50 protein-coding genes (2 of these 50 running past the window's edge) are annotated in these 56,502 nt (G+C 64.2%); 24 read left to right on the plus strand and 26 right to left on the minus strand.

Going from position 1 to position 56,502, the window contains the following annotated elements; genetic code table 11:
- The 3 genes from C4S68_RS18305 to C4S68_RS18315 all read right to left on the minus strand — a co-directional run.
- A protein-coding gene (locus tag C4S68_RS18305; RefSeq protein WP_103934566.1) for an RNA methyltransferase crosses the window boundary here: on the minus strand, positions 1–756 show its 5' portion. The gene continues 177 nt to the left of window position 1, outside the view; 756 of the gene's 933 nt are visible here — the first part of the coding sequence; its start codon is at positions 754–756; its stop codon lies off the left edge, out of view.
- 136 nt (positions 757–892) lie between these two features.
- Positions 893–2,257 carry a YXWGXW repeat-containing protein gene (locus tag C4S68_RS18310; protein ID WP_235011697.1) on the minus strand — a complete coding sequence of 455 codons (1,365 nt, stop codon included), beginning with the start codon at positions 2,255–2,257 and terminating at the stop codon, positions 893–895.
- 288 nt (positions 2,258–2,545) lie between these two features.
- A complete protein-coding gene (locus C4S68_RS18315; RefSeq protein ID WP_103934568.1) occupies positions 2,546–3,640 on the minus strand; it encodes a DUF5808 domain-containing protein in 1,095 nt (364 codons plus the stop codon).
- Positions 3,641–3,772: 132 nt separating this feature from the next.
- Between C4S68_RS18315 and dnaG the strand changes: the two genes are divergently transcribed.
- The 3 genes from dnaG to C4S68_RS18330 all read left to right on the plus strand — a co-directional run bounded on the left by dnaG (position 3,773) and on the right by C4S68_RS18330 (position 9,824).
- Positions 3,773–5,551, plus strand: coding sequence for a DNA primase (gene dnaG, locus C4S68_RS18320; protein ID WP_103934569.1), 1,779 nt, complete (start codon positions 3,773–3,775; stop codon positions 5,549–5,551).
- 240 nt (positions 5,552–5,791) lie between these two features.
- On the plus strand, positions 5,792–7,183 hold the full coding sequence (locus C4S68_RS18325) for a lipopolysaccharide biosynthesis protein (RefSeq protein ID WP_103934570.1): 1,392 nt from the start codon (positions 5,792–5,794) through the stop codon (positions 7,181–7,183).
- Between the two features lie 130 nt (positions 7,184–7,313).
- A complete protein-coding gene (locus tag C4S68_RS18330; protein ID WP_235011698.1) occupies positions 7,314–9,824 on the plus strand; it encodes a S9 family peptidase in 2,511 nt (836 codons plus the stop codon).
- Between the two features lie 5 nt (positions 9,825–9,829).
- Here the strand turns inward: C4S68_RS18330 and C4S68_RS18335 are convergent, their stop codons facing one another.
- The 5 genes from C4S68_RS18335 to murQ all read right to left on the minus strand — a co-directional run bounded on the left by C4S68_RS18335 (position 9,830) and on the right by murQ (position 13,779).
- Positions 9,830–10,231 (minus strand): group III truncated hemoglobin, encoded by a 402-nt coding sequence (locus tag C4S68_RS18335; protein WP_103934572.1) that lies wholly within the window; start codon positions 10,229–10,231, stop codon positions 9,830–9,832.
- Positions 10,228–11,205: a tRNA glutamyl-Q(34) synthetase GluQRS gene (gene gluQRS, locus C4S68_RS18340; protein WP_103934573.1), complete on the minus strand. Its 978-nt coding sequence runs from the start codon at positions 11,203–11,205 to the stop codon at positions 10,228–10,230. Before gluQRS ends, C4S68_RS18335 begins: the two co-directional genes overlap by 4 nt.
- Before the next feature lie 135 nt (positions 11,206–11,340).
- Entirely contained in the window at positions 11,341–12,150 is an 810-nt protein-coding gene (locus tag C4S68_RS18345) for a GAF domain-containing protein (RefSeq protein WP_103934574.1), read from the minus strand.
- 86 nt (positions 12,151–12,236) lie between these two features.
- Positions 12,237–12,755, minus strand: coding sequence for a GNAT family N-acetyltransferase (locus C4S68_RS18350; protein WP_103934575.1), 519 nt, complete (start codon positions 12,753–12,755; stop codon positions 12,237–12,239).
- Positions 12,756–12,843: 88 nt separating this feature from the next.
- Entirely contained in the window at positions 12,844–13,779 is a 936-nt protein-coding gene (gene murQ / locus C4S68_RS18355; protein ID WP_103934576.1) for an N-acetylmuramic acid 6-phosphate etherase, read from the minus strand.
- A gap of 195 nt (positions 13,780–13,974) precedes the next feature.
- Here murQ and C4S68_RS18360 point away from each other — a divergent pair, with 195 nt between their 5' ends.
- Positions 13,975–14,436: an REP-associated tyrosine transposase gene (locus C4S68_RS18360; protein ID WP_103934577.1), complete on the plus strand. Its 462-nt coding sequence runs from the start codon at positions 13,975–13,977 to the stop codon at positions 14,434–14,436.
- A gap of 183 nt (positions 14,437–14,619) precedes the next feature.
- Here the strand turns inward: C4S68_RS18360 and iscU are convergent, their stop codons facing one another.
- The gene (gene iscU / locus C4S68_RS18365) at positions 14,620–15,039 is read right to left on the minus strand and encodes a Fe-S cluster assembly scaffold IscU (protein WP_103934578.1); all 420 of its coding nucleotides are present in this window, start codon (positions 15,037–15,039) and stop codon (positions 14,620–14,622) included.
- 200 nt (positions 15,040–15,239) lie between these two features.
- Here iscU and C4S68_RS18370 point away from each other — a divergent pair, with 200 nt between their 5' ends.
- Positions 15,240–16,700 carry a TCR/Tet family MFS transporter gene (locus C4S68_RS18370; protein WP_235011699.1) on the plus strand — a complete coding sequence of 487 codons (1,461 nt, stop codon included), beginning with the start codon at positions 15,240–15,242 and terminating at the stop codon, positions 16,698–16,700.
- 10 nt (positions 16,701–16,710) lie between these two features.
- On the opposite strand, the gene C4S68_RS18375 is transcribed toward C4S68_RS18370, so the two are convergent.
- The 5 genes from C4S68_RS18375 to C4S68_RS18390 form a co-directional block, all read right to left on the minus strand.
- Positions 16,711–18,855: an O-linked N-acetylglucosamine transferase, SPINDLY family protein gene (locus C4S68_RS18375; protein WP_103934579.1), complete on the minus strand. Its 2,145-nt coding sequence runs from the start codon at positions 18,853–18,855 to the stop codon at positions 16,711–16,713.
- Positions 18,856–18,970: 115 nt separating this feature from the next.
- Positions 18,971–20,512, minus strand: a complete 1,542-nt coding sequence (locus C4S68_RS18380) for a zinc dependent phospholipase C family protein (RefSeq protein WP_103934580.1) — start codon at positions 20,510–20,512, stop codon at positions 18,971–18,973.
- A gap of 105 nt (positions 20,513–20,617) precedes the next feature.
- Positions 20,618–20,773: a hypothetical protein gene (locus tag C4S68_RS23290; protein WP_160115228.1), complete on the minus strand. Its 156-nt coding sequence runs from the start codon at positions 20,771–20,773 to the stop codon at positions 20,618–20,620.
- Positions 20,774–20,876: 103 nt separating this feature from the next.
- Positions 20,877–21,134, minus strand: coding sequence for a hypothetical protein (locus C4S68_RS18385; protein WP_235011700.1), 258 nt, complete (start codon positions 21,132–21,134; stop codon positions 20,877–20,879).
- A 235-nt stretch (positions 21,135–21,369) separates the two neighbouring features.
- Positions 21,370–23,181, minus strand: coding sequence for an AsmA family protein (locus C4S68_RS18390; protein ID WP_103934581.1), 1,812 nt, complete (start codon positions 23,179–23,181; stop codon positions 21,370–21,372).
- 133 nt (positions 23,182–23,314) lie between these two features.
- Between C4S68_RS18390 and C4S68_RS18395 the strand changes: the two genes are divergently transcribed.
- From C4S68_RS18395 to C4S68_RS18405, 3 genes are read left to right on the plus strand one after another with little or no spacing between them, the layout of a single operon-like run.
- On the plus strand, positions 23,315–25,465 hold the full coding sequence (locus C4S68_RS18395) for an ABC-F family ATP-binding cassette domain-containing protein (protein ID WP_103934582.1): 2,151 nt from the start codon (positions 23,315–23,317) through the stop codon (positions 25,463–25,465).
- 17 nt (positions 25,466–25,482) lie between these two features.
- Positions 25,483–25,959, plus strand: coding sequence for a DUF3052 family protein (locus C4S68_RS18400; RefSeq protein WP_103934583.1), 477 nt, complete (start codon positions 25,483–25,485; stop codon positions 25,957–25,959).
- A 6-nt stretch (positions 25,960–25,965) separates the two neighbouring features.
- Complete coding sequence (locus C4S68_RS18405) at positions 25,966–26,640, plus strand: DUF6624 domain-containing protein (RefSeq protein ID WP_103934584.1); 675 nt, start codon at positions 25,966–25,968, stop codon at positions 26,638–26,640.
- Between the two features lie 11 nt (positions 26,641–26,651).
- On the opposite strand, the gene C4S68_RS18410 is transcribed toward C4S68_RS18405, so the two are convergent.
- Positions 26,652–28,304: a Na+/H+ antiporter gene (locus C4S68_RS18410; RefSeq protein ID WP_103934585.1), complete on the minus strand. Its 1,653-nt coding sequence runs from the start codon at positions 28,302–28,304 to the stop codon at positions 26,652–26,654.
- A 178-nt stretch (positions 28,305–28,482) separates the two neighbouring features.
- Here C4S68_RS18410 and C4S68_RS18415 point away from each other — a divergent pair, with 178 nt between their 5' ends.
- The 4 genes from C4S68_RS18415 (at position 28,483) to C4S68_RS18430 (ending at position 33,380) form a co-directional block, all read left to right on the plus strand.
- The gene (locus C4S68_RS18415) at positions 28,483–29,052 is read left to right on the plus strand and encodes a hypothetical protein (protein ID WP_103934586.1); all 570 of its coding nucleotides are present in this window, start codon (positions 28,483–28,485) and stop codon (positions 29,050–29,052) included.
- On the plus strand, positions 29,045–29,398 hold the full coding sequence (locus tag C4S68_RS18420) for a hypothetical protein (protein WP_103934587.1): 354 nt from the start codon (positions 29,045–29,047) through the stop codon (positions 29,396–29,398). The genes C4S68_RS18415 and C4S68_RS18420 overlap by 8 nt, the downstream gene beginning before the upstream one ends.
- Positions 29,399–29,461: 63 nt before the next feature.
- On the plus strand, positions 29,462–30,394 hold the full coding sequence (locus C4S68_RS18425; protein ID WP_103934826.1) for a ketopantoate reductase family protein: 933 nt from the start codon (positions 29,462–29,464) through the stop codon (positions 30,392–30,394).
- Positions 30,395–30,488: 94 nt separating this feature from the next.
- Positions 30,489–33,380, plus strand: a complete 2,892-nt coding sequence (locus C4S68_RS18430) for a phosphoenolpyruvate carboxylase (RefSeq protein ID WP_103934588.1) — start codon at positions 30,489–30,491, stop codon at positions 33,378–33,380.
- Positions 33,381–33,382: 2 nt separating this feature from the next.
- Here C4S68_RS18430 and C4S68_RS18435 read toward each other — a convergent pair whose 3' ends face one another.
- A complete protein-coding gene (locus C4S68_RS18435; protein WP_103934589.1) occupies positions 33,383–34,009 on the minus strand; it encodes a hypothetical protein in 627 nt (208 codons plus the stop codon).
- A 59-nt stretch (positions 34,010–34,068) separates the two neighbouring features.
- Between C4S68_RS18435 and C4S68_RS18440 the strand changes: the two genes are divergently transcribed.
- Entirely contained in the window at positions 34,069–35,229 is a 1,161-nt protein-coding gene (locus C4S68_RS18440; protein ID WP_235011701.1) for an esterase, read from the plus strand.
- Between the two features lie 263 nt (positions 35,230–35,492).
- On the opposite strand, the gene C4S68_RS18445 is transcribed toward C4S68_RS18440, so the two are convergent.
- From C4S68_RS18445 to C4S68_RS18455, 3 genes are all read right to left on the minus strand, one after another.
- Entirely contained in the window at positions 35,493–37,208 is a 1,716-nt protein-coding gene (locus C4S68_RS18445; RefSeq protein ID WP_103934590.1) for a carboxylesterase/lipase family protein, read from the minus strand.
- 82 nt (positions 37,209–37,290) lie between these two features.
- Positions 37,291–38,043 carry a hypothetical protein gene (locus C4S68_RS18450; protein WP_103934591.1) on the minus strand — a complete coding sequence of 251 codons (753 nt, stop codon included), beginning with the start codon at positions 38,041–38,043 and terminating at the stop codon, positions 37,291–37,293.
- Positions 38,044–38,156: 113 nt separating this feature from the next.
- Positions 38,157–39,518 carry an MFS transporter gene (locus tag C4S68_RS18455; RefSeq protein WP_327333852.1) on the minus strand — a complete coding sequence of 454 codons (1,362 nt, stop codon included), beginning with the start codon at positions 39,516–39,518 and terminating at the stop codon, positions 38,157–38,159.
- Between the two features lie 161 nt (positions 39,519–39,679).
- Here C4S68_RS18455 and C4S68_RS18460 point away from each other — a divergent pair, with 161 nt between their 5' ends.
- Positions 39,680–40,174 carry a HesB/IscA family protein gene (locus tag C4S68_RS18460; protein ID WP_103934592.1) on the plus strand — a complete coding sequence of 165 codons (495 nt, stop codon included), beginning with the start codon at positions 39,680–39,682 and terminating at the stop codon, positions 40,172–40,174.
- Positions 40,175–40,190: 16 nt separating this feature from the next.
- Here C4S68_RS18460 and C4S68_RS18465 read toward each other — a convergent pair whose 3' ends face one another.
- Positions 40,191–41,642: a diguanylate cyclase gene (locus C4S68_RS18465; RefSeq protein ID WP_146072220.1), complete on the minus strand. Its 1,452-nt coding sequence runs from the start codon at positions 41,640–41,642 to the stop codon at positions 40,191–40,193.
- A gap of 242 nt (positions 41,643–41,884) precedes the next feature.
- On the opposite strand from C4S68_RS18465, the gene C4S68_RS18470 reads away from it, so the two are divergent.
- Positions 41,885–43,135, plus strand: a complete 1,251-nt coding sequence (locus C4S68_RS18470; RefSeq protein WP_103934594.1) for a hypothetical protein — start codon at positions 41,885–41,887, stop codon at positions 43,133–43,135.
- A 160-nt stretch (positions 43,136–43,295) separates the two neighbouring features.
- Here the strand turns inward: C4S68_RS18470 and C4S68_RS18475 are convergent, their stop codons facing one another.
- Positions 43,296–45,455 carry a S9 family peptidase gene (locus tag C4S68_RS18475; RefSeq protein WP_235011702.1) on the minus strand — a complete coding sequence of 720 codons (2,160 nt, stop codon included), beginning with the start codon at positions 45,453–45,455 and terminating at the stop codon, positions 43,296–43,298.
- Positions 45,456–45,548: 93 nt separating this feature from the next.
- Between C4S68_RS18475 and hscB the strand changes: the two genes are divergently transcribed.
- The 4 genes from hscB (at position 45,549) to C4S68_RS18495 (ending at position 48,868) form a co-directional block, all read left to right on the plus strand.
- Entirely contained in the window at positions 45,549–46,160 is a 612-nt protein-coding gene (hscB, locus tag C4S68_RS18480; RefSeq protein WP_103934595.1) for a Fe-S protein assembly co-chaperone HscB, read from the plus strand.
- Positions 46,161–46,194: 34 nt separating this feature from the next.
- Positions 46,195–46,587 (plus strand): tautomerase family protein, encoded by a 393-nt coding sequence (locus tag C4S68_RS18485; protein ID WP_103934596.1) that lies wholly within the window; start codon positions 46,195–46,197, stop codon positions 46,585–46,587.
- Positions 46,588–46,660: 73 nt separating this feature from the next.
- A complete protein-coding gene (gene bla, locus C4S68_RS18490; protein WP_103934597.1) occupies positions 46,661–47,566 on the plus strand; it encodes a subclass B3 metallo-beta-lactamase in 906 nt (301 codons plus the stop codon).
- Between the two features lie 75 nt (positions 47,567–47,641).
- Positions 47,642–48,868 carry a glycosyltransferase gene (locus tag C4S68_RS18495; protein WP_103934598.1) on the plus strand — a complete coding sequence of 409 codons (1,227 nt, stop codon included), beginning with the start codon at positions 47,642–47,644 and terminating at the stop codon, positions 48,866–48,868.
- 16 nt (positions 48,869–48,884) lie between these two features.
- On the opposite strand, the gene C4S68_RS18500 is transcribed toward C4S68_RS18495, so the two are convergent.
- Together C4S68_RS18500 and C4S68_RS18505 are read right to left on the minus strand one after the other, a co-directional pair.
- On the minus strand, positions 48,885–49,355 hold the full coding sequence (locus tag C4S68_RS18500; RefSeq protein WP_160115229.1) for a DinB family protein: 471 nt from the start codon (positions 49,353–49,355) through the stop codon (positions 48,885–48,887).
- Positions 49,356–49,375: 20 nt separating this feature from the next.
- Positions 49,376–49,831, minus strand: a complete 456-nt coding sequence (locus C4S68_RS18505) for a VOC family protein (protein WP_103934600.1) — start codon at positions 49,829–49,831, stop codon at positions 49,376–49,378.
- Between the two features lie 58 nt (positions 49,832–49,889).
- On the opposite strand from C4S68_RS18505, the gene C4S68_RS18510 reads away from it, so the two are divergent.
- The 4 genes from C4S68_RS18510 (at position 49,890) to hscA (ending at position 54,187) form a co-directional block, all read left to right on the plus strand.
- The gene (locus C4S68_RS18510) at positions 49,890–50,849 is read left to right on the plus strand and encodes a quinone oxidoreductase family protein (protein WP_103934601.1); all 960 of its coding nucleotides are present in this window, start codon (positions 49,890–49,892) and stop codon (positions 50,847–50,849) included.
- A gap of 70 nt (positions 50,850–50,919) precedes the next feature.
- A complete protein-coding gene (locus tag C4S68_RS18515; protein ID WP_103934830.1) occupies positions 50,920–51,255 on the plus strand; it encodes a PadR family transcriptional regulator in 336 nt (111 codons plus the stop codon).
- A complete protein-coding gene (locus C4S68_RS18520; protein ID WP_146072221.1) occupies positions 51,252–52,007 on the plus strand; it encodes a hypothetical protein in 756 nt (251 codons plus the stop codon). The genes C4S68_RS18515 and C4S68_RS18520 overlap by 4 nt, the downstream gene beginning before the upstream one ends.
- A gap of 140 nt (positions 52,008–52,147) precedes the next feature.
- Entirely contained in the window at positions 52,148–54,187 is a 2,040-nt protein-coding gene (hscA, locus tag C4S68_RS18525; protein WP_268807299.1) for a Fe-S protein assembly chaperone HscA, read from the plus strand.
- A 27-nt stretch (positions 54,188–54,214) separates the two neighbouring features.
- Here the strand turns inward: hscA and C4S68_RS18530 are convergent, their stop codons facing one another.
- Positions 54,215–54,649, minus strand: a complete 435-nt coding sequence (locus tag C4S68_RS18530; RefSeq protein WP_103934604.1) for a hypothetical protein — start codon at positions 54,647–54,649, stop codon at positions 54,215–54,217.
- A complete protein-coding gene (locus C4S68_RS18535; RefSeq protein ID WP_103934605.1) occupies positions 54,646–55,575 on the minus strand; it encodes a cytochrome P460 family protein in 930 nt (309 codons plus the stop codon). The genes C4S68_RS18530 and C4S68_RS18535 overlap by 4 nt, the downstream gene beginning before the upstream one ends.
- Positions 55,576–55,776: 201 nt before the next feature.
- Here C4S68_RS18535 and C4S68_RS18540 point away from each other — a divergent pair, with 201 nt between their 5' ends.
- Positions 55,777–56,211, plus strand: a complete 435-nt coding sequence (locus C4S68_RS18540; RefSeq protein ID WP_103934606.1) for a 2Fe-2S iron-sulfur cluster-binding protein — start codon at positions 55,777–55,779, stop codon at positions 56,209–56,211.
- A 123-nt stretch (positions 56,212–56,334) separates the two neighbouring features.
- Here the strand turns inward: C4S68_RS18540 and C4S68_RS18545 are convergent, their stop codons facing one another.
- A protein-coding gene (locus tag C4S68_RS18545) for a PDZ domain-containing protein (protein WP_103934607.1) crosses the window boundary here: on the minus strand, positions 56,335–56,502 show its 3' portion. 720 nt of this gene lie beyond the right edge of the window; the window shows 168 of its 888 coding nt (coding positions 721–888); its start codon lies beyond the right edge, outside the window; it ends in the stop codon at positions 56,335–56,337.

Here is a 56,502-nt window from a genome sequence, read left to right on the forward strand (position 1 = left end):
CGTTGCCCGCATGACGCTGTCGAGCAGCGCCGTCATGCGCTCACGGTCGGCGAAGTCGGCGGCCGTGTCGTTGACGTATGGCATCTCGCGTGAGCCTTCGAAGCCTTCGCGTGTGAGCTCATACAGGCACACGGCGACGGACTGGCCGAGGTTCATGGAGAGATGGCGGAGCATGCGACCGTGTTCGTCCACGGGAGCGTACATGGGGATGGTGGTGAGCAGCTGGCAGTGACTGAGCTGCTCGTTGGTGAGGCCGGTCTTCTCGGAGCCGAAGAGGAGAGCGACTCGCTTTGGGGCGGGTTCTTCATCCGCGGTATTCTTCGCTTCAGCGGCAAGGGCACGCAGGGCTTCGATCATCTGCGGGACGACGTCCTTCAAGGGAAGGATTGGCAGCCGCACCTCGCGTTCGCCGATGGCTGTGGTGCCAACGACGAGGGTGCAGCCTTCGAGCGCGGGCTCGAGCGCATCGTAACGGCGGGCGGACTGCAGGACATGCGCGGAGTGGACGGCGGACTTGGTTGCGGCGTCGAGAACGGTGGCGTCGAGAACGGTATTGGGGCCTGCATCGCTCGTGTCGGAATCGATGGCCTGTGCGGCTAGTTGTGCGGCTTCGAAGGGCGGAGCGAAGTCGTTCACGACGCGGAGGTCGGTGAAGCCGAGGTCGTGCATGGCGCGGGCTGCGGCGCCGATGTTGCCGGGATTCCGCGCACCAACGAGGATGACGGTGAAGTGTGCGCGTTCAAGAGAGCTAAGCATCAGGCTTTATTCTAGGTTGGATTGCAGCGGGGATTCTGGCCCGGGTGTCAACGCGGATCTCAAACGCGGATACAGCGCAAAGAGGACGGCCGGCGATTGCTCGCCGGCCGTTGCTTGTTGCTTAGGCATATTGCTCTTAGCGGTGGCCGTGTTCGCCGCCGTGTTCGGCGGGCGGGGCCTTGGGCGCGGGCCGCTGTTGCGGCGCGGGACGGGTCTGTTGTCCGTTGTGGTTCTCGTTGTAGATCTGTCGCGAGGCTCCGTTCTGCTCGCGATTGACCTGCTGACGCTGCTGGTTATTGAGCGCTCCGCCGTTGGCTACGCGTTCGTTGTGGGTTTGGCCTGCGATGTTGGACTGCGTGTTCTGCGCGCGACCCGCTTCCGCAGAGGTCATCTGTCCAGTGCGCTGACCGTTGGCGATACGCTGCTCCTGGTTGGCTTCGCGGGTGTTGACCTGGTTCTGGCCGACGGTGGCGCCGTTGTGATTGTCGTTATAGATCTGGCGCGAAGCCCCGTTTTGCTCGCGGTTGATCTGGTTGCGCTCCTGGTTGGTGAGGGTCCCTCCGTTCGCAGCGCGGTCGCGGGCGACCTGGCTATCGATTCGGGACTGTGTGCCTTCGGCGCGGGCCGCTTCGCCGGAGGTCATCTGGCCGGACTTGAGGCCGTTCGCGATGCGCTGATCCTGATTGGCTTCGCGGGTGTTGGGGTTGTAGCTCTTACCCACCTGGCGATCCTGTGCGGAGATCGGCATGGCCTGTGCGTGCTGCTGTGCGACCGCGCGGTAGGCTCCGGGGTTGGCTGAAGCGAACGTTGCGGGACGGCCATGGTTGACCGAGGCCAGCTGCGCGCGATCCTGCGAAGCGAACTGCTGGTGCTGGGTCTGCTGGGCCGTCGGCTGGAAGTGGTTCTCATGCATCGCCTGCTGCTCCACCGGCGAGGGCTGGCGCTGGATGCCGCCGTTACCGCCGTTGAAGGAGACGTGATTGTTGTTGACGATGGTGTTGTTCACGACGACGGTGCGGTTCACGTAGACGTTGGTGATGTGAGCTCCGCCGACGTTGACGACGGCGCTGTTATAGAAGAAGCCACCGCCGCGCCACTCGCCGCCGGCGAAGCCGATGCCGCCGTAGCCGAAGCCATAGTTCACGCCGCCATAGAAGCCGACGTGCGGGCCCCAGTAGCCGCCGTGCCAGACATAGGCGCCGCCCTCCCAGCCCCACCACGCGGGGGTCCAGAGCAGGCCCACCTGCGGGGGCTGCGACCAGTAGCCGGGGACCCAGTAGTAGCCGGCGTCACCCCAGGCCCAGTAGCCGGGGACCCAGAGATAGCCAGGGCCAGGCAGAGGCGGTTGAGCGTACACCGGCAGCGCGGGAGGTGCAATGCCAATCGAGATGCCAACAAAGACCGGGGCTTCAGCGTGAGCCTGCGCGATTGGCATGGCAGCCAGTCCCAGCGCAGTGGCCGAAGCCAGAACCGTATTACGAATCAACTTGAGGGAAATCATCTTCATTCTCCTTGATGAGGCTGACCCGCTTCTCGGCGGTCAGAGCCAGTACCCGTCCGCTTGCCGTTCGGGCTCGCGATTGTTGGAACACAGGATTCCGTGGCATGTTGCTTCGAGACGTGAGGCCCGAGTGCAGAAACTGGACATGCGTGGGGCAAAGAGGTCGCGCCGCAAGCTCTTCTGTACGAAGGATGTATGCGACGGAGTCTGAAGATACTCCCTCGGTGGGGCAACCTTCCAGTGAGGCACGTTGCGGTCGATAGACATCGTGTGGGAACGCTGTGCTGCTTACTTCGCGATGTGCGTGATGACTCTCGGGAGCCAGAGCATGGCGGTCGCGAGGGCGAGGATGACGAGCATGCAGATCCACGCGGCTGGTCTTGCGAAGTTGAAGGTCCAACCCCAGCCGAAGCGTTTGGGGACGAGCAGCGCGGGGTCGGCGGGATTGGCATAGAAGACGCCAGCGTGCCAGTGGCTCCAGCTGGTGGAGCTGGTAGAGCGATGCAGGGGCTGAGCACCAGGCAGGCCGGGTGCGGTGCGTATGAGGAGCCAGAGAACCATTGCGACGCTGACCAGAATCATGCCCACGACGATGCTGCCGAGATGCGAGATGGAGAGGTCGTTATGCAGGGGCAGGAGGCTGGCGACGGCGAAGATGAGGGATAGCATCCACGCGAGCGCGGCCAGTGGCGCAAGAGTACGCATGCGGTGACGGGAACCGCTGCCTGAGGCCAGACCCACGAGCACCGTTGCCGCGACCACGAGCAGCACCGCGGCGCTGCCGATCAAGGGTGGAAGGAAGACCGTCGCGGGAGTGCGTTCTCCCCAGCCGTCGGCGATGCCGGAGGCGTTCCAATGTTGGGGGAAGTGCTCGGGGATGGTGGGGTAGTGCGACTCGAGGATGATGGAGGCGGCCATCAGCGGAAGGAAGGCTGTGGCGGCGATGAGCAGCGGAGCGATGGGGCGGTCGGGCGTGGGCAGATCGTCTTTCCTGCCGGGCGGGAGCTCTAGGCCTTCGGTGGCGGCGAGTTCGGCGAGCTTGCCGCGAGCGGTGGCGATGTGGACGTGCTCGCGATGCCAAAGGTAGAAGCAGCCGGTGAGTTCAAGGGGAAGGCCGGTGGCGCTGAGCGCGAGCATGAGCCAGAGGGTGTCGCCGCCAAAGCGGACGCAGGTGTAGATCACCGCGAGGAGGAAGAGGGCCCACAGGATGGAGTCGCGGCGGTAGCGTGCGATGGAGCGGTCGGCCTCTCTGGAGGTCTCGAAGTTCCCGGGGACGCTGACACCGAAGAGCACGCCTGCGTGGGCGTGCCCGAACCAGGGGAGCGCGAGGCCCGCTACGGCGACAGGCCCGGCGACGACGAGGAGGACTTCGTTCTGGGTCATTGCGCGCCCGGTCTGCGAACTTCGCGCTGCTGAATCTGCGAGCTTGCTGCACGTGCCATGCCTCAAGTCTTGTGCAAGGAGGGGCGTCGGACAAGTGCCTGAGGCGACACCACTACACTGGAAGGAGCCCTTATGGCTGAATCCTTCTCCCAGATCGTGAAGCAGCAGGCCGACATCGTCCGCATCGTGGGCGAGTATGTGAAGCTGCGCAAGTCGGGCGCGCAGAACTTCACGGGGCTGTGCCCGTTTCACAAGGAGAAGTCGGGGTCGTTTTCGGTCAACGTGGCGCACCAGTACTACTACTGCTTCGGCTGCCACGAGAAGGGCGACGTCTTCAGCTTCGTGATGAAGATGGACTCGGTGAGCTTTCCGGAGGCAGTGCGTGCGGTGGCGACGAAGATGGGCATCGCGATCCCGGCGCGGACGTTCGATTCGCCCCAGGAGGCTGCGGAGGCGGGAATCCGCAGGCAGCTGATCGATATTCATGAGGCGGCGACGCAGTACTTCCAGCAGAGCCTGAGCTCGCCGGAGGCGGCGCGAGCGCGAGAGTATTTGACGGGCCGCGGGGTGACGCCGGAGACGATCCAGAAGTTCCGCATCGGCTATGCGCCGGAGAGCTTCAACGACATGCGCGAGCGGCTGGGCAAGTTCTTCAAGGACGATGTGCTGCGGCAGAGCGGGCTGTTCTCGTCGAAGGAGCAGGCCGACGGGAGCGCGGGGCCGATGTATGCCAAGTTCCGCAAGCGCATCACGTTTCCCATTACGAACGAACAGGGCAAGACGATTGCGTTCACGGCGCGGGCGCTGGATTCGTCCGATGTGGACCCGAAGGCGGGGCCGAAGTATCTGAACTCGCCGGAGACGCTGCTCTATACGAAGGGCAACGTGCTGTTCAATCTCGACAAGGCGAAGACTGCGATCCGCAAGCTGGAGTTTGCCCTGCTGGTCGAAGGCCAAATGGATTGCATCCGCGTGTTCACCAGCGGGATCGAGAACGTGATTGCGACCAGCGGCACGGCGTTTACCGAAGCGCAGGTGCGGTTGCTGTCGCGTTTCGCGAAGAAGATCGTGCTCAACTTCGACCCTGACGACGCGGGGCAGAACGCTGCCGAGAAGACGCTCACCATGCTCGTCGAAGAGGACTTCGAGGTGCGCGTCGTGACTCTCCCCGGCGGCCTCGACCCGGACCGGTTCATCCTGGAGAATGGGATTGCGGCGTACACGGAGCAGGTGCGTGGAGCGACTCGCTATGCGGACTACCTCATCGAGCGGGCTCGCGCGCAGTTTGGCACGCGTACGGGTGAGGCCAAGCAGAAGGCGCTGAACTTTCTGCTGCCGCACATCAAGCGGCTGCCCAGCGCGATTGCGCGGGCGGAGTTTGCGGAGAACGCGGCGCAGAAGCTGGGCATTGAATCGTCGCTGGTGCGGCAGGAGTTGAAGAACGCCGCGCAGCACCGGCTGGAGAGTGTGAAGGCCGCCGAACCGCGTGCGGTGACGGAGGTCGAACGCATTCTGCTGAAGGCGCTGGTGCTGCCGGACGCGGACTCGGCGCGGGCGCTGGCTGCGGAGAAGCTGGGGGCGTATCCGGAGTGGTACTCGGACCTGGCGTCGGCGCCGGTGCTGGAGGTGCTGGCGAATGCGCCGGTGCCGGATAATCCGCTGGAGGCTGCGCCGGACCAGGCGTCGCGTGCGCTGCTGGCGAGCGCTTTGCTGACGGCGTCGGAGACTGGCGACGAGATTACAGCGGAGCGGGTGCAGCATGCGCTGGAGCGGTTGCACGCGGACTACGTCGATCGCAGGCTGCGGGAGATCCGGCAGCAGATGGCTGAGGCGCAACGTCGTGGGGATGAGGCGGAGCTGATGCGGCTGGCGCAGGAGAAGATGCGGCTGGATCGCGAGCGCAAGCGGTAGAAGCTGAAATGTGCGCTTGGCTTCCGATGGTGTTGATCTTCACTGGAAGGATCCGGTGTCTGCCGGGGGCTGCAATCAAACTCAAGCCCGGGTCCGAAGATCCGGGCCCGGGGCACCCGATGTCCGACGATAGAATCGAGCACATGGCTGTTTGGCTTGCGGCAGGCGTCTCACGTGGCATGATCTCTTTGCGAAGCGCGCAGGTTGCGTCGTGCCGGGGTGGCCTGCGGAGTGCCCTGCATGGATGAGCACGTACGCAAGCGGCTGCTCGTCGGCTTCCTGACCAACATCGTCTCCAAGGCTTCGGGCACGTTGATCCAACTGGTGCAGGTTCCGGTGATGTTTCATTACTGGGGCCAGACGATGTTTGGCGTATGGGCGATCCTGACGGGCCTGCCTGCATATCTCAGCTTCTCGAACACGGGTTTTGGCACCGTTGCCGGCAACGAGATGACGATGCGCATGGCCCGTGGCGAGCAGGACGAGGCGCTGGGTGTTTTTCAGAGCTGCTGGTGGCTGATCTCGCTGATGATGGGATGCATTGGCGTGGTGTTCTGCGTGGCGATCTGGCTGCTGCCGATGGCGCACCTGCTGAACCTGGATGGCATCAGCGAGCACGATACGAGCTGGGCTCTGTTCTGGCTGGGGCTCTCGATGCTGTTCAACCAGCTGGAGACGCTGCTGCAGGCCAGCTATCGCTGCATCGCTCGGTATAGCTACGGCAATTTTCTGAAGAGCATGTTCACGATCATCGCGTTTGCGATCCAGATTGCGCCGATCGTGATGGGCTATGGGCCGCGCACGGTGGCGATGGTCTTCGCGCTGGCGAACATCTCGATCACGCTGATCCTGTGCGTGTTGGTGAAGCGCGATATTCCGTGGATCAGCTATGGCTGGAACCACGCGTCGTTTGCGGAGATCAAGCGGTTGACGCGGCCTTCGATTGCGTTCATGGGATTTCCGCTGGGGCAGTCGCTGAATCTGCAGGGGTCGCAGATGGCGGTGAACTATGCGCTGGGGCCGGGTGCTGTAGCGGTGTTCTCGACGGGGCGCACGGTGTCGCGGCTGGCGCTGCAGGCCGTGGAGATGGTGAAGAACACGGTGTGGCCGGAGCTTTCGATTGCGTTTGGCTCGGGCAACTGGGAGCTGGTGCGGACGCTGCATCGGCGCGCATGCCAGATTGCTCTGTTCTTCTCGCTGGCGGTGATGGTTGTTGTTGCCGCGCTGGGACCGCCGTTCCTGCATCACTGGACGATGGGGAAGGTTCCCGCCGACATGAAGCTGATCGGCCTGTTGCTGCTGGTGGTGGTGCTGTACTCGCTGTGGTCCACGAGCGCGACGCTGGTCTCCGCGATCAATATGCATGAGCGGCTGGCGACGGTGTACACGGTCGCCACGGGGTGCACGGTGCTGGTGACCTATGCTTGTGCGCGGCACTTTGGGCTGTATGGCGCGGCGGCTTCGCTGATGCTGGCTGAGCTGGTGATGGATGTGTATGTGCTGCCGGCGTCGCTGAAGATCTCGCATGACACGTGGCCGGGTTTCCTGCGCGCGGTGCTGCACTGGCCGGAGAGCCTACGTCCGGCGGCGCTGCTGCGACGGCTGCGTGGCGCAGGCGCGGCTGCGGAGTAACCTGGCGTAACGAATCCGGCGTGGGACTCGTCTGTAGAGAGACCGCCGCAGCAGAGATACTGCTGCCGCGTTGTGGTGTGGGGCAACTTGCGTCGCATAATAGTTGGTGAAACCCGGAGTGCTCTTCCTGATGATGCAGAACGCCCCCCTTTGTCTTATGGCTCGCAGCTTTGTGCGTGGCAGTCTCGTCCGCCGCTTTCTTCTTCCCGCGGTATGCATGGTTGCCGTACTTCCAACTGCTGCGGTCAGCGCGCAGGCGCAGCGCGTGTATACGGCCAGCGACTACAAGCAGGCTGAGCGCTGGATGAGTTACAACACGCGTCCGCTGGTCTCGCACACGGTGAGCAACGTGACGTTTCTTGCGGATGGGCGCGTGTTTTATCGCGACTCGCAGGCGGCGGGTGCGATGTACATGCTGGCTGATCCGAAGAAGGGAACGAAGGCTCCGGCGTTCGATCGCGATGCGCTGGCCACTGCGTTGACGGCTGTGACGCGATACCCCATCACGGGCGCGACGCTGAATGTGAGCACCTACGAACCGACGGCCGATGGCTTTCGCGTGACGACGGGTGAAGGAACCTTCAGCTGCGACCGTTCTGCGACAACGTGCAGCAGGGTGGCGGTGCCTGCGCCATACGTTCGCGGACAGGAGCCGCAGGCCCAGGCGAAGACGCCGCCTGCGGGCGCGCCTCCGGCGGGACGGCGTCGCCGGGGTGGTGGAGAATCGGTGAATGTGTCTCCGGACGGCCATTTTGCGGCGTTTCTTCGGGAGAACAACCTGTGGGTGCGTGACCTCGGTACGGGTGAGGAGCATGCGCTCACGACGGATGGCATCGAGGACTATGGCTACGCGACGGACAACGCGGGCTGGACGCATTCGGACCAGGCGATTGTGACGTGGTCGGAGGACTCGAAGAAGATTGCGACGTTCCGCCAGGACCAGCGCAAGACAGGCTTCATGTATCTGGTGCCGGTGACGAACCGTCATCCGAAGCTGCAGGCGTGGCGCTATCCGCTGGTGGGCGATACGGATGTGACGATGATCGAGCCGGTGGTGATCGATGTGGCGTCGGGCGCGATGACGAAGCTGAAGATCGAGCCCATGCAGCATCGCAGCATGGAGTGCGACGACATCAGTTGCGACGGCGATGGCAAGTGGAGCGACGTGGATTTCTCGCCGGATGACACGAAGCTGGCGTTTGTCTCGACGTCGCGCGACCACAAGGACGAGTGGGTGAAGGTTGCGGACACGACCTCGGGCGAGGTGCGCGATGTGTATCACGAGCATGTCGACACGTATTACGGCAACGAGGCCAAGACGGACTGGAAGGTGCTGTGGGATTCCAACGAGTTCGTGTGGGCTTCGGAGCGTAAGGACTGGGCGCAGTACTATCTTTACGATCTGAGCAACGGCAAGCTGAAGGGCGAGATCACGCACGGTGAAGGGCCGGTGGCGGAGATCGTGGGCTTCAACCGCAAGCTGCGCACGTTGTACTTCACGGCGTATGGCAAGGCGAAGACGGAGAACCCGTACTATCGCAAGCTGTACAGCGTGAAGCTCGATGGCAAGGACCAGACGCTGCTGACGCCGGAGGATCTGGATCACGCGATCACGGCGACGGCGGATGGAAGCTACTTCGTCGATGTGTACTCTTCGCTGGATCATCCGCAGACGACGGTGCTGCGTGACGCGAGTGGCAAGGTGGTGCTGGAGCTGGCGAAGCAGGACATCTCAGCATTGATAGCGGCGGGATGGAAGCCGCCGATGCCGATCAAGATGAAGGCTCAGGACGGCAAGACGGACATCTACGGCTATGCGTGGCGGCCGACGAACTTCGATCCCGCGAAGAAGTACCCGGTGGTGGATGTGATCTATCCGGGGCCGCAGGGCGGGTCGGTGATGGTGCACGGCGCCCTGGGATTTTCGGCTTCGCTGGGCGATGACCAGGCGCTGGCGGACCTTGGCTTCGTGGTGGTTTCGATCGAGGGCATGGGCAATCCGTTCCGCTCGAAGAGCTTCCACGACTATCACGCGTCGAAGCCGGAAGACATAGGCGAAGACACGGTGCCGGACCAGGTGGCTGGGCTGAAGGAGCTTGCACAGCAGTATCCGTGGATCGATCTCGATCACGTGGGAATCTGGGGCCACTCGGGTGGCGGCAATGCGACGGCATCGGCGCTGTTCCACTTCCCGGACTTCTTCAAGGTGGGCTGGTCGGAGAGCGGCAACCACGACAACCGCGACTATGAAGACGACTGGGATGAGCGCTGGGCCGGGCTCGAAGTCATTGGACCTGACGGCAAGAGCAACTACGATGCGCAGGCCAACCAGAACTATGCAGCGAACCTGAAGGGCAAGCTGATGCTGGTGCATGGTTCGATGGACGACAACGTTCCCCCGAACAATACGCTGATGCTGGTCGATGCGCTGATGAAGGCGAACAAGAACTTCGACCTGCTGATTGTGCCGAACGTGCCGCATGGCTACCAGGCGATGGGGCCGTACATCATGCGGCGGCGCTGGGACTACTTCGTGCAGAATCTTGCTGGCGGCACACCGCCAACGGACTTCACGATGACGCCCTCGGCACAGGCGGCGCGGGCTGCGTTTGGGCCTGAGGTGGAAGGGGACCAACCGTAAGGGCGTTATGCTTCGCCGGATTCGTCGAGCATGCCGTAGATCTGGAGGCCTCGCTGCATGTTTGTGGCGAGGCCTTCGGCTTTAAGGATTGCGAGCTCTGCAGCGGGTAGCGGGAGAACATCCTTGGCTGTCGCGCGGAAGAGTGCGATCCAGCGGGCGAAGTGCTGCGGCTGCAGCTGCAGCTGAAAGTGCGCGAGCATGAGGTGGCCCTTGTAGCGTCCGCTGGCGAGCAGCACGCTGGACCAGAAGTCGCGCAGCAGCGAAAGGTGCGCGTCCCAGCTGTGGATGCGGCTGGCGAAGATGGGCGCCAGGAGCGGGTCTTCCATCACGCGGGCGTAGAAGGTCTCGACGAGCAGGGTGATCTCGTCTTCGGTGATGATGGCTGGCTTCGCGGCGAGGTCGCTCATGTCAGGCCTACGCTATCACTGGCCGGGTCCTGCGTCTGTGATGTGGAACTCTCGAACATGGCGCGGACCTGTGCGGGCGTGTGGCCCTGTTCGCGGAGTGTGCGCAGGGCGAGGGCATCGTGACGCTTGGCGAGACGCACGCCGAGGTCGTCGCGCATCAGGTCGGTGTGGAAGTAAGCGGGCGTGGGAAGTCCGAGCGCGCGCTGGAGAAGGATCTGGCGCGCGGTGGACTTGAGCAGGTCGCGGCCGCGGACGACTTCGGTGATGCGCATGGCTGCATCGTCGACGACACAAGCGAGTTGATAGCTGGGCAGGCCGTGATCGCGAGGATCGTTTGTGAGCTTCCTGCGCCAGACGAGGAAGTCACCGAAGTCAGCTTCGCGTGTGCAGCCTGCGACGAAGGACTGCGGGCCGGCGTGGCCATCGAGGAAGTTGATGGCTTCGCCGTCGGGGACGCGGAGGCGGTAGTTGGTGGCGGGATTGAAGGCCGGCCGTTGAGCCGGCAAAGCGGGTCCTTCGCTGCGCTCAGGATGACAAGAGCCGTTCCATGGAGAAGCTACGTGCGGACGGCAGCGGCCGTTGTAGACGGGCTCGTCGTCGGGGTCGGGCTGCAGATCATTGGGCGCGGTGGTGCTGTCTTCGTGCGGTGCGGCCATGGCCTGGGCGAGGTCTTTGCGGCTGCAGGTGCAGGGGTATGCGTGGCCGCTGCGCACGAGCTGCATCATGGCGTCGCGATAGAGCTCGAGACGATCACTCTGACGCTGCTCGTCTTCCCATGTGATCCCTAGCCAGCGAAGATCTTCCTTCATGGCGTGGGAGTATTCGGGCTTGGCTCGCTGGAAGTCGAGGTCTTCATCGCGCAGCAGGAGTGTGCCGCCGGCTGCACGGGCTCGCTCGCAGGCGATCCAGAAGGTGCGTGCGTGGCCCAGGTGCAGCAGGCCAGTGGGAGATGGAGCCAGGCGACCTTTGTACATAGAGCAGTGAGCCGTGAAGGTTGAGTAGAAAGTAACGGGTCGTGGGCAACGGGTCGCGGGTTACTGCGACCGCGATGGTGCGACATGGCGCAGTGGGGTGTGACAGATCGTCGAGGAGGCGCGGGTGGCGAAGAATCACAGCGTACTGCTGCGCGTGTTGTCGAAGGGGATAGCGAGCAGGCGTCGAACCAGGCCGGAGAGGCGGCGCAGATCGTTGGAGAGATCGCGGCCGAGGGCCCTGGAGTCGACATCAGCGCCTTCCTCGAGCAGGAACGCGGTGTTGGTCATGCTCTGGAGCGGGTTGTTGATCTCGTGCGCGAGGGCGTGGGCCATGCGAGCGGCGGAGGCGGTGCGTTCCTGCATGATCATCAAGGCGTGCTGCCGCTGGTGTTTGAATCCCATGGCGGCAAAGTCGGCGAGCATGGTCATCAGGCGGACGTCGTTCTTGTCGAAGGCGTCGGCCCGGGTGTGGGCCATGATGAAGATCGTGCCGCGGGTTTCATCCACGCTCCACGGAAGCAGGATGCCGTCTGTCACGAGCGGCGCTTCGACCCCGAGGATGTCGAAGAACCTCTTGTCCACGGTGAAGTGCTGTGCGGTGCCGCGCTGCAGGCAAAGACCGCAGGCGCTGGGGTACTTCGGCAGTATGGCGTCGAGAAATCCCGAGTAGTTTCCGGCAGTTGCGACCCAATGGTAGAACTGCTCGTCGGTCCCACCGACGCGCTCGATGCTGATGCCTGCACTGTCGGCGCCGCAGAGATCCACCGCAGCGCGGACGAGCTCCTGGAGGATATCATCGGGGCGCTGCAGCATGGCGCGGGAGAGCCGCTGCAGTCCGTCAAGCTCCATGGTGATGTCGCGTGGGTGCAACTCTCTGGCGGCGAATGCCTCATCGCAGCGCAGATCCAACACTTCGAGCCCGGTGTCTTCCATCATGGGAGTCATGGAGTCCTCAATTATCCGGGGATTATCTGCCGAAGTCCATGGGAAACCCTGTGGCGACCGCGCCGGGCGGGTGCGGGAGGACGAGCTCAGCGCTCCGGGCGCAGCTCGTAGAAGGGATGCAGGACACCATCGGCGCCCCACGGCTCTTCGTGGCTGAAACGGAAGCCGAGGCGCTCGATGAGCTGTTGCGAGTTGGTATGTCCCGGGCCGTGGCCGGCGATGAGAGCTTCGGCGTGGAGCGTGTCGAAGGCATAAGCGATCGCGCCGCGTGCGGCTTCTTCGCCGAGACGCAGGCTCCAGTGCCGGGGATGCACGTGCACGCCGACCTCGAGGACGTTGGTGCTGTCATGGTAGGGACGAAGTCCGCAGACACCGGCGAAGCTGCCGTCGGCAAGGAGTTCTATGGGCCAGTAGCAGAAGCCGAAGCGCTGCTGGCGGCTCATTTCGAGCTCGAAGCGGGCGAGGGACTGGGTGGCATTCATGGGGCCACCCATGAAGCGCATGACGCCGGGATCGCTCCAGAGCTCGCGGGCGAGAGGAAGGTCCTCGAGGGACCAGTGCCGGAAGCCCAGCCGCAGCGTAGTGAGGAAGTAGGTTGCCGGCATACCGTCCTGTGGGTTGGGCGGGAGCTTGAAGCGGTGAAGGTCACGGTGACGAAGCGCGGCGTGACTGGCGAGCGTGTCTGTGCGAGTACTACTGACTGAACTTTTCGGGATGCAGCACGCGAGCGAGCACGCCGTGGGCGTGGCCCAGGGCAGCTTCGGCTTCGCGGCGTGGAAGGTTCAACCGTCCCATCACGATGGCTGTTTTTACGTCGCTTCCGCTTTCAGGAAGCAGCTCGGCGGCCTTTTCGAGTGAGACCTCGGCGGCTTCGGCGATGATGCGATGCGCGCGGGCGACCAGCTTGGCGTTGGTCGGGCGCACGTTCACCATCAGGTTGCCGTAGGTGGCCCCGGTGCGCACCATGACCCCGGTGGAGAGCATGTTGAGCACGAGCTTGGTGGCGGTGCCGGCCTTGAGGCGCGTGGAGCCGGTGACGACCTCCGGGCCGACGAAGGGCGTGATGGCGAGGTCGGTCTGCATGGCGAGTTCGGAGTGCGGCACGCAGCTGAGGCCGATGGTCAGGCAGCCCATCATCTTCGCGTAGTTGATCGCGCCCAGGACGTAGGGCGTGCGGCCGCTGGCGGCGATGCCCACGACGACGTCAGGGCGGCCCTCCCGCGCGAAGCCGGCGCGACCGAGGTCGCGTGCGCCTTCTTCCGGAGAGTCTTCGGAGTGCTCGCTGGACAGCCGCAGCGCGCCGTCGCCACCGGCGATGAGGCCCTGAACGAGGTCTGCGGAGACGTTGAAGGTGGGCGGGCACTCACTGGCGTCCAGCACGCCGAGGCGTCCGCTGGTTCCTGCGCCGATGTAGAAGAGGCGGCCTCCGCGCTCGAAGCGCGACGCGACCTCGTCGACGGCTTTGGCGATGAAGGGAAGCTCGTTGCGCACAGCATGCGCGACTTTGGCGTCCTCATCGTTGATCAGCTCCAGCATCTGGAGGGTCGGGAGCTCATCGAGATGATTGGTCGCGGGGTTGCGCGACTCGGTCACCAGCTTGGCGAGATCGACATTTGCGGGAGCGGCCATAACTCAACCATCATATCGGCCCACCGATGCTGAAGGTGAGGGTGGCTGCGGAAATAGCCCTGCTGCGTGGATCTGCGCGCTTCCGGTTCTGGCACCAGGGCGTGTGCGCGCTGTGCGAAACGGGAGTAACAGCGGGCTTCAGCCCGCGGTAGGATTCAGCCAAACCAGTTGAGGCTTCAGCCTCGGGCAGTCCTCATGCATAGAGCACCACAGGTACTGCGTACCTACTTCACAACGTTTTCAACGGCGGCCAGGCGCAGGATCTTCGCTGTTCCTGCCCAAGCAGCGCTGTTTGTCGAGACGCTGATGCACTACCGCGTGCAAGGCCGATTTGCGCTGCACGCCTTTGTGGTGATGCCGGACCATGTACATCTGCTTCTGACTCCGGCACCGGAGGTCTCATTTGAGAAGGCTCTACAGTTCATCCGGGGTGGTTTTTCCTTCAGGCTGCACAGCCGCGAAGAGGTCTGGGAGCGGGGGCATTTCGACAAGCGGGTCCCGGACCTTGCAGCCTATGAGACGACCTTGGCCTATATCCACCAGAATCCCGTGAAGGGCGGATTGGTCGCGAGCGCGTCGGGGTATGCGTATTCCTCGGCCAGCCGGATGGGTGAGATGGACGCGATGCCCGATTGGCTTTCCGTGGGCCGGGGCTAAAGCCCCGAATCCTTGTATTTGTTTTCCGCGGGCTGAAGCCCGCTGCTACTCCCGCTTCGCGTCGTTGGTGTGCTCGATATCTTCGGCAAAGACAAAGGCCAACCCTTGCGGGCTGGCCTGTGTGATCTGTGTGCAACGAGCGGTCAATCAAGACAAACCGATCGATTGGTGCTGCGTCGCGTCTTAGTGAGCAGCGACGGCAACGGCCTCGGTTTCGGCCACGTTGTTCTTCTTCTTCCAGTCGCCGATGGCGGCGCGGATCGCGTCTTCTGCCAGCACCGAGCAGTGGATCTTCACCGGGGGAAGCGCGAGCTCCTTCACGATGTCGGTGTTGGAGATCTGCAGAGCCTCGGAGACGGTCTTGCCCTTCACCCATTCGGTGGCGAGCGATGAGCTCGCGATGGCAGAGCCGCAGCCGAAGGTCTTGAACTTCGCGTCTTCGATGACCTGGGTCTCAGGGTTCACCTTGATCTGGAGGCGCATGACGTCGCCGCACTCGGGTGCGCCGACCAGGCCGGTACCAACCTCAGACGAGCTCTTATCGAGCGTGCCGACGTTGCGCGGATTTTCGTAGTGATCGACAACCTTGTCGCTGTAAGCCATGGATGTGTTCCTCGCTGGGTTTGATGATAACTCGGACTGTTTCGGTGCGCAAATATATTGCGGCCCGTCTGTGACGCGGATCACAGGATTTCACCGGTGTTGGTGGACCGCAACAGGTCATTTCCGGTTCGTTCCGAATAGGGCCGGAGACGCGAATGTCTCCGGAAGTCCACAGGGCGACGAGCCGCGATGGAGGCGGAATGCCTATCTCTCGGAAAGCAGGCGTGTTATTCGCGCTGCAAGAGCCGTTAATCGCACCCGCTATACTCGACGCCATGAGCGACAACCCCTCCAACCTCACCGAACCGATTCCGCCGGATCTTAATGGTGGTATCGATCCGTCCGAGCAGCCAAATCCGATGCTGGGCGAGCCGGAGACGGTGGAGGCGGTCGGCGCTGAGGGAGTCGGGACCGGGATGCCGGGGATTGAAGCGCCCCAGGGCCGCCGCGCTGCTGCGACCTTCATCTTCCTCACCGTGGCGCTGGACATGCTCGCCATGGGGATGATTTTGCCGGTGCTGCCCAAGCTGATCGAGGGATTCGTCAACGGAAACGACGCGAAGACGGCGACGTGGCTGGGCATCTTCGGCACGCTCTTTGCGGGAATGCAGTTCTTCTTTTCGCCGGTGCTGGGTTCGCTTTCGGACCGGTATGGACGCCGGCCCATCGTGCTGCTATCGAACTTCGGCCTGGGCTGCGACTACATCGTGATGGCGCTGGCGCCCACGCTTCCGTGGTTGTTCCTGGGGCGGGTGATCTCGGGTCTCACAGCTTCGAGTGTGCCTACGGCGATGGCCTACATGGCGGATGTGACTCCGCCGGAGAAGCGCGCCGGCGCCTTTGGGATGCTGAACGCGGCGTTTGGTGTGGGTTTTGTGCTCGGGCCTGCGCTGGGTGGCGTGCTGGGCAACGTCAACCCGCGGCTTCCGTTCTGGATCGCTGCGGTGCTCTCGCTGCTGAACGGCATGTACGGGCTGTTCGTGCTGCCGGAGTCGCTGAAGGCCGAGCACCGCTCGCGCTTCTCGTGGAAGCGGGCCAACCCGATTGGCTCGCTGCAGCTCTTCCGCAGCGTCAAGGGCGTGCTTCCGCTGGCGTTCCTGCTGCTGCTGGGCTACATCGCGCAGCAGTCGCTGATGAGCGCCTACATGATCTACGTCTATTCGCGCTATCACTGGACGGCGCAGACCGGCGGCCTGTCGCTGGCGGTGGTGGGCATCGTCACGGGGATCTACGGCGCGATGCTGGTGAAGCCTGCGGTGAAGTGGATCGGCGAGCGGCGGTCGATCCTGCTGGGGTATGTGGGTGGGGCGATCGGGTACTGGATGTTCGGCTTCTCGAAGACGGGCCTGCTGGTCTGGCTGGGGATTCCGCTGCTGAACCTGATGAGCATCGCGTGGCCGGCGGCGCAGTCGATCATGTCGAAGGTGATTCCGCCGAACCAGCAGGGGGCTTTGCAGGGAGCGACGAATTCGCTGCGCGGTATCGCGGGGCTGATTGGGCCATCGCTGTTCACGCGGGTGTTCGCGGATTCGCTCGGGGTGCATCCGGTGTTCCCCACGGAGGGCGCGCCGTTTTACCTCGCGGGGCTGATGCTGGTGGCGGGGCTGGTGCTGCTGTTTATGAGTTCGATTGGGCGACCGGTGGAGGTCCCGGCGGCTTAGCTGTTGTCGTCTAGAATCCGCTGGCTCTCTTCAGACCGAGGTAGGTAGATGCAACCGGCTTTGCTGCAGACTGCGCTGGAATGCGAGTCTGCTCCGTGCCGTTCAGCCAGCGCACGTACATCTGCTCAAAGGCATCTTCCAGGGAGTGCGTGAGCGAGACGGAGTCGCACAGCTGGCTGGCGGCCATCTGCTCGCGGAGGTCGCTGCGCATGGCCGTGCGGGAGGCGTTGTCGTCGGTGCAGGTGCGGGCGATGGCGGCGACGATTCCGGCGAACTCCGCGGCGTCGCGGGCGATCCATTCGGGGTGGCCCAGCGCGTTGAGCGCTGCACCGGTGATGCGAGCGCCTTCGGTCTGGCCTTCGACCGTGACGGTGGGAACGCCCATCCAGAGCGCGTCGAAGCTGGTGGTGCCGCCGTTGAAGGGCACGGTGTCGAGCGCGATGTCGAGCTGGTGATACATGCGCATGTGGCGCGCGTGGCCGGGCTCGTAGGAGAGGAACTCGACGCGCTCGGGAGCGATGCCATGGACGGCGAGGCCGGTGCGGATGCGGTTGTGCGACTCGGTCTCGGCGTTGCCTCGGTCTTCCAGCAGCAGGACGGAGTTGGGCACCGCCTTCAGGGCGCCGGCCCAGAGGGCGAGCGTGGCCTCGCGGATCTTGGCGAACTTGGCGAAGGCCCCCATGCGGATCTTGCCTTCGGGATGTGGCTGCCAGCCGAGGTCGAGGTCGCGGTCGCCGCGATAGCAGACGCCGATGCGTGGCAGACGCCAGAAGCGCTCGGAGAAGTGAGCTTCGATGGAAGCGGGCGGGTCCTGGTCGGCGATGAAGTAGTCCATCTCGGTCAGGCCCGTCGTGGACCAGTAGCCGATGTAGGTGGCCTGCACCGGGGCGGCACGGCGGGCGAAGATGCCGAGGCGGTTGTTCAGCGTGTGGCCGGAGGTGTCAATGAGGACGTCGATGTGCTCGCGGCGGATGCGCTCGACGGCGGCGGCGTCGCTGAGGGTCGTGAGCGGCACAAAGCCATCGGCCAGCTCGCGGATGCGGGCGGCGCGCTCGCAGTAGCGGCCGGTGACGGGGAAGAGCGTGAGGTGGAAGCGGGAGCGGTCGAGGGTGGCGAGAATGGGCTCCAGGAACTCGGCGACGGCGTGGGTTCCGAGCTCGGCGGAGACGATGCCGACGCGGAGGCGGCGACGGGCGACACCGGCGCCCAGGGGCTCGGCGGGGAAGGCTCCGCCCCAGGGGCAGGAGGCTGCGCGGGCTGCGTTGCGCTCTTCGGCGGTGAGGAGGAAGCTTTCGAACTGGCGAGCCAGGGCAAGCTCACTTTCCGCGGGGATATCCCGGGTAAAGGCGTGCAGGTACAAAAGGTTGGAGAAGGCGACGGGGTTACGCGGATCCACAGCGAGGGCAGCTTCATAGGCGCGTGAGGCGATGTTGGGTTCGCCCTGGTCGCGCAGGGTCTCGCCGAGGTTGTTGTAGCCGCGCGGATCGCGGGGATTGAGGGCGATCACGCGGCGGTAGCACTGCGCGGCCTCCTGCAGCATGCCTTCCTGCTTGAAGGCGTTGCCGAAGTTTAGGGAAGCTTCGAGGTTGTTGGGATCGAGCTCGAGGGCGTGGCGGCTGGCCTCGCCCGCAGCGGCGTGTTTGCCAATGGCGTTGAGGGCGGCGCCGAGGTTGACCCAGCCGTCGGTGAGCTTCGGATCGAGCTCGACGGCCTTGATGAGGCTCGAGGCGGCTTCGCTGTTGCGGCCGAGCGCGAGGAGCGCCTGGCCGAGGTTGCTGTGCGCACTGGCCAGCTTCGGGTTCAGCTCAAGGGCCTTGAGATAACAGACGCGGGCGCGTTCGGCGTCGCCGAGATAGTAGAGCGCAACCCCAAGATTCGACACGGCGTCCGCGGAGCGGGGGTCGATCTCGATGGCTGCGGCGAGGCTGGCCGCGCCTTCCCGCCAGCGCGCCGCGCGGAGGTGGGTAACGCCCTCGTTCATGCGTGCGTGAAAGCGGGCCTGCTGGCCGGCATCCGCCTGAGCGGCCGCGCGGGCGATGCCGTTGGGAGCAGCGGGAGCCTTCGCTCCGCGACGCTGCTGCGAACGGTCGGTGAAGAACATTTGTTTGGGAAGCGCTGCTTCCGTCGTCGATCGCTGCTTGTCTTGAAAGCCCATGAATCCGTTTCCCTGCCCAGTGTCGTATCCCACCTATCGGCCATACTCTGTCCGAGGTTGAGGCGGGGCAAAATCGGACACTCCCCCGAAGGTCGCAGGAGGCTGTCCGATTGGGCTAGCGGGTCATTCTGGAATCGGGGCCAGGAGCCTGACCCGGGGACGCAGGCTTTGCCGGAGACGGCGTGGGGTCCGAAGGCGTCGTGGGATGGCCGCCTGCGGGGCCGGGGTCGCCGCTGCCGTCGGCGTAGGTGGGGAAAGGGATGGGCTCGGTGCTGGTGGGCATGGGCCGCAGGGTATCGAGGTCCTTCAGCACCTGGGCCCAGAGCTCCGGCTTCTTCTTCGTCGCGAAGGGAAGGTCGAGATTCGCGTAGTAGGCGAGGATGTCGTCCTTGATTCCGGGCGGCACGGGCGCTGCGGGCGTCAGCGTAAGCCGATGCAGCAGCGTGGCATAGGTGTCATCGGTCAGCCGGTATCCGGAGGGGCGGACGGGGCTGCCGGTGTCGAGGTCGCGATTGAGCAGGGGATGCCGGGGGTCGTTGGAGTCGCGGGGGATCGTCTGCTCGGCGCCGGGCTGGGCGGGAAGCGGATCGGAGGCGGGCGGGTCGGAGTGGGTGTCGCTGGCGGCGGCGAGTGTCGCCGTCGACCGTGTCGCCGGGGGCGGGGTAAAACGGCGCAGCTCGCCGTTGAGGAGATCGGTGGAGAGCAGCACGGAGTGGACGTAGCGGGCTTCGGTCTCCTGCGTGGGCCCCTTTACGGCAGCCAGGCTCAGCTGGTCGACCTTGGGCAGGATGTAGAGGAAGCCCGCGAGGGTGTAGGTGCCAATGCCTGCCTTGCGGCGGTACTGGTCCCAATCGTTCTTCTGCGCGACGGCGGTGGTTTCGCGGATGAGCCGCTGTACGTCGGGGCTGTCGAGCTCCGTGGGCTCGTGCTTGCGGTGGAGGATGGTGACCGCGTAGGCGATGCGCGGGATGAAGCCGTGTACGGCCCAGCGGTAGGTGCCCACGTTTATGCGATGGTGGCGGGTGTCGGTGAAGTCTTCGCGCAGGCCGTAGGTCTGGTAGAAGGCCAGCGAGAGCTGCCGGACGGGGACCTCGAGGCCAACGTGGCGCAGGTAATGCACCGGGGCTAGACGGTGCTGCGCGATCTCGTCGATGTCGAAGGCGAACTCGGTCTGTACGTGCTGATGGGCGCCTTCGGCGTAGTTCACGCTCTTGCCATACTTCTTGGCGAGCTTGGGAAACTCGACCGGAACGGCGACGTTGGTGGCGGTGGCATGGCCGACGGAGTCGCCGATGTAGTGCGAGAGCGCGCCGACGGCGAAGGCGAGCTCGTCGGCGTTGCCGGCGTTGCGGAAGAGGTTGATGACGAAGTCACCTGAGCGGACGTAATGGGTGAGGTCGGAGAAGAAGGCATCGCCGAAGGGGTAATACCCTATGTCCTGGATGACGCAGCCACCGTAAGCGTAGGCGCGGGCGTGCTCCAGTTCAGCGGGCGTGATCGTCGGGTAACGGCTCCTGATCAGGGGGACGATGGATGAGTCCCAGGTGAGGTCGATGAGCTGCTCGTGGGTGAGCAACGAGTAGGCTCCTGCCGGGTGAGCAGGAAAGAACGCCAGAGTCACGAAGAGGAGGAGGAACGAACGCCAGCGCGCTTGCATAGACCTGATAGACCTGCAGGTGAGAGCTTCATGGGCGTGCGTGAGTTGTACCTGGCGGCACTTTATGAATGACGCGTCATGTCGAGATCACCATCCGCGAAAGCTTTATCTATGCCCTAACGAGATGGGATGACCACCGACCGCGACGTAGAAGACATAGAGCAGCACGAGGATCACGAGCCACAGCGCGACCTGCGCGGGAATGCTCTTCTTCTTGGCAATCTTTTCGTCGACCTTGGTGTAGGGGGCGTTGTGCGGCATCGTGTGAGGCTCCTGAAGCTCAGGAGTTCTGTGATGCGCTGGTGCGCCGGGGGGATGGTACGCGGCTGGAAATGAGCGCGTTAGCCTTTGAGGCCGCGCGGCGTCAGCCCTTGAAGTCCCGATAGTGAATCAGCTCGCTGATGCCGATCCAGACATCGACGAGGCCGATGCCGGAGATGAGTCCGCGCATCCAGCCCTGGATCGCGATGGCGTCGATGGCCGGGTGGGCCATGAGCCAGCCGTTCTGGTCCCAGTAGCGCGGGGACCAGGGCAGCACCGCGAGGATGCCGCCGATGTAGAAGCAGAACAGCACAAAGACCACGAGGCTCATCCGCTGCAACCACACAGGCGCAGGGGCCACGGGTTCCTTTGGGGCCCGGCCGGGGGAACTCATCGGCGATGCGGTCTGGGATGCGCTGGAGGACTGCAAAGACATCCTATCCACGTTAGCAGGTTCAGGATTGGGGAGGGACACCCGAAGGTGTTGGCGGGCTTTGGGAGGGACGAAGCTCTGGGCGAAACGGAAGCCGCACATCGCAAAAGAGTTTGAGCATCGCTGACCAAACGCAGCGATGCCCTTCGCCCTGCCTTACGAGCTACCTTGCGGGTCTGGCTGGAGGGTAGGAGGATGCAGCGGGGGCGGGTTGCTGCTTCATCTCTCCGGCGATGTCCGCAGCGGAAGCGTCGGCGCGGCCGTGATGGGCGAGGCCGAAGTGCATATCCTTCTTCTCGCCGGAGATCTCGATGGGCAGCTCCATGCCGGCGCCATCCTTGGCGAGGAAGTGATCGACGGGCTTCAGCAGCAGCGACTTCCAGCCGGTGACCATCTGCGAGGGCTTGGCGTCGGTCTTGACGTGGCCGCGGAAGTCGTAGCGGTCGTGGTCCATGAGGTAGGCGCCCACGAGCTGGATGTCGGCGCCGGGCACCTGGTAGTGCACGGAGCTGAACAGCGCCTGGCTGTGGGCAAGGTTGAAGGTGGTGGCAAGCTGCGAGTTGACCTCGGCCTTGCGGTCGGAGCCGGCGTCCCTGGACTCCTCGGGACGGCCCTGCGCGCGCATGCTGAGGCCATCGATCTTGTCCTGCACCTTGGGATTGCCGAAGGTGATGCTGCGGGCGGAAAGAGTTCCGGACAGCTCAATCTTGGTAGCCACCCGGACGTGTCCGGGAGGGATGTGCAACTTCGCCCTGAGCGTGACGGGGGCACGCATGACGGGAGGCTCGCTCTTCATGCCGAGCTCGAGGAGGTCTTCCATGCGGCCGCTGGGCACGGTGACGTCGAGCGCGATGTCGTGGCCGAGGTGGTCGACCTTGGCGACCATGCCTTTGGCGAGAATGTGGGTGTTGCGCAGCCAGGCGTCCACCGGGTCGAGCTGCGTATCACCGCTGGTCGCGTCCACAAAGGCGTGGAACTTGGTCCTGAGCGGCAGCGGGTGGTTGGAGATGTCGAGCGAGAAGTCGGGTGTGTCGGTGGCGCCATCGACGGTGAGCTTTTCGAGCACGCCAGCGAAGTGGCCGTCGGAGGACATCATGCCGCCGATGCCCTTGATGGTGTTGAGGTCGGCGTGGCGGAACTGGTAGTCGCCGTCGAGGGGTGTCTCGCGGGGAGCATCGACGTTCCATGGACCGAAGTGGCCCGCGGCGTGGATGTCGCCTCTGGGCTTGGGATTGGTGAGCTGCGCGTCGTAGTGCATCCCGGCCTGCTGATCGACGTTGGTCAGGGTCAGCGACTGGATGTCGAAGACCATCGGGTCTTTGTTGGGGTTCGAGGTCTCGAGGATGAGCTTGACGTTGCGGCAGTCGATCTCTTCGGCGGTGAAGGCGAGCTTGACGCGCGACTTCGGCTCGAGCTGGCCACTGGAGTTGCCGCCGCTGGAGTTGCGGCCGTCGGAGTTGCGGAAGAGCTGTCCGCGCTCCGAGCCCGGGGGAAGATCGAGCACCATGCCATCGACCTGGATGCGGCCGATCTGCGTTGGCTCGTGCAGCAGGCCTTTGAAGGTGGTGCGGAAGCTGAAGTGATCGACCTTGATGAAGGCGCGTGGCGTGGATGATTGCGGTGCGGCGTTGGCGTCGCTCTCCGGGCCGGGAATGGTGTGTGCGGGAGAGCCGAAGGGCAGGCGCAGACCGGTGCCCTCGACCTCAATGCCTTTGAAGAGCGAGATGTCGAGCTGATCGAGTTCGACGGGGGTATGGAAGCGGGCGGAGAGGGTGTCGACGACGCGCTTGCGGACGATGGGGCCGGCGTGCTGCAGCACGTACTCCACCCCGATACCGAGGGTGATCACGACGAGCAAGATGCTGCCCAGCAACCACTTGAACCACGCACGCTGCCACCAGCGCCGTGTGCCTGCTGTCTTGTTTCCCGAGGTGTTGCTGCTTCCCGCCGTGCCCGTGCTTTCCGTCGCGTCCAAAGGTCGTGCCCCTTCCACGTGCTGTCAGGACGATTAGACTGCGCGCGGGCGATCCCCGTTGCGTGGAGTGAGCGGAAGGTGCGGAATGCCGTGAAACGGGCCGGTCTTGCGGCCAATGAGAGAATGAAGATGCATGCTTCAACTTTCAGGCGCCGGCAAACGTTTCGGCCACAAACTCCTCTTTGAAGAACTGAACTGGCTGGTCACCCCCAACGAGCGCACGGGGCTCGTGGGCGGCAATGGCACCGGCAAATCCACGCTGCTTAAGATCCTGGGCGGCTTCGAGGGCCTGGACTACGGCCAGCGCACGCTGGTGAAGGGCATGACCATCGGCTACCTGCCACAGGATGGCCTGGCCATGCGCGGCAAGACGGTCTTCGAGGAGTGCCTCTCGGTCTTCGACGAACTGCGCGAGATGGAGAAGGAGAGCGAAGCGCTGACGCATGTGCTCTCCGACGCCGATCCCAAGAGCAAGGAGTATGCCGCGGCGGCCGATCGCTACTCCGAGATTGCCGAACATCTGCACGTGCACGACATCTACACGCTGGATGCGCAGGTGGGTGCGGTGCTGGGCGGACTGGGCTTCAGCAAGGAAGACTGGGAGCGCAAGACCGAGGAGTTCTCGGGCGGCTGGCAGATGCGTATCGCGCTGGCGAAGCTGCTGCTGCAGAAGCCTTCGCTGCTGTTGCTCGACGAGCCTACGAACCATCTCGATATCGAGTCGCGTAACTGGCTTGAGGAGTACCTGAACGGCTACGAGAACGCGTTCATCCTGATCTCGCACGATCGCTACTTCCTGGACATGACGGTGAAGAAGATCGTCGAGGTCTGGAACAAGCGGATGCATGTGTACCACGGCAACTACGAGAAGTACCTGACGCTGAAGGAAGAGCGCCGCACGCAGCTGATGGCGGCGTACAAGAACCAGCGCGACCGCATCGAGGCGCTGGAGGCCTTCATCAATCGCTTCCGCGCGCAGGCCACCAAGGCCAAGCAGGTGCAGTCGCGCGTCAAGGAGCTCGAAAAGATCGAGCGCATCGAGGTGCCGGAGGAGGAAGCGACGATTCACTTCAGCTTCCCGCAGCCAATCGCCTCGGGGCGCACGGTGGTTGAGGTTACGAACCTCTGCAAGGACTTCCCGACCCCGGATGGCGGCACCAAGCGCGTGCTGGAGAATCTGAACTTCACCATCGAGCGCGGGGATCGCGTGGCGCTGGTGGGGGCGAACGGTGCGGGTAAGTCGACGCTGATTCGCTTGCTGTCCGACCTCGACAAGCCGACCAGCGGACAGATCAAGCTCGGCCACAACGTGCTGCCGGACTATTTCGCGCAGGACCAGTACAAGGTGCTGGATCACTCGCACGAGATGCTGGACGACATCACGGGTGCGAACCCGAAGGTCGATGTGGTGACGCTGCGCTCGCTGCTGGGCTGCTTCATGTTCTCCGGCGATGATGTGTTCAAGAAGCTCGGCGTGCTTTCGGGCGGCGAACGCAATCGTTATGCGATGGCGAAGATGCTGGTGTCGCCTTCGAACTTCCTGATGCTGGACGAGCCGACGAACCATCTCGATCTGCGCGCGAAGGATGTACTGCTGGACGCGATCAAGAACTTCAACGGCACGGTGCTGTTCGTCTCGCATGATCGCTACTTCATCGACGGGCTCGCGACGCGGGTCTTCGAGGTGGAGAACAAGCGGGTGCACATCTATCCCGGCAACTACGAGGACTACATGTTCCGCAAGAGCGGCGGCAGTGTCGCGCATGCAGGGACGGCAGCGAAGATCCTGGGCAGCGAGAACTCTGCCAACGCCAAGGTGGATGCAGCTACGGGGATGATCAAGCCGGTGAAGCAGACCGGAACGGCCGACGCGAAGACGCCTCCAGCAAAGGAGCCGGCGGCTGTGCAGGTGAAGGCGGTTGTCATCGACGGTGGATTCGATGACGCTCCGTTTGTCTCGGCCGTTGAGCCTGCAGGCGCGAACAGCACGCATGAGATCGAAGGCTCGCTGGCAGCGGTCGTGCCCACGCCGAAGTCGAATGTGAAGAAGCTGAACCCGATCAAGTTGAAGCTGCTTGAGGATCGTGTGGGCGCGCTGGAAGATGAGCTGGCGGATCTCGAGTCGCGCATTGCGGCGGCTGTGGGGCAGCAGGGTTTCTTCACGAACGCTGAAGCCGCGCGCACGCTGGCGGCGGAGATCGAAGGACTGCGCGAACAGCACGCCGCCCGCACAGCGCAGTGGGAAGAGTTGGCGATGCAGCTTGAGGAACAGGCGACCGCGTAGTACACACGAGGGCAGGCATGAGTCCTTCGAAGGCGCCGAAATCGCCGCAACCGCATCGCGACTACTCCGGCACGCCGCTGGAGCGGAAGCTTGGCCTGGTGACGGCGAAGGGTGGCGTGGGCGAGGTTGCGTTGCTCGGGGAGCCTGATGGCTTTCGCGAACTGCTGGGTGGAGTCGGCGCGGCTGAAGGCGTTTTGCTACAGACAAGGCTACGACCTGCGAGTGCGCTGGCACTCTGCTTCGTGCGATCAAAGCGTGAGCTGGCGGCGACGATGGAGCTGCTGACGGCGCAGTTGCCGATGAGGGCGCATGTGTGGATCATGCATCGGAAGGCGCATCCCAAGGCGCATGCCAAGCCGGACTTCAGCCAGAATGACGTGCGCGATGCCGGGCTGGCCGTTGGTCTCGTCGACTACAAGGTTTGTTCGGTGAATCAGGATTGGTCCGGGCTGAAGTTCGCCTGGCGCAAAGAGCCCTCGAAGGCCGGACAATAGAAGGCGATGAAGATCAAGACTCGGATGGGAATGGCCGTTGTCACGGCTGTGCTGCTCACGCTTCCAGGGCTCGCGCAGCAGCCCTGGGAGGTCACCTTGCACCAGCGGCACGATGCGCTGGTCGCGAAGAATGGCCCGGGCACCGATGCCGCGTTGCGCGACCGTCTGCTCGCCATGGGCAAAGAGGACCAGAGTGTGCGCTTTCGCAACGTCAACGCGCCAGCGGACGAGAAGAATGCGACCGCGGCGGAGCTTTCTGCGGTGGATCATAAGCTCACCGATGAGCTGCGGGAGATCTACGCCGCGCATGGCTGGCCGACGATCGCGATGGTGGGGTATGACGCTTCGCAGGCCGCGATGGTGATTCTCACGCACTCGCCGGATCATGGGTTCCAGCGGGCGTTACTGCCGCGGCTGGAAGGCCTGGCGCACGCTGACCGCATCGACGGGGCGCAGGTTGCCGTGGCCGTCGACAAGGAGCTTGTCTCCGAAGGCAAGCCGCAGCGGTATGGTTCGCAGTTCAAGTTTGTGGATGGCCAGGCCATGATGATCGCGGTCGAGGACTCTGCGAATCTGGACAAGCGCAGGGCCGAGGTGATGCTGCCGCCCATGGATGCTTATCGCAAGCAGCTTGGCGAGATGTTTCACGTGCCAGTGTCGGACATGATCGTGCGTCCGTAGCCCGCACACGCTTATGCAGATTGACCTTCGCTGAACTCGCTGCGGCTTTCCGCGAGGTCGAGGTCACGCTCCATCTGGCGGATGACCTCATCGCCGACGCTGGAAGCGTTGCGCAGCTCCATCAGCGCGTCGCGTTCGACGAGGATGGTTCCGCGGATGAGGTCGAGGCGCTGGCGGGCCCTGTTGGCGAGCCGTTGTTCCTCCTGCTCATCGATGGTTCCTGCACCATGGCGCGTGGCTTCGAGGCGATGCTCGTACTTGTGCTTCAGGTCGTCGATGTCGTGCGCGAGTTCGTGGTCGGCATCGACGCGTTTGGCGTCGAGGAAGGTAATGGCGGTCTCTGAAAGCACGCGCATGGCGTAGCGGCGCTCTTCGGCGAGGATGTGATCGTCTCCGCCCATGCCGAGCAGGCGGATGAGGGGTGGCAGGCCGAGGCCCTGCACCACCAGCGTCACGAAGATGATGGTGAAGGTGAGGAACAGGATCAGGTTGCGCTGCTCGAAGGGCTGGCCGTTGGGCAGTGTTTCGGGAAGGCTGAGTGCCGCGGCCAGCGAGACGACGCCGCGCATGCCCATCCAGCCGAGCATGAAGATGGAGCGCGGCGGGGGCAGCGGCGTATTCGCGGGCAAGGTCCTGAAGACGCGCTTGCGCAGCCAGAAGGAGACCTTCGCTCCGGGAAAGACCCATGCCATGCGCAGCGCGATGAGTACGGCGCTGAAGGCGATGCCGTACTTGATCAGCGCGCCCACGCTGTAGCCGCGGATGCCATCGAGGATGTAGGGGAGCTGCAATCCGATGAGTGCGAAGAGCGTGCCGTTCATCAGGAAATCGAGCACGCGCCACGCGCTGAGCAGCTCCAGGCGGGCCTGCGGGGAGAGGTAGGTGGCGCTGCGGCGGCTGAGGAAGATGCCGCAGGCGACGACCGCGAGCACACCGGAGGCGCGCAGCTCCTCGGCGGCGAAGTACGCGACGTAGGGGACGATGAGGCTGACCACCATCTCGATGGGGCCCTCGTCGATCCAGCGCTCGACCCAGGTCATGGCGAGGGCCAGCAGCAGGCCGGCGCCGAGGCCTCCGATGGTGAGCCAGAGCAGTCGGAGCAGGCTGCTGCCGACGGTGGGCTCGTGCCCGCTGAGGAGCATGGTGGTGCCGAGTTCTACGGCGAGCAGGGCCGTCGCATCGTTGAGCAGGGATTCGCCTTCGATGATGGTGACGAGGCGGCGCTCGAGGCCCAGGGAGTTGGCGATGGAGGTTGCTGCGACGGCGTCGGTTGCTGCGACGATGGCGCCCAGCAGGAAGCCGGAGCGGAAGTCGAAGGCGGTGATGAAGCGGTCGGCGAAGAGAGCGATGCCGAAGACGGTGAAGAAGACCAGCCCCGTCGCGAGCATGGAGATGGAGACGATCTGGCGGCGGAACTCGGGCCAGTTGGTGTTCCACGCAGCGGCGTAGAGCAGCGGCGGCAGGGCGACGTTGAAGACGAGTGCCGGCTCCAGCCGCACGTGCGGGATGTGCGGCACGAACGACAACAGCAGGCCGGCGCAGACGAGCAGGATCGGGTAGGAGACGTTCCAGCGCCGCGCCAGCGTACCGAAGAGCGCGACCAGCACCAGCACGAAGAGCGCAATGCCCTGCACGGTGTGCGTGATGGGGGTGACGTCGGGCATGGGCAGCTCTCTTTCTCCGCGCGGGCAATCCGCGGGGTGAGGTTTGAGGATAACGAACGTCTGGCGACATTTGTTGGCGACGGCCTTTGACGGTTCCGGAAGGTCAGGTGACGTTCTCTTCATCCTGTCTTCAGCTCCTGACGGGTAGGATGGTCACGCTGTCTTCGCGGTCATTGCTATGCAGACAACCTTCCGCAGTCTTGTCACGTCGATCCACGGGTTGCTCTTCGGCAGCCTCTTCCTCATTGCTATCGCTGCGACGGTGTTGGAGCTACTGCGGCAGCAGGTGATGGTGCGGCCTGCGGAGCTGACGCCGCTCGGCCGGTTCTTCGAGCGTGCGGCTTATATCAAGATGGCGGCCTTTGGCTGGATCGCGGTGCTGCTGGGCACGTATGTGATCTACCCGTGGTATCGGGCGAAGCCTCCGGCGGGCGCCAACCTGGCGGACTATCCACGAAGCCTGTTGCTCTCGAGCCCGAACACGGCAGCGTGGCACAGCTTTGGCATGGAGTGGAAGGAGCACGCCGGCTGGATCGCGCCGATCGTTGCGACGATGCTGGCGGTGGTGATGATTCGTCATGCAGCGGCTTTGCGAGTGGACAAGCGCCTGGGCCGCGCGGTGCTGACATTCGCCTGTGCCGGGCTGCTAGCGACGGCGGTGGCGGGGTTCTTCGGTGCGATGCTGGACAAGACGGCGCCGGTCGTCGGCGGAGCGACCTACACCGTGATGGGAGGGCACCATGGCTGAGATGGAGAACAGCTACAGCGGAGCGCCGTCGGCGGTACAGGGCAGCGTATGCGCGGCGCTGGTGAGCGCGGGCCTCGGGTGCTTCGTGCTCGGGTTAACGGATGTGCTGGCCGACGCGAGCCAGGCGATGAACAAGGCTTTCAATATCTACAACCCCACGGGTGCGCTTTCGGGTGAGACGACGCTGGCGGTGGTGTTGTGGCTGGTGAGCTGGTTTGTGCTGGAGCGGATGTGGACGGCGCGGGCACCGAAGCTCGGTGCGGCGCTGGGGGCGGCGCTGGCGATGCTGCTGCTGGGGCTGGCGCTGACGTTTCCTCCGATCGTGGATGTGCTGACGGGGCACTAACTCTTTTCGCGCTGGTGCATCCCATCACCCGCAGTTTGGCCTGGCGTTGGTAGCATGGGTGCCATGCGCATTCTTGTGGTCGGCGCCGGCGCGGTCGGCGGATACTTCGGTGCACGTCTGATGGCGGCGGGTCGTGATGTCACGCTGCTGGTTCGTGAGGGCCGGGCGGCCCAGATTCGCGAGCATGGGCTGCAGGTGATCAGCCCGTTTGGCGATCTCCATTTGCAGCCCAAGCTGGTGACGGCGGCGGAGCTGCGCGCGAACCCCACGCCCTACGACCTCATCCTCCTGAGCACCAAGGCGTACTCGCTGGAGGCTGCGATGGAGGACTTCGCGCCTGCCGTGGGGGCTCAGACGTCGATTCTGCCGCTGCTGAATGGCATGCGCCATCTGGAGGCGATGGAGGCCCGGTTCGGCGCTCATGCGGTGCTGGGCGGCTCCACGCGCATCGTTTCGGACATGGATGCCGAAGGGCGCATTCATCAGCTGGAGCCACTGCATGACGTCGTCTTCGGCGAGCGCGACAAGAGCGTGACGCCGCGGATCCAGGCTATCGCCGCAGCGCTGCACGGAGCGAACTTCGACGACAAGCTGGCCCCGGACGTGCTGGCCTTCATGTGGCAGAAGTGGGTGTTCCTCGCGGCGCTGGGCGGCATCACGTGCCTGATGCGCGGCAGCATTGGCGAGGTCGCCGCGGCTCCCGGAGGGCTCGAGACGGCGGCTGCGATTCTCGATGAGACCGATGCCATCGCCACGGCGAACGGCTATCCCACGCCGCAGGCCTTCCTGGAGAACACGAGGTCGCGGGTGCTGAAGAAGGACTCTCCGCTGACGGCGTCGATGTATCGCGACCTGGAGCGTGGAGCGGCTGTGGAGGCCGACCAGATCCTGGGCGACCTCATCCGTCGAGGCAAGGAAAAGGGCGTAGCTGCGCCGCTGGTGACGGCCGCCTATGCGCAGCTGAGCGTGTATTCGGCCCGCCGCAGTAAGGGATAGAGCTGGCGCGCCGTCCGACCCCGCTTATGGACGCCCTACACTCGGCAGGACTGTGGGCAGCGGCAAAGCGGTGCCTGGCATGTCATCATCGGATATGTCTTCGTTTTGGAGCCCGGCCAGCTGGTCGGAACGTCTGGCCGAGTTGGAAGCCCGCACGGGAGAAGCCAAGCAGGCGCCGCTGCGTCGTGATGTGCGTTCGTTGGGAGCCCTGCTGGGTCAGGTGCTGCGCGAGCAGTCCCGCGACCTGCCGAATCATTCGATCTTCGATGCCGTAGAGAACCTGCGCCGCACCGCCATCGCCCGTCGTGAGGCGGACGCCAAGGGCCCCGCGCACGACCCTGAGGCCCAGCGTCTGCTCGACGAGGCGCTGGACCAGGTGCACCAGGCAGCCGGCGACTTGCAGACGGGCGAGCACGGACGGCCGTCGGCGGCCTATCGCCTGGCGCGGGCTTTCGCGTTCTACTTCGAGCTGATCAACCTCGCGGAGACGAACCATCGCAAGCGCCGCCGCCGGGCCTCGCTGCTGGATGAGAGCACACCGCCGCAGCGCGGCAGTCTGCAGGGCACGTTCCGCCGGTTGAAGGCCGTGGGCGTCACGCGCGCTGAGGCGCTGAAGCTGCTGCAGCGGGTCTGCGTGACTGCGGTCTTCACTGCTCACCCCACCGAGGTCGCCCGCCGCAGCGTGATGTTCAAGCGGCGTCGCATCTCCGACCTGCTGGCCGCGCTGGACGTTGCGCCGCTCCCGGCCAATGAGATGGAAGCTCTGGAGTCGGCGCTGCTCGCGGAGATCACCGCGTTGTGGCAGACCGACGATGTACGTTCCGAGCGGCCGACGGTGCGCGATGAGATCCGCATGGCGCTGGACTATTACGAAGCTTCGATCTTCGAGACGATTCCCGTGCTCTACGCCGAGATTGCGCACGCACTGGATGCGGAGTATCCGGCGAAACGGCCGACGCGCTTGTCCGAGCTGCCCATCGTTGCGACCTTTGGCTCGTGGATCGGCGGCGACCGCGATGGCAATCCGTTCGTGACGGCATCGACGACAGAGGAGGCGATGGCGATGGCTCGCGGTTTGCTGCGCGAGCACTACCTCGGGCGGCTGTCCCTGCTGTTTGAACAGCTGGCATCGTCGACGCGGCAGGCGCCGATCTCCGCGGCGTTGCACACGCGGCTCGAGCAGTATCTGGCGCAGCTGCGTTCGTCGGGCGCGCATAGTTTTGGCGATCGCTTTCCGCATGAGGCAGTGCGGCTGCACCTGGCCTGCGTGACGTTGCGGCTGGGTGGAACGCCGCCGACGACGATGCACCGCAACCTCTCGCTGACCAGCCGCGCGACGCTGCCGGAGTACCGCAGCGCCGATGAGCTGCTGAACGATCTGACGCTGCTGCGCGACTCCCTGGAGGAGAACCGCGGCGAGCGGCTGGCAGAGCTGTATGTCGATCCGCTGCTGCTCACGGTGCGTACCTTTGGTCTGCATCTGCAGACGCTGGATATTCGCCAGCATGCGCGCGTCCACGCTGCGGCGGTGGAAGAGTTGAGCGCGTCCACGAGCTCGCAGCAGATGGCAACGCCGTTGAGCAAGGAGACTGCCGAGGTCCTCTCGACCTTCCGCGCCATCGCCGAGCTGAAGCAGAGCTCGCCCATCGCGATTCGCCAATACGTCATCAGTGGAGCGAGTGAAGCGGAAGATGCGCTGCGCGTGCTCTGGCTGGCGCGCATGGGCAATGTGAATGTTGAAGGTGGCGATGCCGATGGCCGCCACGATCCGGGCCTGCAGCCCGTGCCGCTGTTCGAGTCCATCGAGGACCTGCAGCAGGCCCCGCGTATCTGCCGCGAGCTATGGTCGAGCGAGCTGTACAAGCCGCTGCTGAAGGCCTGGGGCGGGACGCAGGAAGTGATGCTCGGCTATTCCGACTCCAACAAGGATGGCGGCATGATCGCGTCCACGTGGGAGATCTGGAAGGCGCATCGCGCTCTGCATGAGGTGGCGCGGGAGTGCGGCGTCACGCTGCGGCTCTTCCATGGCCGCGGAGGCACGGTAGGTCGCGGTGGTGGGCCCACGCATCGCTCCATCTACGCGCAGCCGTTTGACAGCTTCACCGGCGAGCTTCGCCTCACCGAGCAGGGCGAGGTGTTGAACTGGAAGTACTCGGACGTGGTGCTCGCGGAGCGCAACCTGGAGCTGATGATCGCGGCGTCGCTCGATGCGATTGCGCGGCCGGACAAGAAGGCGAATCCGGACTGCCAGGCGCACCTTACCGGCGAGATTCTCCCCGCGTGGGAGGCTGCGTTCGATGAGCTGTCGGCGTCGTCTTTCAGCTTCTACAAGCAGCACATCATCGACAACCCGGACATCTTCACGTACTTCGATCAGGCGACGCCGGTGGCTGAGCTGGAGCACGCTCGCATCGGTTCGCGGCCTGCGAAGCGCGTGGATGCCAGCGCAACGAAGCAGCGCTCTCTGGCTGATCTGCGAGCCATCCCGTGGGTCTTCGGCTGGATGCAGTCGCGGCACGTGGTGCCCGCTTACTTCGGCGTGGGGCATGCGATCGAGAGCTTCATCGCGAAGCATGAGGATGGGCTGGCGCTGCTGCAGCAGATGATGCGCAGCTTCCCGCTGTTCCTCGACATGATCCGCAACGTGGAGATGGCGCTGGCCAAGGCCGACTTCGGCATAGCTCGGCTCTATGCGGGCCTGGTGGAAGATGAAGCGTTGCGCGAGCGGGTCTTCAGCAATCTCGAAGCGGAGTTCGACCGCACGGAGCGCATGGTTCTGGCGGTGACCGGACAGACGGAGCTGCTGGAGCGCAACGCCGTGCTGTCGAACTCGATTCGACTGCGCAATCCGTACGTCGACCCTTTGAGCCTGCTTCAGGTGGAGCTGCTGCGCCGCAAGCGTGCGGGCGAGCGCAGCGAAGAGCTGGATCGAGCGATCACGGCGACGATCAACGGCATCAGCGCTGGGTTGCGCAATACGGGCTGATGCTACTTGAGCGCCGCATCGTAGGTTTGGAGCGTGCCATTGCCAATGTCGCGTAGCGCCCCAAGATTCGCCAGTGCCTCACGAACGATGGGTTCGGCCTGGCGCAGGTCTTCGTCCCGCAAGTCATCCGGCTTCGAGGTGGCGACGAAGCTTTCGATGCGCAGGAAGGAATCGAGGGTCTTTTCTTCCTGACGCTCGTACTGTTCCTGCTCCTTGTAGCACTCGGCGAAGTCTTCGACGAGGGTGTAGGCCATGTAGGACGCCGCACCGGTGGTGGAGGCGGAGCGCCAGGCCGCGTCGCGGAGTGGGCCTTCCTGGATGCCAAGCCGCAGCTGGTGCGAGTCCATCGCCTTGTGCGCGAGACGACCGTCGATGTAGTGGATCACTGCAACCAGGTCCTTCATCTCGCTATCGATGGCGCCCTGCAGCTGCACCACGTGGTTGCGGTTCTCGCGCAGTTCCTGACGAATCTGTTCTTCGGCCTCGATGCGCTGATGCCTGTGGTGCACCGCCTCCGCAGCGTTCTCGAGCCCGAGCGCGATCAGCAGGCCGACGGTAATCGTTCCGAGATGCACGAAAAACTCGCGTGTACCGTTGATAGGGTGCTCCGGGGCGTGGACGTCCAGCATGGAAACTCCGCGATGGGGTATGAGTTGTGGCTAGACTATCAGCCCGTTGGTGTGGCTCAATGTTTCGCATGAAGCTTGGTCTGCTTGCCGCTGTCCTTGCCGCCGGGACCCTTACCGTTGCCGCGTCCACCGCAACAGCCCAGCTGATGCCCAACAAGCCCGTCGAGTACAAGACGCACGAGGTGAACGCCGATGGTTCGATCACCTTTCGCTATCCGGATGCGAGCGCGAAGCAGGTGGTAGTGGCGACGGATGCTTCGCTGAAGCCGCTCGAGATGAAGCGCGACGACAGCGGCATGTGGTCGGTGACCACTCCGCCGCTGACGCCGGAGGTCTACGGCTATACCTTCCTCGTCGATGGAGTGCAGCACCTGGACCCTCGCAACAGCGATGTGAGACCGAACTACAACTCGTACTTCAGCAACGTCACTGTGCCTGCAACTCCGCCTGCGCCCTGGGAGATGAACGCCGTGTCGCACGGCCGCGTGGATCATCACACTTACACGACGCATATCGCGACAAACATCCCGCAGAATCAGGACAGTTACATCGTTTACACGCCAGCGGGATATGACGAGCACAAGAAGGGCGGCTATCCGGTGATGTATCTCCTGCATGGGTGGAGCGACCCGGAGACGGGCTGGATTGGCGTCGGCAAGGCGGACATGATCCTCGACAAGCTGATCGCCGACGGCAAAGCCGTACCGATGATTGTGGTGATGCCGCTGGGCTATGGCAACTTCGACTTTGCGACGCATGGCATGAGTGTGTGGAGCGACCCGGCGAAGGTGGTCGAGAACGTGCACCTGTACGAGCAGATGCTCGAGCAGGAGGTGATGCCTGCGGTCGAGCACGAGTACAACGTGGCGAAGGGACGCGAGAACCGCGCCATTGCAGGGCTTTCGATGGGCGGGCTGGAGACCTTGTCCGTGGGCCTGAAGCATACGGATCAGTTCGCGTATGTGGTCGCGATGAGCTCTGCGGTGCAGGGCGCTCATTACGACGAGACGTGGCCGGGGCTGGATGCGAAGAAGGCGAGCCTGAAGCTGCTGTGGGTGAGCTGCGGCGTCAGCGATCCGCTGGTGACGCCGAACCGCGCGTTCATCACGTGGGCGAAGACGAAGGGCTTCGATGTGAATGCGGTGGAAACTCCGGGTGCGCACACATGGGTGGTGTGGCGCGACAACCTGGTGCACGTGGCGCCGATGTTGTTCCGGTAGAACGAAGCTCTATGCGGGCCTTCGCATGCTCAATCAGCCGATACACCTCTGGGGCTAAACCCGGTGATTTAGGAGCGTTAACGGCGGGCCTGAAGCCCTGCCCTAACAATCCGGACTTGCGCAAAAATCCCCTAAGAGCTAAGAGCTAAGAGCTAAGAGCTAAGAGCTAAGAGCTAAGAGCTAAGAGCTAAGAGCTAAGAGCTAAGAGCTAAGAGCTAAGAGCTAAGAGCTAAGAGCTAAGAGCTAAGAGCTAAGAGCTACTCCTATGTTCCCGGCTGCACGTACGGTACCTGGCCGAGATAGCTACGTTCCCGGCCGCGCGGATCGTCTTCGATCCGTGGTGGGTCGTTGAGGATAAGCGTGGCTCGCTGCCTGAGGTCGAAGGTGGGCCAGTGGGGCAGCTTCGGGTTGTTGGGATTGCCCGTTCGCGCGAAGGCGATGTAGGTCTCACTGACGATCTCGGCCATGTGCTGTGCGCGTGCCTGGTCTGCTGGGCTTGCGCCCACCATGCCTGGCGAGAGCGCAACGTTGTCGAAGGCCAACGGAATGTCGAGCGTGTGTGGCGCGCCCCACTTGCCGCCGTCGACGCCGCTCTTCCAGTTCAACTGATAGACCCAGGTGTGAGGCTGCGATTTGGGATCGGCCGCGCGGCGATCGGCCTCGATGACCTCGCCGCGCCACGAGCGCGAGTCTGTGGTAACGGCGAAGAACACATCGGCTGGTGAGTAATCGGGATGCCACTCGCGATACTTCGCGACGACCTCGGCTGCGGGCAGCGAGACGGTGTCGCTGCGCAGGAAGGGATCGTTCTTCTCGAGTGCTGCGGGCAGGGCTTCCCACGTGAGCGAGAAGAGCGCAGGCTGGCCGCCGCCAATGAGCACACGTGTCTCGTCGTGCGTGTTGCCGAGGATCATCGGGATGCTAGTGGATTGTTGCGGATCGGTCGGCGAGAAGGGATCGACGGGCAGCGAGCGGCCATCGCGCACCGGGCCAAAGTAGCCTGCGCTGCGTGTCGCGCGCTGGATCTCTTCCATGCTCGCGGAGCGTAGCACCTTCGCGGCTTCGGCAGGAGTTGCACCTTCCGCGACGCCAAGAGCCTTCAGCGCAGCCTGTGCGCGAGGCGTAGCGTGCGCTGGTTCAACGCCGGTGACCTGCTGGCCGCTCATCGAGAGAACGCGATGGAAGAGTCCCTTTGCCGGAGGCTGGGCCATCAGCGTGGCGCACTTGGCTCCGCCGCCGGACTGGCCGAAGATCATCACACGGTTGGGGTCGCCGCCAAAGTGCGCGATGTTCTCGCGCACCCATTGCAGCGCGAGTATGAGGTCGAGCTGGCCAGCGTTGCCGGAGTCTTCAAAGCCCTGCCCTGGCACCGCGTCGGCGAGGTACATGTAGCCGAAGGCGTTGAGGCGATGATTCACGCAGACGACGACCACATCGCCGCGTTTCGCGAGCCGTGAGCCGTCGTAGAGCGCGGCGTTGGCTGTGCCGTTGGCGAAAGCTCCGCCGTGGATGTAGAACATCACGGGACGAAGGAGGCGCGGCGCGGCACGGCCCTCGGGATATTGCAGTGATGGTGTCCACAGGTTGAGGTGCAGGCAGTCTTCGCTCTGCGGGCCTTCATCGGGAGGCAGGTGATAGCCCGTCGGTGGAGGTGCGTCGCGCTTGCCGCTCTCATACGCAGGCCGCGCGCCGACGACCTGCGGCGCTCGCGGCGCCCATGCCAGGCAGTCGCGAACTTCAGACCACTCGTCGGGGCGCTGCGGCGCGGCGAAGCGTGTCTTCGCCGTGTCCATGCCGTACGGTATGCCCTTGAAGCCGACCATACCTTCCGCGGTGCGATAGCCACGCACAGGGCCGTTGCCGGTATGCGCAACGAGAGGATCGTTGGCATAGGTCTGCCCGAGGACTTGCAGCGGGCGAGGCGCGAGCCACATGGTGCTCGCGATCGATCCGGACTTGAGGAGTTCACGACGGTTCATGCGGGCACCATGGGGGAAAGAACATTCGGCTCCTAGCTCCTAGCTACTGGCTTCTAGCTCTGAGCTATTCGCTATTCGCTTCTTACTGCTTCTCCGGCGTAACCTTCACGGCCTTGTTCTTCTCGAACTCGATGTCGATGGGGTGGCCATCGTTCGCGAAGTGTACGGTGCTGTTGCCGAAGTCATTGCTGCTGGGTTTCATCACCTGGCCGAGGGCCATCATGGACTGGTTCAAGGTCATGCCGGGGACGACCTCGTGCTTGTCCACGTGCGACCAGGCTTCAGGGCCCCAGTGCTTGTAGAGCTGATGCGGATCGTCGTAGAACATGATCTCGTCGGTGTAGAAGGTGTACTGGCCCGCGTCGTAATAGCCGACGGGTGTTGCATAGAGTTGCTTCGGGTCCGCGGAGTTGGGCATCGTGAAGGCGAGCAGTACATGCTTCTGGCCTGCGGGGATGCGGAAGGTGGCGTTGCCCTTCTTCGGCGGCACCTGCTCGAAGACGTCTTTGATCTCCAGCGGCGTTGCGGCCCATAGCGTGTCGACGGGCTTCGAGTAATCCACGTGCTTGCCGGTGTCCTTGAAGTAGTCGAGCTGGCCGCCGGCACTGACCCAGATGGTCTTGCCGATGAGGTCGCGCTCGTCCTTCAGCGAGTCGGGCCGCAGCTTACGCGGGAAGACCGTGTCGTCGTCGGAGAGCGTGGGGCGATCTGCGATGACCTTTGTAGCGGGGCCACTGTCGTCCGTGTGCGCCTTATATGCAAAGTAGACGCGTGTGCCGAGAACCGCAGCAAGGACAGCGGCGACGCCGAGTCCGATCTTCAAGCCATTCGTCATCGTGGTGTGGTTCTCCCTGTCTGGCGGTTCAGGTTTCTTCGTTGCGGAGTTTCTTCGTGACGGAGTTTCTTCGTAACCAAGGTAGTAGATGCAGCGCCGACTGCCAACCGCTGCTAACCCACCGGTTCCATCGACGAGAACTGCTTCTCCACCTCGATCAGGTCTTCGGCTGTGAGCTTGTCGGCCTGGCGCAGGGCGGGAAAGAAGACCGACCACAGGCCGGTGACGGCGAGGGAAGCGATGCCGCCGAGGACCACGGCGCGGACGGCTCCGAACCAGTGGGCGGTGAGGCCGCTCTCGTACTCGCCGAACTCGTTGGAGGCGCCGAGGAAGAGCCAGTTGATGCTCGAGACGCGGCCGCGCATCTCGTTGGGTGTGGCGAGCTGCAGGATGGACGAGCGTACGACCACGCTGATCATGTCCGTCGCTCCGACGATGAACAGCGCCAGGCAGCTGAGCCAGACGTTGCGGCTGAGGCCGAAGAGGACCGTCGCTGCGCCGAAGCCGGCGACGCAGATGAGCATGGTGCGTCCTGCGCTGCGCTGGATGGGCCGGGCGAGCAGGCTGAGCGAGACCAGCAGCGCGCCGACCGAGGGCATCGCGCGCAGCAGGCCCAGGCCGTGTGGCCCGGCGTGCAGCACTGTGTCGGCGAAGATGGGCATCAGCGAGACGGCTCCGCCCAGCAGCACGGCGAAGAGGTCCAGCGAGATGGAGCCGAGCAAGAGGCGTGTGCTGATGACGTAACGCAGCCCGGCGAGCATGGTGTCGACGGTGAAGCCCTTCTGCTCGCCTGCACCGCGGGGATGGATCTGCAGGATCATCACGAGGAAGGTAGCGAGCGCGAGGATGGTGAAGCAGTAGACGAGCGGAGCTCCGTTGACGACTGCGAAGCGGCCGGAGAAGTCGTGTGCGAGGTCGATGACGAAGAGCAGGCCACCGATCATGGGGCCGGTGACGTTGGCGATCTGGAAGATGCTCGCGCCCCAGGTGACGGCGTTGACGAAGTGTTCTTTGGGCACCAGTGTGGGCACGAGAGCCCCGGCGGCCGGCCCGGCGAAGCAGCGGCAGGTGCCGATGATGGCGAGCACACCGTAGACCGCCCAGACGTTGCGCACGCCGTGGAGCGTGATGGCGAGCAGCAGGGTGGAGGCGGTCAGCTGGCCGGAGTAGCAGACCAGCAGGACGGTGCGGCGGTCGTAGCGATCGGCCACGTGCCCGGCTGGCAGGGTGAAGAGCATCATGGGCAGGAAGAGCGCGAGGCCGGTGTAGCCGAGAGCCATCGCGGAATGGGTGAGCTGGTAGATCTGCCAGGCGACGCCGACGGCCTGGGCTTCGGCGGCCATCGTCCCCAGGAAACGCGCGGCGGAGTAGAAGCGGAAGTCGCGGTAGCGCCAGGCGATGGTGGGGGGCAGGGCATGCAGCATGCCCCGGGAGTGGGCGGCGTTCTCTTTGGGTGTACTGTCGGCCTCGGCCATCTGTCTATGCTGCCACAACGCTCTGGTTGCCCGGCCGGTAGGGTGTATTAAGGACGATCCGCAGAAAATCTGGCCCGGATTCGGGTCTTGAGGCGCGGGATTCGGGTTGCTATCGGCCAGCTGAATCCCCGGGCTACCCGGTACAATCAAATACAGACGTTATGGCGAGCACGCTACTCCAACCCGGAACGAACGCGCCGAAGCCCGGCGCGGGTCTTGAGTCCAAGGACCCGCTGGCGGGGATGGTGCTGCTGCCTGCGGAAGGCTTTGCCCCTCGCGCGAAGAACGCTGTCGAGATCACGAAGAATGCGCTCAAGCGCATCCGCGTGGCCATGGCTAAGGAAGGCGTTTCGCCCGACGATGGCGGTCTGCGGCTGGGTGTCCAGGGCGGCGGCTGCAGCGGTCTGAGCTACAACATCCGCTTCGATACGAAGCCCCGTGAACGCGACCGGGTGTTCGTGTTTGGCGAAGGTCTCGAGACGCCGAACGATCCTTCCGGTGGCAAGGCCGTCAAGGTCTTCGTCGATCCCAAGAGCTTCCTCTACCTGGCTGGCATGGTGCTGGACTTCGAGGAGACGCTGATGCGGCAGGGCTTCAACTTCATCAATCCGAACTCGACGAAGTCGTGCGGCTGCGGTTCCAGCTTCTCGGCGTAACGCGCTCCGCCACCATTCAGGCGGCTTCGGTCTCGCAATCAGCCATTTCCACTCGATTCCGCCCAGCGCGCTTGGCGCGGTACAGGGCGGTGTCGGCTTCGTGGATCAGGAGCTCGGGGTGATCGCCGACCTGCGGCCAAAGGACGCAGACGCCGATGCTGAGTGAGACGACGCCTCCGGCGGCTGGATTGCCGTCGTTGGGCAGCTTGAGATCAAGGGCCCGCTGACGGATGTCTTCGGCCTTGCGGGCTGCGCTCTCCAGGCTGGCTTCCGGCATCAGGATGGCGAACTCCTCGCCGCCGTAGCGGGAGACCATGTCGTAGCCGCGCTTGGGGACCTCGAGGAGCATCTTGCCGATCTCCTTCAGGCAGTGGTCGCCGTGCTGGTGGCCGTGGGTGTCGTTCAGGTGCTTGAAGTGGTCGAGGTCGATCATGATGAGCGCGACCGGTCCCTGACGGCGGACGGCGCGGCGGAACTCGGTCGTGAGCATGCGGTCGAAGTGGCGGCGATTGAAGACCCCGGTCAGGCCATCGCGGATGGAGAGCTCGTTGAGCTCGACGGTCATCTCGCAGAGGGAGGCCTGCATGCGAAGGAGCTCCTGCTGGGTGCCTTCGAGCTCCTCGTTGATCATGCGTAGTTCTTCGTTGGCGGAGTTCAGCTGGTTGTGGGCATCGCTGAGCTGCTCATGGGCCTTGCGCAGCTGTTCATGGGCTTCGCTGAGGGCTGTGATGCGGCGTTCGTCGAAGGCGGCTCCGGCGAGTGTACCGAGCAGGACAATCGCAGTGAGAATACCGACACCGCAGGAGCCGAGCAGCCCGACGTGAATGGTGTGCGCCAGGTCAGGCTCTGCGCCCATGTCATGGAAGTGCACCGTGGCCATCGCGGTGTAGTGCATGGCAGCGATGCCAATTCCCATGAGCGAGGACGCCAGCGTGCGGCGCAGGATGGTGCGGCAACGGGTGCAATTGGTGGCCCGGGAGGCCACGGCGAGGGAGGTCCAGGCAAAGACGCCAGCGGCGGCGACGGCGAGCACGATGCCCCACGGCTGGTAGACCTCCATGGCGCGGGAGCGCATCGCGGCCATGCCGGTGTAGTGCATGCCGCCGATGCCGGCGGCCATCAGCAGAGCGCTGGCCAGCAGGCGGCGGCGGGTCGTTTCCGCGTGGCTGATCTGTTCGAGCACAACGGCCGAGGCAGCGACTGCCATGAGCGCGGAGAGAATGACAGTGGGCCAGTGGTAGAGCACCTCGACGGGGAGCACCACGGCCAGCATGCCCAGATAGTGCATGCTCCAGATGCCGCCGCCGAGGGCGATCGACCCACCGGAGAGCCAGATCGTGCGCTGCAGCACTGTGGTCGAAGCGCGCATGCGGTCGGCCAGCGTCAGCGCAGCGTAGGCTGAGGCGATGGAGGTGGCAACGGAAGCCACCACCAGCCAGGGAAGATACCGCACTGTGAGCTCTGACATCCTGATGCCCGATTCTGCCGCCCGAAGCTCCTCGGTGATGCGGCGCACCTTTCGAGGTATCGCCTATCGGTTGAATGCGGCGGGTTGTGCATGCGGTCTTTCGATACTCGGGCCGAGGTAACCCCCACAAAGGTGGGATACGCGAGGTCCGGTCGAGACTGAAGCTGGTGCAGCGCGGAAAGGACGGACGTGAAATCAGCAACATCCGGGAACAAGGGCTTGGGTTGAGGTGTCTAAGGAGAATGCCCCGCCGTCTCGCCCGCGGATTTGTGACCGGACTGAAAGCTGTTGGCGTCGTGCTGATGGGCGCGCTGGTGCTGTTGCTGGGGTTGATTCAGGCTTCGAACTGGATCAACTGGTGGCATGCCCGGGCGCTGCTCAAGGATGTTCAGGCGCTCCCAGCGCAGCCCATGTGGCCGGACGCGCAGCGACTGATGACGCGATGGGGAGCGTGGGGGCACTACGAGGGCACATGCGCCGCGGAGCATTGCCAGTACACGATCCAGGTGGCCGATCCGATCCTCGGACACATCATTGGGATGAACGAGCATCTCTGGAACGTTGTGACCTCCGAGGCGTTTCTACGTGTTGTGCACTGGCTGGGGTATCGCGAGGCTGCGATGTATTTTGGGATGCACGTTCACCATGGCCGCGTGATCTTCGATGCCGTCGTTGCCTCGATCATTCCGACGGTGTGGGGAGCGGATGGAGTCATGGCGTCCTCGACGATGCGCTACACCCTGGCTGTGTCCCTTGCAGATAAGGAAGCAGAAGACTGGCAGGACAATGAGTTCATGCCGAATGCTTCGGAGGACCTCGTCGATCACCCGGACTATATGGTTGGTCGCGGAATCTGCTCGGGTTGCGTGATGGACCAAGTTGCATTTACCCCCTTTGCAAGTGTGGACGTCAGAGATCGCTATCGGCGTTTCGATCTTTCCTGCTTTGCCTTATGGCTGAATACGTGCCGCAAGCCAAGCGACCTTCTGCCCGCTCTCCGCGCCTTTGACGAGGCGACGGACCGCGAGTGGGCGCGCCATGATACGGTCTATCGGGATAGCGGCCAGGCGATGGAAGAGCCTTCACCGCCATGTCGCGTGAATGGGCTTGTTGTGGGCCGCGATTCGAACTATGTGCTGGCGGTTGAGCCCATCCGCACGGAGCAGAAACCAGACGAGACGGTTCCTGAGCTGCAGACATGGACGCGGGTAAGGGTGCGCGAGGTGCTGAAGCGCCCCGCCGAACAACGGCAGGCATTCATCCAGCCGAAGTCGGGCGATGAGTTGGAGGTCGCTGGCGAGGCGCTTCCGCTTGGATCGGGTCTACTGCTGCCTACAGGTGGCGAGATCACCATGGTTTCAGATGGGTTCGAGCTAAGCTCGTGCAAACCGCTCCTCGACACACCTGCTACTCGTGAGCAGGTGAAGCAGGGAATCGCGCAGGATGTGCTGGACGATGGGCCGAGGCCAAACGGTAATCTACAGCGACGGTGACGGAACGATGGGCTTCAACCGCTGAGCGACGTTGGAGAACGTACCTCAGGGGCTGAAGCCCATCGTCTGGTTCGTGTTCTTGCGGCACGGTTAAAACCGTGCCCTTCCGTTCTCGGCGACGACTGAAGGAACGAGGCGCGCTCAGGTGCGACGCTCCGGCTTATTGGTCGTCCGGCTTGGTCGCTGGCTTGGTGTCGTCTGTCGCGGGCTTGGCTTCGGGCTCGCCGTCGTTCTTCGGCGTCGCCTTGGGGTCGGGCTTTGGCTTCGGCTGGATGCCGCGGACGTAGAGGTCGTACCACTCGAACCAGTGGTCGTAGCGGTCGCGGATGTAGCTGGGGCGGGTGAAGCCGTGGAACTGGCCGGGGTAGACGATCAGCTCGGCGGTCGTGCCGACGCTCTTGAGCGCCTGGTACATCTGCTCGCCGCCCTGCACCGGCACATTGAAGTCTTTGTCGCCGCCCATGAACAGCGTTGGCGTCTTGATGCGGTCGGCGTGCAGGAACGGGTACGACATCTTCACGTACTGGTCGAGCGCCTTCCACGGCGGCCCGATCTCGTTTTCGTACTGCAGGATGTACTCGTCGATGCCGTAGAAGCCGAGCAGATTGCCCATGCCCGCGCCGGAGCTGGCCGCCTTGAAGCGTGTGGTGGAGGCGATGGTGTAGTCGGTGAGGATGCCGCCGTAGCTCCACCCACCCACGCCGAGCAGGTTGGCGTCGATCTTGCCGGTCGCGACCGCGGCGTCGGTCATGGCCAGCAGGTCGGTGACCTCCTTGTTGCCCCAGTCGTTGTTGATCGCGAAGCTGTAGGCCTCGCCTCGGCCGGTGCTGCCGCGGTAGTTCACGTTCAGCACAGCGTAGCCGTGCGCGGCGAAGAGCTGCGTGTCGCTGTTGAAGCCGTGGCCGTCCTGCGAGGTGGGCCCGCCGTGGATGCGCAGGATCATCGGAACCTTCGTCCCCGCGACGTAGCCCAGCGGCAAGGTGAAGAGGCCGTGGACTTCGTTGCCGTCTTTGGTCTTCGCGGAGAAGTCGGTCACGGTGGCGAGGTTGAGCGTGGCCAGCAGAGCATCGTTGTGGTGCGTCAATGGGCGGAGTTTGCCATCCTCCAGCGCGTAGATCTCACCCGCGGCGGTGTCGGAGGTCCAGGTGAGGGCGACGTGGCCGCCCTCGGCGTTCAGGCCGTTGGCCTCGCCGGAGCCTTCGGTGATGCGCTGGACTTTACCAGCTCCCGGACCCGAGCCATCCAGCGGAAAGCTCGCGACGAAGACCTGGCGGTCTTCCTGCACGGCGGCCAACACGGCGTCGCCCTTGGGGCTCATCACCCCGCCGCCGGTCCAGTGGTCGTACTTGGGTGCGAGCAGCTGCACCGGGCCGCCGGCTGCGGGGACCATCGCCAGCTGCGAGAGGTCATAGATGGAGTAGTGCGGGCTCACACCCTCGTGGAAGACGATGGACTTCGAGTCCGGCGTCCACACCAGCGGCCCGCTGTCGCGGCCGGTGAAGGTGGTGAGCTGCTTCGGGTGCGAGCCCGGTTTGGCATCGACGACGAAGATGTCCGGGTTAGCGAACCGGTCGGGATCGGGCTGCGTCTGGTTGCTGACGAACGCCACCTTCGTCCCGTCAGGGCTGAAGGTGCCTGACTCCTCCTCGTAGGCCTTCGCGCCGGACGCGGGGGCATCCGTGAGCTTGGAGAGCTTCTTCGTCGCGATGTCGAAGAGGTAGAGGTGCGGCTGCTTGTCGGTCAGGTAGCCTTCGACGTCTTCCTTGAAGTGGAAGCGCGTCATGACGATGGGTTTGGGCGCCTTGGGCTTGGCTCCCGGGCCTGCGTCGGGCTCGTCCTTCTCGGTCAGCGTCAGCAGCAGGGTCTTCGAATCGGGCGACCACTTGTAGCCGCTGAGATCCATCTTTACGTCGGTGATCTGGTGCGCCTCGCCGCCACGGCGGTCCAGCACCCACACCTGCGATCCCTTGGCGTCTCCCTCGCGCCCGCTGGTGAAGGCGAGGAACTTGCCGTCGGGGCTCCACTGCGGCGAGCCCGCGCCGTCCTTGCCGTAGGTCAGCTGCACGTGCTGCGTGCCGTCCCAGCTGACCATCCAGAGGTTGTTGATGGACTTATCGTCGCCCACGTCGACGTGCGAGACGGTGTAGGCGATCCAGGCTCCATCGGGCGAGAGCGCCGGCGCGCCCACCCGCTGAATCTTCTGCATGTCGTCGACCGTCATGCCGTGCTTTGCTGGTGTTGCCGCGGCAGGAGCCTGCGCCAGCGCGGCCAGCGCGCACAGCGGCAGCAGGGCCGCAGGAAGAAGCTTGTTGAGTCGCATGGCGGAAGTGTAGCAAGGGCCAAGGGCCGCGGCCCGGTGCATCGTAACGAAATCCGTCGCAACTAGAATGGGTCGGGGACGATCGAATCGAATATGAGCCACGACGGACACAACAACTACTTCACGCAGTTTGAACTGCCGCTTCACATGCACATTGATACGGCAGCGCTGGAGAAGAGCTTCTACGCGCAGTCGCGGAAGCTGCATCCGGATCGCTTCGCGGCGAAGCCTGCAGCTGAGCAGGAGGCGGCGCTGGCCGCGAGCTCGCGCCTGAACGATGCCTACCGCACGCTGCGCGATCCTATTGCGCGGACGGAGTATCTGCTGGGGCTCGAAGGTGTTCAGCTCGAAGAGCAGTCGCGCGCGGCCACCGACGCGGCGAAGGCCGCAGGCACGGAGAAGAAGCAGGTCGCGCCGCCGGACCTGCTGGAGGAGGCCTTCGAGCTGAACATGGCGCTCGAAGAGCTGAAGATGGGCGACGATCCCGATGCCCGCCAGCTGCTTGAAGGCGAGCGGACGAAGTTCTCCGCGATGCTCGAAGCCACGAACGAGGATCTGCAGGAGCTGTGGACGAAGTGGGACGCCGCCGTCGACGCCAAGGATGACGCGGGAAGGACCTCCGCGAAGGACGCGATGGTCGCGTTGCTGAATCGCAGGAGTTACATCCGCAACCTGGTGCGCGACGTGAACGCGGCGTTAGATTAGGGCCGCAGCGCTGGACAACTAACAGGAGCTATTGATGCCACTCGTACGAATCTCTGTCCATCAGCACGTGGACGCTGCGAAGCGCCGCATCCTTGCCGACGCTGCTTACGACGCCATGCGCACGGCCTTCGGCATTCCCGAAGGCGACCGCTTCATCGTCGTCACCGCACATGGTGAGGGCGAGTTGTTCATCGGCCCGGACTTTATGGGCGTGAACCGTACCGAAGGGTACACGCTGGTTCATGTGACGCTGAGGCGCGGGCGCACGCCGGAGTTGAAGCAAGCGTTCTACGCGGAGCTGACGAAGCTCTTCGGCGAACGCGCGGGGATTGCACCGGACGACGTGATGATCGTGCTCAGCGAGAACGAATCGGCAGACTGGAGCTTCGGTCGCGGTGAGGCTCAGTTCCTTGCGCCGAAGCCGTAACTGGAGGCGCGGAGAGTAACTTCTTCGGTTCCTCACAGCTCTACACAGGCGGGGCATGCGATACCCATCATGTATGCGCCGCCTGTCCTTTCTGCTGTCGTTTGTCCTCGCCTGCCTTTGCGTTCCGGCTGTTCGTGCCGATATCGACCCCACCTGGACGACGCAGGTCACTCCCTTTCGCATCACGGACAACCTGTACTACGTCGGCTCGCAGGACCTGGCGAGTTTCCTGGTCGTCACGCCGAAGGGCAACATCCTCATCAATGCAAATCTCGAAAGCTCGCCGCCGCAGATTCGCGCGAGTGTGGAGAAGCTCGGCTTCAAGTGGGCGGATACGAAGATCCTGCTCAATGGCCAGGCGCATTCCGATCACATGGGCGGCGCGGCGGCGGTGATCCTCGAAACGCATGCGAAGAACATGGTGATGGATGGCGATGTGGAGACGACGGAAGCCGGCGGGGCGAAGGGCTTCCAGGCGAACTGGCACTTCGACACAAGGTTCCCTCCCGCGCATGTGGACCGCGTGCTGCATGACGGCAGCAAGGTGACGCTGGGCGGCGTGACGCTGGTGGCGCACAAGACACCGGGCCACACGCGCGGCTGCACGACCTGGACCATGCGCGCTCACCTTCCGGGTGAGCCAGCGGGCCTGCTGCGCAACGTCGTCATCGCGGGCGGGGCCAGCTTCTGGAGCGAGTACCACTTCGTCGCGCGGCCCGGTGTACCGGAGAGCTACCCCGGCATCGCGAAGGACTTCGAGCACACCTTCGCGGTGCTGCACGCTCTGCCGTGCGATGTGTTTCTCGGCGAGCATGGCAAGTACTTCGACCTGGAGACGAAGCTGAAGCGCTATCCGAAGGAAGGCCCGGAGGTCTTCGTCGATCCCGTGGGGTATCAGGCGTTTGTCACCAATGCTGAGAAGACGTTCGACGCGGCGCTGGCGAAGCAGACGGCTGAGGCCGCTGGGGCGAAGCATTGAGTTGGATCGCGAACGATATCGCCCTGACTCGTTCGTTCGATTGACTCCCACGGCCCGGGAACTTAGGTTCAGGGCATGTCTGGCCGCACGTACCTGATGGTTCTTCCCGTCGAGCACTACCGGCTGGACGCGAACCATGTGGCGCTGGAGAGCGCCTTTGCCGAGCACCTGTTGCTGCTGCGCGACCGCGCCGCCGCGCTGGGGCTGCGGCTCGTGGTGGCGATGCGCCCGATGAGCGCCGTCGCGTATGAACAGGCAGGCAGTTCGCTGGCGACGCATGATGCAGCGGCCACCGGCATTGAGGTCATCACGCTCGAGTCTGCGTCGGGATCATTCGGGAAGACGCTCAACACGTTGCGCGCGGCCTCGGCGCAGGCCGCCGTGGTGCATACGGGACTTTCGTTCGCGATCAGGCATCCCACGGAGTTTGCTGCGTGGCTGATGGGCTGGGCGCGCGGGCGGGTCACGATTTTCGTGGTCGATATCGACTTTCGCGGCGAGGGTCGGATGGACGGCTCGGCGTGCGCGAAGCCGAGCGTCTTTCAGCGCTTCCTGTTGATGCAGCTGCGGCTGGCTGTCTCGCTGTGTTCGGTGGTGCTGCTCAAGGGACAGCGTTTTGCCGCTGAGTACGCGAAGGGGCGAACGAACGTGCACAGCTTCCTCGACGCGGCGCACTCGGCGGAGTACCTGCTGCCGGGGGATGCGCTGGCGGCGAAGGTTGCGTCACACGACGACCGCACTCGCCCGCTGGAGCTGGTCTACTTCGGCCGCTTCGTGGAGCGAAAGGGCATCGCCGAGATGCTGCGCACGCTGGCGGCGACCCGGGCTCGAGGTGTTGATGCGGAGCTGCACCTCTACGGTTCCGGACCGCAGCGCGGAGAACTCATGGCGCTGGCCGCTGAGCTCGAGATCGTCGAGCACGTGCTGTGGCATGAACCGATACCGTATGGTCCGGAGCTCTTCGCTGCTGTAGCGAAACACCATCTGTTGCTGGGGATGCCGCTGACGCCAGACACGCCGCGCAATGCGATTGATGCGATGGCCGTTGGAGTGCCGTTCCTGGCGTTCGACACGGAGTATTATCGCGAGCTCGCCGCCAGCGGAGCTGGAAGCTGCACTGCGTGGCCGGATGTTGATCAGGCCGCGGCGAGGCTTGCAGAGCTGGATGCGGATCGTCCGCGCCTGAAGGCCATGGCGACAGCGGCGCACGCCTTTGCTGTCGCCAACACGCAGGAGAGCTGGGTGGCGCGACGCGATGCGTGGACGCGAGGGGCCCTGCAGCAGCGCGGGCTGCTGCGCTGACAGCTTCCCTCAGCGGCTAAAGCGCTTCCAGTACCTTGAGGTGATGCAGGTCGTGCCCGGCCATAATCTGCACGATGGTCCACAGCGGCTCTTCGCCGCGCTCGGGATGCGTGTAGATCTTGGCCTTGTCGGCGTCTGTCAGCGCGCCTACCAGAGCTACATTCCAGGCACGCAGGGCGGCGAGCGTTGCCCGGGCCTCGGCCAGCGTGTAGGCGCTGTAGGGCTTTGCCCAGGAGTCCTGGTCGAAGGGCTGAATGACGGGGCTCTCCGCGCCATAGGCAAAGCGGAGGCGCCACGCCCAGGCGACCTCGCAGTCGGCCAGGTGCGCCATGACCTCGCGGAGGTTCCACTTTCCGGGCGCAGAGCGGGCCTCGAGCTGCTCGGGTGTGAGCGCGTCGTAGACCTTCGCGAGCCGGGCTGGGGTGGAACGAATTGTTTCGAGCGGATCGTCGCTGCCGAGCACATCGAGATAGGGAATCTTTGCCATGGGTTCTCCTGATTCTGATCTTAGCTTTGCAGGTCTTCCTGCGCTGGATGTGCCCATGGATCGTAGCTGCCCACCCACCACGTGTGGCCTTCGGGGTCTTCGCAGCCGAAGGAGAGGCCACCGTGCGACGGCGATGTGAGCTCCTGCACGATGGGCGCGTTCGCGGCCTTCGCGCGCTCATACGCCGCGCGACAATGGTCGTCGGTCATGATCAGGCAGACGTGCGAGGTCTCGCGTCCGCCTGCGTCCTTCGGGCTGATCCAGCGGCCCGCCGATGCGCCGCCATTGCTGGCCGAGCCGAGCATCACCATGCCGCCGCCGTAGGTCAGTTCGCCGTGGGCCACGGTGTCGCCGGGGCCGGGATAGACGGCCCTGCGGGTCATGCCGAGCACGGTGCAGAGCCACTCGATGGCGGCGTTGCAATCGACGTAGCGAATGGCAGGGATAATGGTTGATCCGTTGACGGAGGCGCTCATGCGACCATGATCCTCCGGGAACCCGCATCCACACAACAGGGAGGTACATCAAAAGCCTATGAACGCCGCCGTCGTCACCAGCTATAGCCAGCCGCCGCAGTACACCACCTTCGATAACCCCATTCCTGCCGAGGGCGAGGTGCTGGTCCAGGTCCGCGCCGCCGGGCTGCACCAGATCGTGCGCTCCATCGCCGCGGGCAAGCATTACATGAGCACGGGCAAGTTCCCGTTCATCCCGGGTGTGGACGGCGTGGGCATCTTCCCCGATGGCTCGCGGAATTACTTTGGCGGCGCGCGCTTTCCCTATGGGACGATGTGCGAGCAGACCGTGATCACCCCGGCGGTGGTGATTCCTTTGCCTGAGTCGATCGACGACGCGATGGCCGCAGCGATTGCGAACCCCGCGATGAGCTCCTGGTTCGCGCTGGATCGTGCAGGATTTGTGGCGGGACAGAGCGTCCTGATCCTCGGCGCGACCGGCACCAGCGGCCAGCTCGCGGTGCAGATCGCGAAGCATCGCGGTGCGGGCAAGGTTATCGCGACGGGGCGCAATCCCGAGGCGCTGGCGAAGCTGAAATCGCTCGGCGCGGATGAGGTGGTCTCGCTCGATCAGCCGACGGAGGCGCTGGTCGCTTCGCTGCGTGACGCGATGCTGGCCAACGGTGTTGACGTGGTACTGGACTACCTGTGGGGTTCGCCGGCGGAGGCTGCGCTGAACGCTCTGGGAGCCAAGGGCGTGGTGAAGCCGGGCGGCCGCGTGCGCTTCGTGCAGATCGGTAACCTCGCGGGCGAGACCATTGCGTTGCCGGCACACACGTTGCGCAGCACCAACATTGAGCTGCTGGGCTCGGGCTTCGGTTCGGGGTCGATGAACGGCATCGCCGAGGCCATTGGTGGTTTCTTTCAGCTCGCCGCGACGCAGAAGTTTGAGTTCAGCTACAAGGCTGTGCCGCTGGCCGAGGTGACCGAGCGCTGGGGCGAGAAGGATGGCACAACGCGGCTGGTCTTCGTTCCGTAAGAAAGCAAGCCTGGAGCGGCGCCAATATTCCTCTTGACGATATATCCGTGACGGATATATGTTCGACGGCATGGGAAAGACTCTTGCTTCGGGACCGTCTCCGCTCAGCCCTGCCGTCTTCTCCATCCTGCTCGCGCTGGCGGATGGAGAGAAGCATGGCTACGGGATCATGCAGGAGGTTCGCGATCATGCGCCGATGGGGCCTGGAACGCTCTACGGATCGCTGGACCGCCTGCTGGCTGCGTGTTTGATCGAGGAGACGGGACTTACGGACGACGAGCGCCGCCGCTATTACCGGCTGACCGGTGCGGGCCGTGACGCGCTCGATGCGGAGGCTGCGCGCATGCAGGCCAACCTGGCGAGGGCGCGGCGCAAGGGAATCAAGCCGATAGGGGTGCGGGCATGAAGAGGCAGCCAGTGTTGATGCGGGTTTATGCCGCTTCGCTCGAACTGTATCCGGAGGCATTTCGCGAGCGTTATGGCGCGGAGATGCTGGACACCGCCAGCCGCGAGTACGCGGCAGCAAAGAGACCGCTTCGATTTGCTGTCGTGCTGATGGGAGACACAGCCATGTCGGTTTTCCGTGAGAACCTGCGTGCGACGCCTGTGCGTCCGGTGATGCTGGCAGGGTTTGTGATGTTCTTCAGCTTTCTCCTGCTGGGTGTGGCGCTGTTTGGGCAGCAGAGGCTGAGGCGCGGCGCGGACCAGGCTCCCGAGGCGTTGACGGCCCAGGTGGCGGCGCAACCCGACAGCGCTGCGGCGCGGCTTGGCTGGCCTCGCCACGAAATCTCTTCGCCGGAGTGGCTGTCCAGTTCGAGCAGTTTCCTGGCGCTGTACGATGCCTCAGGAAAGGTCTGGGCCGCGAACGCGGAGTTTGAGGGCGCGCTGCCGCAGCCGCCGAAGGGCATCTTCGCGACGATCCGCGCGCGTGGGATGTACAAGGTGACCTGGCAACCGGAGCACGGCGTGCGCGTGGCGTTGGCGGGGCGTTCTCTGCCGGATGGGGGCTTCGTCCTTGCCGGCCAGAGCCTCATTCCGGGCGAGGCGAGGACGGATTCCTTTTACCGTTTCCTCCTCGAGCTTTGGGCGGTCATGTTGTTGTATACCGGGGTGCTGGTGCTAAGCCGATGGTGGCAGGCTTCGCGACGCACTGTTTGAGTGCAGGACCGAAGCCGCATCCTCTCGTGGCGCATCCATTCAACAGGCCCTTGGTACCATCAGGGGCGTCCGTTGACGGAGAATAGGAGATGGGCCGTTCGCAGCGCAGCACGCGCGGAGCCCCCTCGAGAGGAATCAGCTTGGCAGAACTCGTACAGATCTCAGGCCAGTCGGCCGGCCCCGTGGTGGGCATCGACCTTGGCACCACCAACTCGCTCATCGCCTACATGCAGGGCTCGACGCCCACCGTCATTCCGGGCGAAGATGGCTCGCCCATCGTGCCTTCGGTCGTGGCCTTCGACCAGGAGACGAAGGATGGCTTCAGCGTGGGCAATGCGGCGCGTGGCGTGCTGCTCACGAACTCCTCGAACGCGGTGTATTCGGTGAAGCGGCTGATGGGCCGCGACCTCGCGGACATCGAGCCGGAACTGAAGCTGTTTCCGTTCCATCTCGCCGAAGGCTTGAAGCCCGGTGAGGTGCTGAAGCTCAACGTCGGCGGCCTCACGCTGACTGCGCCGGAGATCTCGGCTTATGTGCTGCTGCAGTTGAAGCGCAACGCCGAGCGCTTCTTCGGCGCACCGGTGACCAAGGCTGTGATCACGGTGCCCGCGTACTTCAACGATGCGCAGCGACAGGCCACGAAGGATGCGGGCCGCATCGCCGGGCTTGAGGTGCTGCGGCTGGTGAATGAGCCGACGGCCGCGGCGCTGGCCTATGGCCTCGACCAGAACAAGGATGGCGTGATCGCCGTGTATGACTTTGGCGGCGGCACCTTCGATATCTCCATCCTCAAGCTGCACGAGGGCATCTTCGAGGTCATTGCGACCGGCGGCGATACGCATCTTGGCGGTGATGACATCGACAACCTGTTGACTGCCGTTGCGATCGACGACATTCGCGGCGATCTCGGCGTGGACGTCACGACGCACCCCGAGCTGGTGCAGTCGCTGCGCAAGGCCGTTATCGACGCGAAGATTGCGCTAAGCTCTGGCGACTCCACGCGACTACAGCTTGACCTCGGCGAAGGCAAGCACTACCTTCGCGAGATCACCCGCGAGCAGTTCGAGCAGCTGGTCGCTCCGATCCTGGAGCGCACGGCTGCGCCGGTTCGGCAGGCGCTTCGCGATGCCGGGTTGAAGCCGGAGCAGATCGATGAAGTGGTGATGGTCGGCGGCTCGACGCGCATCCCTGCCGTGCGCACGCTGGTCTCGAAGATCTTCGACCTCGAAGCCCGTGGCCGCAAGCTGCACACCGAACTCAATCCTGACGAGGTCGTCGCACTGGGCGCCGCGGTGCAGGCGCAGATCCTCTCCGGCGAAGAGAACGCCGCGACCAACGATCTGCTGCTGCTGGATGTGACGCCGTTGTCGCTGGGCATCGAAGCGCTGGGCGGCGTGATGAGCCGCATCATTCAGCGCAACTCGACGATTCCTGCGAGCGCTACGGAGCACTTCACCACCGGTGTCGATGGGCAGACCAACGTTGCGATCCACGTGCTGCAGGGCGAGCGCGAGCTGGCGAAGGATTGCCGGTCGCTGGCGCGGTTCGATCTGAAGGGCATTCCACCGATGATGGCGGGTCTGCCGCGCATCGAGGTCAAGTTTCTCATCGATGCGAACGGCATTCTGCATGTGAGCGCGCGCGAGCAGCGCAGCGGCATGGAGTCGCAGGTCGAGGTCAAGCCCACCTACGGACTCACAGACGAGCAGGTCGAGACGATGATCCTCGAGAGCTTCGACTACGCCGAAGAGGACCTCACCGCGCGCCAGGTCATCGAAGCGCAGAACGAGGGAAACACCATCCTCGAGGCCGTGGAGAAGGGTGCGAAGTCGCAGGCATGGCAGATGCTGACAAGCGATGAGCATGAGGCAATTCATGCCGCGGTCACTGAGCTCAAGGCGTCACTGGCCGGTGGCGACTATCGCATCATCCGCAAGGCGATCGAGACGTTGGATCAGAAGACGCGCCGCTTCGCCGAGATCATGATGGATACCGCCGTGAGCGGAGCGCTGAGCGGCAAGACGATGGCGGCGGCAGGCGAGGATATCGCAGCGAAGGGCAACGCCCCCAGCGCTCCGCATCCGTTCCGCAAGGCCGAGATCGACGAAGGCCACACGCCGGACGCGATCGAGAAGACCGAAGCCGATCCAGAGACGCCGGGTGAATCAACCGAAGACTAAGGTCTTCGGTTGATTCACCGCGCCGGCCTAGGGGAGTTCGATCTGCTGCATGGCGGCGATAGCGACGATGCGTTCGGTCGGATCTCCGCTGACGGTTTGTTCTGTGAGGGGCGAGCCGGAGAAGACGCGGTACTGATGGGTACCATTGGTGGGGTCCACCAGCTCGACGCGTTGCGGTGCGCCGGGAATACGCGCGCCGAACCAGTGCGGATCCTCACGCTGCGACCACGTCACGAGAGCGCGCGAGGTGCCGTCGGTGAAGAGCGTTGACGTCGTTCCCATGGTGCGATCGACCGTGACCACCAGGGGCGTCCACGACAGGATGGGATAGGGCAGCTGGCCGTGCAGCGTGGCGTCGGTGTTGATCAGGTCGCTCGTCGCGGGTGGCTGATGCCGGGTGCAGCCGTTGAGCAGGCCCAGGGCGAGGGTTGCAGCAAAGGTAAGGGTCGAGGCGAGCTTCACTGGGCACCTCCGCCGCGCGGCAGCGGCATGCTGTAGACGTAGTCGTGGTCGTGCATGGGAGCGTGGCAGCCGGTGCATTCCTGGTCGAAGTGCGCGTCTGCGCCGTAGGGCTTCAGGTCGTTGCCGCGGAAGCGTGCGTAGCCCCAGCCCTGCGTGGACTTGTACTTTTCGGCATCCTTCTCCATGAACTCGACCTGGATGAAGTTGCCCGCCGTGATGTGTCCCTTGCCATCGTCGACGGCCTGGACGGCGATCTTGGCGATGGCCGCGCCGTTGGGCCAGGGGCTGATGTTTCCGGCCTCGATGGCCTTCACTGCGATGTCGTTGCCGGTGATGAGGCGCAGGGTGTGGTTGTCGCCGCGGTCGGTGGTGCTGACGATCTTCCAGCTCTTGTAGTCAGCGGGGAAGGGGACGCCGTTGAGTGACGGGCCTGCGGGCCGCTCCGTCGCGGTGGAACTCGCCGGTGGGGGCGTTGCCGGGGTAGGCGATGTGGAGGGTGTGAACGGTGCAAGGTACGCCTTCAGTGTCGCCAGCTCCGCCGGGGTCACACCTGCGTCGCGATGCACGGCGAGGTAGCTGGGCAGCGGCATGGCGCCAAGCTGGATCATGTTGACGGCCTCGAAGAGCGTGGCGCGCTGTGCGCCGGCGGGCCTGGCGCCGATTTCCGAGAAGTTCAGATGCGCCCGGGCGTTGCGGACGTCCTTGGCGACGATCCAGTAGGGCGGCGCGATCTGGTCATACCATTCGAGCTTCGGGGTGTCGGAGTGGCAGGCGTAGCAGCGACGCTCGAGGATGGCTCGCACCTCAGGGGGAGCGGCGATCTCGGCCTGGGGTCCCGCGGGCGTGCCCAGCGAGGGCCTGATCGCCTGCGCCGCGAGGAGCGCGACGACGCCAGCGAGGGCGAGTGTGAGAAGGCTTCGTTTCATCAGGAGGTCCTCTGGTCTTGGTCGTTTCGGTGGTTCGATGGCGTTTCGCCGGTATTGCGGGGCTCATCGAGCAGGCTAATCCCTCTGCCCGTATCAGAGCAGACTCCAAGTGCGGACATGATGATGCGTCATAAGGATGGCTTATCTGCCGGGCGCGCTTTGACGGCGGGGAAACGTGCGGCGAAGTAAGATAGAAGCTGTATGTCCGATCACGCGTCCAACCCGCTCCCCGAAGTCGATCTCTCCAAGCCACCCGCGGAGAACATGGTCCGTGTGACCTTCCAGCCTGAAGGCAAGACCGTTGAGTTCCCGTTTGGCTCGCTGCCGTACGACGGCCACGGCGAGCCGATGAGCCTGCTGGATGTCGCCGAAAACTACGGCATCTTCCTCGACCACGCGTGTGGCGGCGTCTGCGCCTGCACGACCTGCCACCTCTTCGTGAAGGAGGGCGGCAGCAGCCTCTCGGAAGCGGAGGAGAAGGAGCTGGACCGTCTCGACCTCGCGCCGGGGCTGCAGCTCAACTCGCGCCTCGGCTGCCAGGCTGTCATCGAAAAGCCCGGCACGTACCTGGTCGAGATTCCTTCGTGGAACAAGAACTACGTGCAGGAAGGCAAGCCGGTCGGGAACACGAAGTAGACCTCGCTGGTTCCCTCAAGGTCTAATTTCGGTGACCAAAATGACCTCGTTCCTCGACAGCGAAAGCTGTAGAGGTGCGAGGTCTTCAGGTTTGGAGGGATAAGGTCGTTGCCGGTGTAGGTCTTACTCGTCGCCCTTGAAGGCGTGCGGCCACTCCAGCATGGAGTGTTTCTTCGCCTCCAGCGTGAGGGTGATCTGCTGCTCGTGGCGCTCGCGCAGCAGGGTGACGACCACGGGGCGGCCCTTGGCGGTGCGCAAGTGCTTGCTCCACAGGTTCGTGGTGCGCAGCCC

Source organism: Bryocella elongata, assembly GCF_900108185.1.
GTDB classification, from domain to species: Bacteria; Acidobacteriota; Terriglobia; order Terriglobales; family Acidobacteriaceae; genus Granulicella; species Granulicella elongata.

Bases quoted from the DNA above. Each gene is read 5' to 3' on its own strand.
- C4S68_RS18310 (WP_235011697.1), bottom strand. From the start codon at position 2,257: ATGATTTCCCTCAAGTTGATTCGTAATACGGTTCTGGCTTCGGCCACT.
- C4S68_RS18315 (WP_103934568.1), bottom strand. From the start codon at position 3,640: ATGACCCAGAACGAAGTCCTCCTCGTCGTCGCCGGGCCTGTCGCCGTA.
- dnaG (WP_103934569.1), top strand. From the start codon at position 3,773: ATGGCTGAATCCTTCTCCCAGATCGTGAAGCAGCAGGCCGACATCGTC.
- C4S68_RS18325 (WP_103934570.1), top strand. From the start codon at position 5,792: ATGGATGAGCACGTACGCAAGCGGCTGCTCGTCGGCTTCCTGACCAAC.
- C4S68_RS18330 (WP_235011698.1), top strand. From the start codon at position 7,314: ATGATGCAGAACGCCCCCCTTTGTCTTATGGCTCGCAGCTTTGTGCGT.
- C4S68_RS18335 (WP_103934572.1), bottom strand. From the start codon at position 10,231: ATGAGCGACCTCGCCGCGAAGCCAGCCATCATCACCGAAGACGAGATC.
- gluQRS (WP_103934573.1), bottom strand. From the start codon at position 11,205: ATGTACAAAGGTCGCCTGGCTCCATCTCCCACTGGCCTGCTGCACCTG.
- C4S68_RS18345 (WP_103934574.1), bottom strand. From the start codon at position 12,150: ATGACTCCCATGATGGAAGACACCGGGCTCGAAGTGTTGGATCTGCGC.
- C4S68_RS18350 (WP_103934575.1), bottom strand. From the start codon at position 12,755: ATGCCGGCAACCTACTTCCTCACTACGCTGCGGCTGGGCTTCCGGCAC.
- murQ (WP_103934576.1), bottom strand. From the start codon at position 13,779: ATGGCCGCTCCCGCAAATGTCGATCTCGCCAAGCTGGTGACCGAGTCG.
- C4S68_RS18360 (WP_103934577.1), top strand. From the start codon at position 13,975: ATGCATAGAGCACCACAGGTACTGCGTACCTACTTCACAACGTTTTCA.
- iscU (WP_103934578.1), bottom strand. From the start codon at position 15,039: ATGGCTTACAGCGACAAGGTTGTCGATCACTACGAAAATCCGCGCAAC.
- C4S68_RS18370 (WP_235011699.1), top strand. From the start codon at position 15,240: ATGCCTATCTCTCGGAAAGCAGGCGTGTTATTCGCGCTGCAAGAGCCG.
- C4S68_RS18375 (WP_103934579.1), bottom strand. From the start codon at position 18,855: ATGGGCTTTCAAGACAAGCAGCGATCGACGACGGAAGCAGCGCTTCCC.
- C4S68_RS18380 (WP_103934580.1), bottom strand. From the start codon at position 20,512: ATGCAAGCGCGCTGGCGTTCGTTCCTCCTCCTCTTCGTGACTCTGGCG.
- C4S68_RS23290 (WP_160115228.1), bottom strand. From the start codon at position 20,773: ATGCCGCACAACGCCCCCTACACCAAGGTCGACGAAAAGATTGCCAAG.
- C4S68_RS18395 (WP_103934582.1), top strand. From the start codon at position 23,315: ATGCTTCAACTTTCAGGCGCCGGCAAACGTTTCGGCCACAAACTCCTC.
- C4S68_RS18400 (WP_103934583.1), top strand. From the start codon at position 25,483: ATGAGTCCTTCGAAGGCGCCGAAATCGCCGCAACCGCATCGCGACTAC.
- C4S68_RS18405 (WP_103934584.1), top strand. From the start codon at position 25,966: ATGAAGATCAAGACTCGGATGGGAATGGCCGTTGTCACGGCTGTGCTG.
- C4S68_RS18410 (WP_103934585.1), bottom strand. From the start codon at position 28,304: ATGCCCGACGTCACCCCCATCACGCACACCGTGCAGGGCATTGCGCTC.
- C4S68_RS18415 (WP_103934586.1), top strand. From the start codon at position 28,483: ATGCAGACAACCTTCCGCAGTCTTGTCACGTCGATCCACGGGTTGCTC.
- C4S68_RS18420 (WP_103934587.1), top strand. From the start codon at position 29,045: ATGGCTGAGATGGAGAACAGCTACAGCGGAGCGCCGTCGGCGGTACAG.
- C4S68_RS18425 (WP_103934826.1), top strand. From the start codon at position 29,462: ATGCGCATTCTTGTGGTCGGCGCCGGCGCGGTCGGCGGATACTTCGGT.
- C4S68_RS18430 (WP_103934588.1), top strand. From the start codon at position 30,489: ATGTCTTCGTTTTGGAGCCCGGCCAGCTGGTCGGAACGTCTGGCCGAG.
- C4S68_RS18435 (WP_103934589.1), bottom strand. From the start codon at position 34,009: ATGCTGGACGTCCACGCCCCGGAGCACCCTATCAACGGTACACGCGAG.
- C4S68_RS18440 (WP_235011701.1), top strand. From the start codon at position 34,069: ATGTTTCGCATGAAGCTTGGTCTGCTTGCCGCTGTCCTTGCCGCCGGG.
- C4S68_RS18445 (WP_103934590.1), bottom strand. From the start codon at position 37,208: ATGAACCGTCGTGAACTCCTCAAGTCCGGATCGATCGCGAGCACCATG.
- C4S68_RS18450 (WP_103934591.1), bottom strand. From the start codon at position 38,043: ATGACGAATGGCTTGAAGATCGGACTCGGCGTCGCCGCTGTCCTTGCT.
- C4S68_RS18455 (WP_327333852.1), bottom strand. From the start codon at position 39,518: ATGGCCGAGGCCGACAGTACACCCAAAGAGAACGCCGCCCACTCCCGG.
- C4S68_RS18460 (WP_103934592.1), top strand. From the start codon at position 39,680: ATGGCGAGCACGCTACTCCAACCCGGAACGAACGCGCCGAAGCCCGGC.
- C4S68_RS18465 (WP_146072220.1), bottom strand. From the start codon at position 41,642: ATGTCAGAGCTCACAGTGCGGTATCTTCCCTGGCTGGTGGTGGCTTCC.
- C4S68_RS18470 (WP_103934594.1), top strand. From the start codon at position 41,885: ATGCCCCGCCGTCTCGCCCGCGGATTTGTGACCGGACTGAAAGCTGTT.
- C4S68_RS18475 (WP_235011702.1), bottom strand. From the start codon at position 45,455: ATGCGACTCAACAAGCTTCTTCCTGCGGCCCTGCTGCCGCTGTGCGCG.
- hscB (WP_103934595.1), top strand. From the start codon at position 45,549: ATGAGCCACGACGGACACAACAACTACTTCACGCAGTTTGAACTGCCG.
- C4S68_RS18485 (WP_103934596.1), top strand. From the start codon at position 46,195: ATGCCACTCGTACGAATCTCTGTCCATCAGCACGTGGACGCTGCGAAG.
- bla (WP_103934597.1), top strand. From the start codon at position 46,661: ATGCGCCGCCTGTCCTTTCTGCTGTCGTTTGTCCTCGCCTGCCTTTGC.
- C4S68_RS18495 (WP_103934598.1), top strand. From the start codon at position 47,642: ATGTCTGGCCGCACGTACCTGATGGTTCTTCCCGTCGAGCACTACCGG.
- C4S68_RS18500 (WP_160115229.1), bottom strand. From the start codon at position 49,355: ATGGCAAAGATTCCCTATCTCGATGTGCTCGGCAGCGACGATCCGCTC.
- C4S68_RS18505 (WP_103934600.1), bottom strand. From the start codon at position 49,831: ATGAGCGCCTCCGTCAACGGATCAACCATTATCCCTGCCATTCGCTAC.
- C4S68_RS18510 (WP_103934601.1), top strand. From the start codon at position 49,890: ATGAACGCCGCCGTCGTCACCAGCTATAGCCAGCCGCCGCAGTACACC.
- C4S68_RS18515 (WP_103934830.1), top strand. From the start codon at position 50,920: ATGGGAAAGACTCTTGCTTCGGGACCGTCTCCGCTCAGCCCTGCCGTC.
- C4S68_RS18520 (WP_146072221.1), top strand. From the start codon at position 51,252: ATGAAGAGGCAGCCAGTGTTGATGCGGGTTTATGCCGCTTCGCTCGAA.
- C4S68_RS18535 (WP_103934605.1), bottom strand. From the start codon at position 55,575: ATGAAACGAAGCCTTCTCACACTCGCCCTCGCTGGCGTCGTCGCGCTC.
- C4S68_RS18540 (WP_103934606.1), top strand. From the start codon at position 55,777: ATGTCCGATCACGCGTCCAACCCGCTCCCCGAAGTCGATCTCTCCAAG.